53 protein-coding genes (2 of these 53 running past the window's edge) are annotated in these 56,299 nt (G+C 67.1%); 23 read left to right on the top strand and 30 right to left on the bottom strand.

All coding sequences use genetic code 11. From position 1 onward, the window contains the following. A protein-coding gene (locus H6717_37325; GenBank protein MCB9582761.1) for a chemotaxis protein CheW crosses the window boundary here: on the bottom strand, positions 1–1,327 show its 5' portion. 908 nt of this gene lie to the left of the window's left edge; only the first 1,327 of its 2,235 coding nucleotides appear in the window; it begins with the start codon at positions 1,325–1,327; the stop codon falls past the left edge of the window. 129 nt (positions 1,328–1,456) lie between these two features. Here H6717_37325 and H6717_37320 point away from each other — a divergent pair, with 129 nt between their 5' ends. Together H6717_37320 and H6717_37315 are read left to right on the top strand one after the other, a co-directional pair. Then, positions 1,457–1,978 carry a PAS domain-containing protein gene (locus H6717_37320; GenBank protein MCB9582760.1) on the top strand — a complete coding sequence of 174 codons (522 nt, stop codon included), beginning with the start codon at positions 1,457–1,459 and terminating at the stop codon, positions 1,976–1,978. A 145-nt stretch (positions 1,979–2,123) separates the two neighbouring features. Continuing rightward, positions 2,124–3,203 carry a methyl-accepting chemotaxis protein gene (locus tag H6717_37315; protein ID MCB9582759.1) on the top strand — a complete coding sequence of 360 codons (1,080 nt, stop codon included), beginning with the start codon at positions 2,124–2,126 and terminating at the stop codon, positions 3,201–3,203. Here the strand turns inward: H6717_37315 and H6717_37310 are convergent. Continuing rightward, complete coding sequence (locus tag H6717_37310; GenBank protein ID MCB9582758.1) at positions 3,190–4,359, bottom strand: acyl-CoA dehydrogenase family protein; 1,170 nt, start codon at positions 4,357–4,359, stop codon at positions 3,190–3,192. The genes H6717_37315 and H6717_37310 overlap by 14 nt on opposite strands. 115 nt (positions 4,360–4,474) lie before the next feature. Here H6717_37310 and H6717_37305 point away from each other — a divergent pair, with 115 nt between their 5' ends. Continuing rightward, a complete protein-coding gene (locus H6717_37305; protein ID MCB9582757.1) occupies positions 4,475–4,894 on the top strand; it encodes a hypothetical protein in 420 nt (139 codons plus the stop codon). A 151-nt stretch (positions 4,895–5,045) separates the two neighbouring features. Then, entirely contained in the window at positions 5,046–5,699 is a 654-nt protein-coding gene (locus H6717_37300; GenBank protein MCB9582756.1) for a hypothetical protein, read from the top strand. A gap of 38 nt (positions 5,700–5,737) precedes the next feature. Here H6717_37300 and H6717_37295 read toward each other — a convergent pair whose 3' ends face one another. Next, positions 5,738–6,889 (bottom strand): aminotransferase class V-fold PLP-dependent enzyme, encoded by a 1,152-nt coding sequence (locus tag H6717_37295; protein MCB9582755.1) that lies wholly within the window; start codon positions 6,887–6,889, stop codon positions 5,738–5,740. 12 nt (positions 6,890–6,901) lie between these two features. Next, positions 6,902–8,029, bottom strand: a complete 1,128-nt coding sequence (locus tag H6717_37290) for a tetratricopeptide repeat protein (GenBank protein MCB9582754.1) — start codon at positions 8,027–8,029, stop codon at positions 6,902–6,904. Positions 8,030–8,079: 50 nt separating this feature from the next. Here H6717_37290 and H6717_37285 point away from each other — a divergent pair, with 50 nt between their 5' ends. After that, entirely contained in the window at positions 8,080–8,646 is a 567-nt protein-coding gene (locus tag H6717_37285) for a hypothetical protein (protein ID MCB9582753.1), read from the top strand. 1 nt (position 8,647) lies between these two features. Here the strand turns inward: H6717_37285 and H6717_37280 are convergent, their stop codons facing one another. Further along, positions 8,648–9,217 carry a hypothetical protein gene (locus H6717_37280; GenBank protein ID MCB9582752.1) on the bottom strand — a complete coding sequence of 190 codons (570 nt, stop codon included), beginning with the start codon at positions 9,215–9,217 and terminating at the stop codon, positions 8,648–8,650. Between the two features lie 56 nt (positions 9,218–9,273). Here H6717_37280 and H6717_37275 point away from each other — a divergent pair, with 56 nt between their 5' ends. Beyond that, the gene (locus H6717_37275; GenBank protein MCB9582751.1) at positions 9,274–9,888 is read left to right on the top strand and encodes a DUF1801 domain-containing protein; all 615 of its coding nucleotides are present in this window, start codon (positions 9,274–9,276) and stop codon (positions 9,886–9,888) included. Beyond that, the gene (locus H6717_37270; GenBank protein ID MCB9582750.1) at positions 9,888–10,220 is read left to right on the top strand and encodes a hypothetical protein; all 333 of its coding nucleotides are present in this window, start codon (positions 9,888–9,890) and stop codon (positions 10,218–10,220) included. The genes H6717_37275 and H6717_37270 overlap by 1 nt, the downstream gene beginning before the upstream one ends. Before the next feature lie 70 nt (positions 10,221–10,290). Here the strand turns inward: H6717_37270 and H6717_37265 are convergent, their stop codons facing one another. The 6 genes from H6717_37265 to H6717_37240 form a co-directional block, all read right to left on the bottom strand. Further along, complete coding sequence (locus H6717_37265; protein ID MCB9582749.1) at positions 10,291–11,052, bottom strand: tetratricopeptide repeat protein; 762 nt, start codon at positions 11,050–11,052, stop codon at positions 10,291–10,293. Between the two features lie 36 nt (positions 11,053–11,088). Further along, on the bottom strand, positions 11,089–12,465 hold the full coding sequence (locus H6717_37260; protein ID MCB9582748.1) for a glutamate--cysteine ligase: 1,377 nt from the start codon (positions 12,463–12,465) through the stop codon (positions 11,089–11,091). A gap of 133 nt (positions 12,466–12,598) precedes the next feature. Next, positions 12,599–12,868 (bottom strand): hypothetical protein, encoded by a 270-nt coding sequence (locus tag H6717_37255; GenBank protein MCB9582747.1) that lies wholly within the window; start codon positions 12,866–12,868, stop codon positions 12,599–12,601. A gap of 41 nt (positions 12,869–12,909) precedes the next feature. Next, positions 12,910–13,449 (bottom strand): TerB family tellurite resistance protein, encoded by a 540-nt coding sequence (locus tag H6717_37250; protein ID MCB9582746.1) that lies wholly within the window; start codon positions 13,447–13,449, stop codon positions 12,910–12,912. A 68-nt stretch (positions 13,450–13,517) separates the two neighbouring features. Continuing rightward, positions 13,518–14,417, bottom strand: coding sequence for a homocysteine S-methyltransferase family protein (locus H6717_37245; protein MCB9582745.1), 900 nt, complete (start codon positions 14,415–14,417; stop codon positions 13,518–13,520). A gap of 19 nt (positions 14,418–14,436) precedes the next feature. After that, positions 14,437–16,362: a M2 family metallopeptidase gene (locus H6717_37240; GenBank protein ID MCB9582744.1), complete on the bottom strand. Its 1,926-nt coding sequence runs from the start codon at positions 16,360–16,362 to the stop codon at positions 14,437–14,439. Between the two features lie 70 nt (positions 16,363–16,432). On the opposite strand from H6717_37240, the gene H6717_37235 reads away from it, so the two are divergent. Both H6717_37235 and H6717_37230 read left to right on the top strand, forming a co-directional pair. Continuing rightward, positions 16,433–17,926 (top strand): protein kinase, encoded by a 1,494-nt coding sequence (locus H6717_37235; protein ID MCB9582743.1) that lies wholly within the window; start codon positions 16,433–16,435, stop codon positions 17,924–17,926. Beyond that, positions 17,914–18,735, top strand: coding sequence for a hypothetical protein (locus H6717_37230; protein MCB9582742.1), 822 nt, complete (start codon positions 17,914–17,916; stop codon positions 18,733–18,735). Before H6717_37235 ends, H6717_37230 begins: the two co-directional genes overlap by 13 nt. 21 nt (positions 18,736–18,756) lie before the next feature. On the opposite strand, the gene H6717_37225 is transcribed toward H6717_37230, so the two are convergent. Then, entirely contained in the window at positions 18,757–20,070 is a 1,314-nt protein-coding gene (locus tag H6717_37225; GenBank protein MCB9582741.1) for a sigma 54-dependent Fis family transcriptional regulator, read from the bottom strand. Positions 20,071–20,165: 95 nt separating this feature from the next. On the opposite strand from H6717_37225, the gene H6717_37220 reads away from it, so the two are divergent. Continuing rightward, on the top strand, positions 20,166–21,116 hold the full coding sequence (locus tag H6717_37220; protein MCB9582740.1) for an SUMF1/EgtB/PvdO family nonheme iron enzyme: 951 nt from the start codon (positions 20,166–20,168) through the stop codon (positions 21,114–21,116). A 1-nt stretch (position 21,117) separates the two neighbouring features. Here H6717_37220 and H6717_37215 read toward each other — a convergent pair whose 3' ends face one another. Both H6717_37215 and H6717_37210 read right to left on the bottom strand, forming a co-directional pair. After that, the gene (locus H6717_37215; GenBank protein ID MCB9582739.1) at positions 21,118–22,149 is read right to left on the bottom strand and encodes a hypothetical protein; all 1,032 of its coding nucleotides are present in this window, start codon (positions 22,147–22,149) and stop codon (positions 21,118–21,120) included. Between the two features lie 109 nt (positions 22,150–22,258). Further along, the gene (locus H6717_37210) at positions 22,259–23,017 is read right to left on the bottom strand and encodes a sulfite exporter TauE/SafE family protein (protein MCB9582738.1); all 759 of its coding nucleotides are present in this window, start codon (positions 23,015–23,017) and stop codon (positions 22,259–22,261) included. Between the two features lie 23 nt (positions 23,018–23,040). Between H6717_37210 and H6717_37205 the strand changes: the two genes are divergently transcribed. Together H6717_37205 and H6717_37200 are read left to right on the top strand one after the other, a co-directional pair. Continuing rightward, entirely contained in the window at positions 23,041–24,954 is a 1,914-nt protein-coding gene (locus H6717_37205) for a hypothetical protein (GenBank protein ID MCB9582737.1), read from the top strand. A 97-nt stretch (positions 24,955–25,051) separates the two neighbouring features. Next, positions 25,052–25,825, top strand: a complete 774-nt coding sequence (locus H6717_37200; GenBank protein MCB9582736.1) for a flotillin family protein — start codon at positions 25,052–25,054, stop codon at positions 25,823–25,825. Here H6717_37200 and H6717_37195 read toward each other — a convergent pair. Continuing rightward, positions 25,812–26,357 carry a hypothetical protein gene (locus H6717_37195; GenBank protein MCB9582735.1) on the bottom strand — a complete coding sequence of 182 codons (546 nt, stop codon included), beginning with the start codon at positions 26,355–26,357 and terminating at the stop codon, positions 25,812–25,814. The genes H6717_37200 and H6717_37195 overlap by 14 nt on opposite strands. Positions 26,358–26,425: 68 nt before the next feature. On the opposite strand from H6717_37195, the gene H6717_37190 reads away from it, so the two are divergent. Both H6717_37190 and H6717_37185 read left to right on the top strand, forming a co-directional pair. Further along, on the top strand, positions 26,426–27,070 hold the full coding sequence (locus tag H6717_37190) for a hypothetical protein (GenBank protein MCB9582734.1): 645 nt from the start codon (positions 26,426–26,428) through the stop codon (positions 27,068–27,070). Then, entirely contained in the window at positions 27,067–28,428 is a 1,362-nt protein-coding gene (locus H6717_37185; GenBank protein ID MCB9582733.1) for an outer membrane protein transport protein, read from the top strand. Before H6717_37190 ends, H6717_37185 begins: the two co-directional genes overlap by 4 nt. Before the next feature lie 38 nt (positions 28,429–28,466). Here the strand turns inward: H6717_37185 and H6717_37180 are convergent, their stop codons facing one another. Next, positions 28,467–28,988 carry a hypothetical protein gene (locus H6717_37180; protein ID MCB9582732.1) on the bottom strand — a complete coding sequence of 174 codons (522 nt, stop codon included), beginning with the start codon at positions 28,986–28,988 and terminating at the stop codon, positions 28,467–28,469. Positions 28,989–29,192: 204 nt separating this feature from the next. Here H6717_37180 and H6717_37175 point away from each other — a divergent pair, with 204 nt between their 5' ends. Continuing rightward, entirely contained in the window at positions 29,193–30,548 is a 1,356-nt protein-coding gene (locus tag H6717_37175; GenBank protein ID MCB9582731.1) for a hypothetical protein, read from the top strand. Between the two features lie 382 nt (positions 30,549–30,930). After that, positions 30,931–32,103, top strand: coding sequence for a hypothetical protein (locus H6717_37170; protein MCB9582730.1), 1,173 nt, complete (start codon positions 30,931–30,933; stop codon positions 32,101–32,103). Positions 32,104–32,427: 324 nt separating this feature from the next. Here the strand turns inward: H6717_37170 and H6717_37165 are convergent, their stop codons facing one another. From H6717_37165 to H6717_37155, 3 genes are all read right to left on the bottom strand, one after another. Then, the gene (locus tag H6717_37165; GenBank protein MCB9582729.1) at positions 32,428–33,201 is read right to left on the bottom strand and encodes an OmpA family protein; all 774 of its coding nucleotides are present in this window, start codon (positions 33,199–33,201) and stop codon (positions 32,428–32,430) included. A gap of 20 nt (positions 33,202–33,221) precedes the next feature. After that, positions 33,222–34,880, bottom strand: coding sequence for a 2,3-bisphosphoglycerate-independent phosphoglycerate mutase (locus H6717_37160; GenBank protein MCB9582728.1), 1,659 nt, complete (start codon positions 34,878–34,880; stop codon positions 33,222–33,224). Between the two features lie 182 nt (positions 34,881–35,062). Next, a complete protein-coding gene (locus tag H6717_37155; protein ID MCB9582727.1) occupies positions 35,063–35,245 on the bottom strand; it encodes a twin-arginine translocase TatA/TatE family subunit in 183 nt (60 codons plus the stop codon). A gap of 126 nt (positions 35,246–35,371) precedes the next feature. Between H6717_37155 and H6717_37150 the strand changes: the two genes are divergently transcribed. Continuing rightward, a complete protein-coding gene (locus H6717_37150; protein ID MCB9582726.1) occupies positions 35,372–35,977 on the top strand; it encodes a hypothetical protein in 606 nt (201 codons plus the stop codon). A 27-nt stretch (positions 35,978–36,004) separates the two neighbouring features. Here the strand turns inward: H6717_37150 and H6717_37145 are convergent, their stop codons facing one another. From H6717_37145 to H6717_37115, 7 genes are all read right to left on the bottom strand, one after another. Continuing rightward, positions 36,005–36,730 (bottom strand): hypothetical protein, encoded by a 726-nt coding sequence (locus H6717_37145; protein ID MCB9582725.1) that lies wholly within the window; start codon positions 36,728–36,730, stop codon positions 36,005–36,007. Between the two features lie 35 nt (positions 36,731–36,765). Next, complete coding sequence (locus H6717_37140; protein ID MCB9582724.1) at positions 36,766–38,895, bottom strand: hypothetical protein; 2,130 nt, start codon at positions 38,893–38,895, stop codon at positions 36,766–36,768. A 91-nt stretch (positions 38,896–38,986) separates the two neighbouring features. Then, positions 38,987–41,773: a VWA domain-containing protein gene (locus tag H6717_37135; protein ID MCB9582723.1), complete on the bottom strand. Its 2,787-nt coding sequence runs from the start codon at positions 41,771–41,773 to the stop codon at positions 38,987–38,989. Then, the gene (locus tag H6717_37130) at positions 41,770–43,659 is read right to left on the bottom strand and encodes a VWA domain-containing protein (GenBank protein ID MCB9582722.1); all 1,890 of its coding nucleotides are present in this window, start codon (positions 43,657–43,659) and stop codon (positions 41,770–41,772) included. Before H6717_37130 ends, H6717_37135 begins: the two co-directional genes overlap by 4 nt. Next, positions 43,656–44,606: a DUF58 domain-containing protein gene (locus H6717_37125; protein MCB9582721.1), complete on the bottom strand. Its 951-nt coding sequence runs from the start codon at positions 44,604–44,606 to the stop codon at positions 43,656–43,658. The genes H6717_37130 and H6717_37125 overlap by 4 nt, the downstream gene beginning before the upstream one ends. A 35-nt stretch (positions 44,607–44,641) precedes the next feature. Beyond that, positions 44,642–45,643 carry a MoxR family ATPase gene (locus tag H6717_37120; protein MCB9582720.1) on the bottom strand — a complete coding sequence of 334 codons (1,002 nt, stop codon included), beginning with the start codon at positions 45,641–45,643 and terminating at the stop codon, positions 44,642–44,644. Between the two features lie 22 nt (positions 45,644–45,665). Then, positions 45,666–47,600: a hypothetical protein gene (locus H6717_37115; GenBank protein ID MCB9582719.1), complete on the bottom strand. Its 1,935-nt coding sequence runs from the start codon at positions 47,598–47,600 to the stop codon at positions 45,666–45,668. A 351-nt stretch (positions 47,601–47,951) separates the two neighbouring features. Here H6717_37115 and H6717_37110 point away from each other — a divergent pair, with 351 nt between their 5' ends. After that, the gene (locus H6717_37110; protein ID MCB9582718.1) at positions 47,952–48,785 is read left to right on the top strand and encodes a response regulator; all 834 of its coding nucleotides are present in this window, start codon (positions 47,952–47,954) and stop codon (positions 48,783–48,785) included. A gap of 51 nt (positions 48,786–48,836) precedes the next feature. Here H6717_37110 and H6717_37105 read toward each other — a convergent pair whose 3' ends face one another. Together H6717_37105 and H6717_37100 are read right to left on the bottom strand one after the other, a co-directional pair. Beyond that, positions 48,837–49,985, bottom strand: coding sequence for an MBL fold metallo-hydrolase (locus tag H6717_37105; protein ID MCB9582717.1), 1,149 nt, complete (start codon positions 49,983–49,985; stop codon positions 48,837–48,839). Then, positions 49,982–50,986, bottom strand: coding sequence for a hypothetical protein (locus H6717_37100; protein ID MCB9582716.1), 1,005 nt, complete (start codon positions 50,984–50,986; stop codon positions 49,982–49,984). Before H6717_37100 ends, H6717_37105 begins: the two co-directional genes overlap by 4 nt. A gap of 248 nt (positions 50,987–51,234) precedes the next feature. On the opposite strand from H6717_37100, the gene H6717_37095 reads away from it, so the two are divergent. From H6717_37095 to H6717_37085, 3 genes are read left to right on the top strand one after another with little or no spacing between them, the layout of a single operon-like run. Then, complete coding sequence (locus H6717_37095) at positions 51,235–51,780, top strand: hypothetical protein (protein MCB9582715.1); 546 nt, start codon at positions 51,235–51,237, stop codon at positions 51,778–51,780. A gap of 41 nt (positions 51,781–51,821) precedes the next feature. After that, positions 51,822–52,643, top strand: coding sequence for an SDR family NAD(P)-dependent oxidoreductase (locus H6717_37090; GenBank protein MCB9582714.1), 822 nt, complete (start codon positions 51,822–51,824; stop codon positions 52,641–52,643). A 43-nt stretch (positions 52,644–52,686) separates the two neighbouring features. Continuing rightward, positions 52,687–53,160, top strand: coding sequence for a hypothetical protein (locus H6717_37085; protein ID MCB9582713.1), 474 nt, complete (start codon positions 52,687–52,689; stop codon positions 53,158–53,160). On the opposite strand, the gene H6717_37080 is transcribed toward H6717_37085, so the two are convergent. Both H6717_37080 and H6717_37075 read right to left on the bottom strand, forming a co-directional pair. Beyond that, positions 53,120–55,147, bottom strand: coding sequence for an ATP-dependent DNA helicase (locus tag H6717_37080; GenBank protein ID MCB9582712.1), 2,028 nt, complete (start codon positions 55,145–55,147; stop codon positions 53,120–53,122). The genes H6717_37085 and H6717_37080 overlap by 41 nt on opposite strands. A 10-nt stretch (positions 55,148–55,157) precedes the next feature. Continuing rightward, positions 55,158–55,508: a PilZ domain-containing protein gene (locus tag H6717_37075; protein ID MCB9582711.1), complete on the bottom strand. Its 351-nt coding sequence runs from the start codon at positions 55,506–55,508 to the stop codon at positions 55,158–55,160. A 246-nt stretch (positions 55,509–55,754) separates the two neighbouring features. Here H6717_37075 and H6717_37070 point away from each other — a divergent pair, with 246 nt between their 5' ends. Together H6717_37070 and H6717_37065 are read left to right on the top strand one after the other, a co-directional pair. Further along, the gene (locus H6717_37070; GenBank protein ID MCB9582710.1) at positions 55,755–56,183 is read left to right on the top strand and encodes a hypothetical protein; all 429 of its coding nucleotides are present in this window, start codon (positions 55,755–55,757) and stop codon (positions 56,181–56,183) included. A 75-nt stretch (positions 56,184–56,258) separates the two neighbouring features. Beyond that, positions 56,259–56,299 carry the beginning of a SurA N-terminal domain-containing protein gene (locus H6717_37065; GenBank protein MCB9582709.1) on the top strand. Its footprint extends 1,648 nt past the window's final position, so only the first 41 of its 1,689 coding nucleotides appear in the window; the start codon lies at positions 56,259–56,261; its stop codon lies beyond the right edge, outside the window.

Here is a 56,299-nt window from a genome sequence, read left to right as displayed (position 1 = left end):
ACGCGGGAACGATGGCCAAAGTCAGCGGGATCTTGATCTTGATCGTCGTTCCGTTCGGCGAGCTCGCGAGGTCTACCGTGCCTCCGATCTTCTCGATGTTGGTCTTGACGACGTCCATTCCCACGCCCCGGCCCGACACGTTCGACACCTTCTCTGCGGTGGAGAATCCCGGGACGAAGATCAGCTGCGCCACTTCCCGATCGGTCATGCGCTCGGCACGCTCCGGCGTGACGAGGCCGTTCTTGATGGCCTTGCGGCGCACGGCCTGGGCGTTGACGCCACCGCCGTCGTCCGAGATCTCGATGTTGACCTGGCCGCCCTCGTGGAACGCGCGAAGCATTAGGGTGCCCGTCCGCGGCTTGCCGTGGGCGGCGCGCACGTCCGCTGCCTCGATGCCGTGGTCCACCGCGTTCCGAACGATGTGCGTCAGCGGGTCCTTGATCGCTTCGATGATGGTGCGGTCGAGCTCCGTTTCCTTGCCCACCATCTCGACGCGCACCTGCTTGCCGCAGCTGACGCTCAAGTCTCGCACCACCCGTGGAAGCTTGTTCCACACGTTCCCGATGGGCTGCATGCGGGTCTTCATCACGCCTTCTTGCAGCTCGGTCGTGATCAGATTCAGTCGCTGCGAGGCGCTGATGAATGCGCTGTCTTCGATGGACGCTCCAAACTGCACGACTTGATTGCGGGCCAGCACCAACTCGCCGACGAGGTTCATGAGCTTGTCCAAGAGGCCCACGTCCACGCGCACGCTGCTGTCGGACACGGCAGGGCCCTTGATGACGCGCTCCGGCTCCGCGGGTGGAGGGGGCGGCGTGGGAGCGCCCGCGGGCTCGGGCTCCGGTTCGGGCTCTTCGGCAGGTGGGTGTACGGACCAGACCTCCACCCCGGCGACGGATTCGGGCGGAGGGGGCTCCGGCGCGGGCGCTGCGCTGCCCTCTGAAAGGGCGGTCAGTGTCGAAATGATGACACTGCAGTCGTCCGCTCCTTCGGCGCCGGTGCTTTCGATCTGACTGAGGAAGGCACGGACTTGATCCACCATTGCGAGCAGGGCGGAGGTCTTGTCCGCGGTGAGCGTCATCTCCCCGTCCCGGAGCTTGGCCAGCAGGTTCTCTCCGGCGTGGGTGAGGGATTCCAGCTTGCCGAATCCGAAGAAGCCTGAGGTCCCCTTGATCGTGTGGATCGTGCGAAAAATGCCCGCAATGCGCTCCTTGGCAGCGGGGTCCGTCTCGAGAGCGACGAAGTCCTGGTCCAGCTGGTCCAGGTTCTCGTAGCTCTCCACCAGGAACTCCCTGAGGACCTCGTCGTCAGCAAACGTAGATGTCATCCAAACCTCGAGCCGTTGAGTGCGGGTGCTGATTACTCAACGTCCGAGTATCGATAACCTTTAGGGGAACGGCTTCCGCTCAAGGTCCCTCGTGGGTGACCGTACAGGCCTTCGTACCAAGGAGGCCTCGTGGCACTGGCGGTCGTAACGAATGCAGTCGAACGGTTCTTCGGCGAAGACGACATCATCGTCTCCAAGACCGACACCAACGGTCGGATCACCTACGCCAACCGCACGTTCCTGGACATCGCGGGCTACTACGAGCGGGAGGTGCTGGGGGCAGCCCATAGCATCATCCGCCACCGGGACATGCCGCGGACGGTGTTTCATCTCCTGTGGGAGACCATCGCGAGCGGACGCGAGATCTTCGCCTACGTGGTGAACCGCACCAAGGACGACGCCTTCTACTGGGTGTTCGCCCACGTCACCCCGACCTTCGACGCGAATGGTCGCATTTCCGGCTATCACTCGAACCGTCGAGTGCCGAACCGCGAATCCGTGGACCGGATTCGACCCATCTACGCCAAATTGCTCGAGATCGAAGCCGGCGCTCCGAGCAAGACGGCAGCATCCACCCTTGGACGCCAGTGGTTGGCGGAGCATCTGGAGCGGGAGCGCACGACCTATGACGAGCTCGTATTTTCCATCTGAGATTTCCACGCCGCCGAAGACGCGTTCGAACGCACCGTCGTCCAATGATGCGGAGCTGCTCGGCAAGGCGGTGGAGGTATGCCGCGAGGCGGCTTCCGGAAACCTCGAGCCCCGCATCTTGGGTGTGGCGGAAGCTGAGGGCGACATGGCCGAGCTCTGCCGCATGGTGAACCACCTGCTCGACATGACGGACGCGTTCGTCCGCGAAGCCAGCGCCTCACTGGAGCACGTGGCAAACGACAAGTTCCATCGCCGGGTGGTGCTCCGCGGCATGCGCGGGAGCTTCCGTAGAGCGGCGGAGGTCATCAACCACGCCAGCGACCAGATGGGGCAGCGATCCCGAGAGCTGGAAGCAGTGAAGGCGCGACAGCTCGAGATGGCCGACCAGTTCGAGCAACGCGTGATGACGGTCGCGGAGTCCGTCGCGGCGGCGTCTACCGAGCTTCAGGCATCGGCCAGCACACTTTCGGCCAACGCCTCGGAAGCTCTGCGCGACTCCGAAGCCAGTGTGAACGCAGCCGAGAACACTACGTTGAACGTGAAGGCGGTCGCCGACGCCGCTGACGGCCTCAGCGAGTCGATTGGGGAAATCAGCCGCCAGGCCCAGCACGCGAGCTCCGTCTCCCGCGAGGCCGTGGACGGAGCGAGCCGCGCCGACGCCGTGGTTCTTGGCCTGGCAAACGCGGCAAAGCAGATCGGCCGCGTGGTGAAGCTGATCAGCGGGGTCGCCAGCCAGACGAACTTGCTCGCCCTCAACGCGACCATCGAGGCGGCACGCGCCGGCGAGGCGGGCCGCGGTTTTTCCGTGGTCGCCTCGGAAGTGAAGAAGCTCGCAGCGCAGACGTCACAAGCCACCGAGGAGATCGAGCAACGTATCTCCGAGATCCAGGGCGCCAGCACTCTGGCCATCGAGTCCATTCGCGGAATCAGCGACACCATTGGGCAAGTGCACGGTGCTGCCGAGGCGATCGCCGCAGCGGTGCACGAGCAAGAAGTGACCAGCCGGGAAATTGCCGGTCGTGTCGAGCAGGCTGCGACGGATACCAAGTCGATGGCTCAGAACGTCAGCACCATCTCCAAGAGCGCCGAGTACACCGGCATCGCCACCAGTGAGCTCCGCGACGCTTCCGAGAGCCTATCCCGGCATTCCGAGCTGCTGCGCCAAGAAGTTCATGTCTTCTTGGCGGACATTCGCGGGGACCGACGTCGAGTCAAAGCCCCATGAGCTTGGCCAGGTAGTAGGTCATCGTCTCGCTGGTGCCGCCGCCGATCTTCAGCAACCGAGCGTCGCGCCAAGCGCGCGCGATCTGATACTCCTCCACGTAGCCCCAGCCGCCGTGGAACTGCAGACAGCGGTCCATGATCTCGGCGACCAGCTCTCCTGCCACGATCTTGGCCATGCTGATGAGCTTGACGGTCTCGAAGGAGACGTTCTCCTTCTGGACGTAGCGTTCGTGGTTGAACTGGTCCACCACGCGGTTCACGAACGCGTCGGCCATCTCGAGCTTCGTGTACATGTCCACGAACTTGTGCTGCCAGACCTCGCGCTTGATGATCGGCTTGCCGAAGGCGACCCGCTCTTCCCCGTACTTGCGCGAGAACTCCACCGCCAGCCGCGCGCCGGCGAGGCCGCTCACCGCGCCGATGAGCCGCTCGGACTGGAAGTTCTGCATGAGGTACATGAACCCCATGTTCTCTTCGCCCAGCAGGTAGCGTTTCGGGATCCGGATGTCCTCGAAGAACAGCTCCGCCGTGTCGGAGGCGTGGTTTCCGATCTTTTCCAGCTTGCCGCCCACGCGGAAGCCCTTCGAATCCGTGGGCAGCAAGAAGAAGCTGCAGCCGTGGGCACCGGCGTCCGGATTCGTCTTTGCCAGCAGCGTGATGAAGCTCGCACGCGTGCCGTTCGTGATGAACGTCTTCTGGCCGTTGATGACGTAGTCGTCGCCATCCTTGCGAGCCACGGTCTTGATGCCAGCGACGTCGCTGCCGGCCGCCGGCTCGCTGACACCGATGGACGCGATGCGATCACCCGCGAGGGCGGGCTTCAGGAACTCCTCGATTTGTTCCTTGGTTCCGAGATCCGCAATGACCGGCGTGGCCATGTCCGTCTGCACCAAGAGCGCCATGGTGATGCCCGCCGAGCGCCCCTTCGGCAACTCCTGAGCCTTGGCCACGGAGAACCAGTAATCGCCCCCGGAGCCGCCGCACTCCTCCGGGTAGTGCGCTCCCAGGATGCCGAGGTCCCCCGCCTTCTTGAACAGCTCGTTGGGGAAGTCTTTGGCCTTCTCCCATTCGTCCGCGTAGGGCGCGATCTCCTTCTCCGCGAACTGGCGGACGGTCTTGCGAAAGTGCTCGTGCTCCTCGGTATACGGATTCCACATGGCGGCTCTCCAGGTTGCGACGCGACTGTTTCGTACACTAAACTTTTCTAGACGAAAAGGATCCCCAGGGCTTTTGCGGTAGACTCCAGGCCCATTGCGTAAGCACCCATATCCATTGGCCTTTTTGGCATACCTTGGAATCCTGGCAAGCGCCTGTGGCGCCAAGGAAGCCGAGGATCCCCACGCCATCCTCGGGGATTGGACCCAGCACAACGGGACAGAGGCCCCGGCCAAGCCCGGCCAAGCGGCACCAGCGGCCCCCGAAGCCCAGCTCGCGTCCAAGGCCCAGTGCCAGGCAGCGACCCGACGGATCGAGGAGCTCGCCTTGGAAATGGCGGTGAAGGAAGAGGCGGATCCTGCGCAGCGGGCAAAGCTCGAAGAGCGGCGCAAGGCGGAAGTGAAGAGCGAGCGCATGCGGCAGCGCGTGGAGCAGGGCACCGAGGAGTGCTTGGCCCGTGAGACCACGGCACGGGAAGCTCTTTGCATCACCCAGGTGAAGACTCAGCTCGACATCGATCGCTGCGCACGTCGCTGAGAACATGGATGGGCGGAGCCCACCAGCGGTGGGTGGGGCCCTGCCGAGCCCAACTCGGCACGCGGCGTTTCTGCGCGAATTGTTCGCGGGCACAGCCGTTGCTCAAGCGCTCCCTCGAGAGGCGAAGGGTCGCCAATACAAGGGAGACACGATGAAGACCATGGCTTGGCTCAAGTACGCGTCCGCGACGGCGCTCGTTTCGATGCTCGGCGTCGCGTGTACCGTGAACAGCTCGGACAACGGAAACTCCGGCGGCGCCGCTGGAAGCAACAACAACACGGGCGGCAATTCCGCCGGCGGCTCCGCTTCCGGCGGCGCGGCGGGTAGTCAAACCGGAGGCAGCGGCGGCGTCGCGGGGGATCCGGGCACCGGAGGCGATCCGGGCACCGGGGGTGATCCGGGCACCGGAGGCGATCCGGGCACCGGAGGCGATCCGGGCACCGGGGGTCTGCCAGGTGTCGGCGGCTTTGGCGGCTTGCCCGGCACCGGAGGCACCGGCGGCGGAAGCCAAAACGACTGCGCGGGCACCGACACCTGCGCGTTCACCTGCGTGCCCGGCAAGTGCGAGACCTACTGCGGTGACAACTCCGTCTGCTCTGCCACCTGCTCCGGCAGCGGTTGCTTGCACGTGTGTCAGGGCAACGCCAGCTGCGATTTCACCTGCTCCGGCGGTGGCTGCGTGATGAAGTGCGAAGACAACTCGGACTGTAACCTCTCCTGCTCCGGCGGCGGCTGCACCTTCCAGTGCAACAACTCCGGCAACTGCGACACCACTTGCACGGGGGGTGGCTGCACGGGCGGATGACGATGACCGGGGCCGGCGTCACCGAGGTGGCGCCGGCCTCACTTGCGAAGTGTGTCTATCGTCTCGACGAAGCGAACGAGCTCTTCGTCCGTGGTGTAGTAGTGCGGGCTGGCGCGGATGCCGGCCCGTGGACGGTAGTCGTGCAGCATGCCGTGGCCGAGGAGCGCCTTGCTCACGTCTTGTGCGCCCTCGAAATCGAACACGATGGTGCCACCACGCTCTTCGTCCCGCTCCGGAGTGTTCACGTGAAAGCCGCGCTCGCGCACCATCTCGCGGAGCATCGTGGTCTGACGCAGGGACTTCTTGCGGATGGCTTCCACCCCGACCTCGAGCAATAGCTCCCAGCCCGCCCGCGCGGTGTACAGCGCCGGGATCGCCGGTGTGCCCCCCAGCAGCCGCCAGCGATCTTCCGCGTAGGCCACCGGTCCCGGCTCGAAGGCGAAGGGGCGCGCGTGACCGAACCACCCCGTCTGCGCCGGACGCAGGCGATCGCGGATCTCCGGCTTCACGTACAGATAAGCCGCACCCGGCCCGCCGCAGGCCCACTTCACGCTGCCACCACAAGCCAAGTCCACGCCCCACTTCTCGAGATGGAGCGGGATGGTACCGGCGGACTGATAGGTGTCGAGCATGACCAACGCGCCGACCTCGTGAGCGCGCTTTACCAGTGCGTGCACGTCCTTCACGCCGCTGGAGCGGAACATCACGTGGCTCACGGGGACGATCAAGGTGCGCGCGTCGATGGCCGCGAGCAGCCCCTCCATGGGGGCGTGGATGCCATCGCTCTTCACCACCACCACGTCCGCGCCTCGGCGGCGCTGCTCCTGCCACACGTAGTCCACGGTGGAGAAGTTCATGTCGCTGTACACGACCTTGTTCCGCTCGCCGGAAAAGTCGAAGCACGACGCCACCACCGACTGGATGGTGGATACGTTCTGATTGATCACCACGGTGCCCGGCGACACTCCCAGCACCTGCGCGATAAGGTCGCCGAGCTGTTCCACGGCGGGCAGCCAGTGCAGGTGCCAAGCGTCGATGGAGTCGTTCTCCCACTCCGACATCAGCTGCTCCACGTACTTGCGGGCCCGCGCGGGCATGGCACCCAGCGAGTGGCTGATGAGATGCGTCTTCTTTTCCAGCGTGGGGAACTCTGCCCGCGTCGCGAGCAAGCGTGCTTCGTCGGAGCTCATGGCGCCGGGAGCTTAATGGTCACGCAGCACGGCGAGAAGGCCCAGTGCGGCGAGCACCGCGACCACGGCCACCAGGATCCACAGCGGGCTGCCGGACGTTTCCTCGGGTTGCGCCGGCTTTCGAGCGGCGTATTCGGCGATCCGCTCGTCGATCTCGCGCTCCGCTCGCTGCCGCTCGCGTTGGTCCTTTCGTTCGTCCGCCTCCGCCTTGTCCGGCTGGCGCAGCTCCTCGCGATACACGCGGCGGAGCTCCCGGCGCAGCTCTTCTTCGGGGTCCGGAAGCACCTCGACGCAGCGCTCGAGGTGCGCCGCCAGCTCGTCCCAGCGCTCCAGCCCCGTGAGCACGCGGCGTTTCCCCTCGAGGGCGACACGCTCAGCGGGCTCGATGCTCAGGGCGCGGTCGTAGCAATCGAGCGCACGCTCCGAGTCGCCCTCCTCCACCAGCTCGCCGAGGGCGGACCAGAGGTCCACGCTCTCGGGGAGCGCCCTCAAAGCGCGCTCGAGCACGTCCTCGGCTTCCGCCATCTGCTCATGCTCGGCCAGAAGCTCCGCCAGCAGGCCAGCCGCCACCTCCGACGCCGGTTCCACTTCCAAGGCGCGGCGGCAGGCGTCCATGGCCTCTTCGTCCCGCGCCAAGGTCCGCAGATGGATCGCCAGCGACGTGGCCGCCGCAGCGTCGTTTGGCTCCGCCGCTTCGAAGAGCCGGACGCCGATCTCACTCACCCGCTCCGGTAGCGCCAAGGCGTGCATGCGGAGCTTCAAGAGCAGCCGGTCCATCTCCGCGTCCAAAGCCAGTCTTTGGTAGAGCGCCGCGGCGAGCACCAGCTCGCCGTCCATTTCCAACGCCTGCGCCATGGCTTGGCGGACGGCATCCGTGACGTCGTCCGGCTCCAGAGTGGCGTCGTCAATCACGAAGAACGCCATCTCGAGATCCCCCTGCTGCGCGAGATCCAAGGCGCGGACGACCGACGCCCGCATGGCGCGCTGACGCGCGGAGTGGCGATAGTCCTGCGAAAGGCTCTGCTCGATGCGCTCGAGCTCCGCGAGCGCGGCCTGCGCGCCCGTCCAGTCACGGCGCTCGAGGACGAGCGAAAGCTCTTCCAACGTCGCATCGATGGCGCCGATCACGGGGCGCAGCATACCCCGGCCTTTTCAGCGGTGGTCGTCTTCCCGTACGCTGACTCTTCGCCATGCCTACCAACCCCCGTTGGGTCGAGCATACCGAGCGCGCCGCTTGGGACACGGTGCAGACGCTGCGTCAGGAGATCGAGCGCGAACGCCGCCACGTGGAGCGGCTCACGCGACTCCAACCTGCTTGGCCGCGGGTCGTCGAAGCGCTGGACCGCGTGCGAGAGCGGTTTTCCTTCGGCGACGAAGAACCCGCCGTGATGATCGAGCGGCTCGCTGCTCGGGTCCAGGAGCTCGAGAAGGAGCGTGACGAGCTATCGCAGACTCTCGTCTCCGAACGCGGCGAGCGCGAGCGGGAGCGGGTGCTCGCCGGCCCGGAGGCTCCAAGGCCCGCGAGCGGCAAGGTGCGTCCCGCGGTCCGTTGGTTCGCGGACTTGCTCCACGAAAAAAGCCTCACCGTACGGCAGAAGGGACGTCGGGATCCCGCGAAGGTGATCGCGGCTCTGGAGCTGGAGGTGGAAGGTTTGGCTCACGCGCGGCAGAGCGAGCTCTTGGAGCTGGCCGTGAACGTGGGCCACCTGGCCATGCTCCTGGCGCGTGCCGTTCGCAGCCGCCAACGCTTCGGCTGAGTCAACAGGTGGGGCACTCGCAGCTCACCGCGGGGCCCCCCGAACTGTCCGTGCATGCCGAGTAGGGATCCGCGCACAGGTACTGGGCGAGGCAGCTACAGGCGAGGGCCGAGCACTGGACCGTTGGAAGCACGCAGCGGTACTCCGTGGTGAACGCCACGTACGCCGCACAGAAGCCACTGGTGCACTGGGAGCAATCCGAGATGGCGGAGCAGGCGAGGATGGGAACGCACGGTCCCCAACAGCCGGCGTTCACCGACGGGACTTGCCCCGCCGGGCAGTTCGGAACCGCCGCCTTGCAGCTGACGCTGCTGGGATTGCAGTCCACCCCGCCGCTGCCCGCCGTGCCGCCGCTACCCGCCATACCGCCGGCGCCACCCGTGGCACCACCGCTGCCTGCCATGCCGCCGGCGCCGCCCGTGGCACCGCCGCTGCCCGCCGCGCCGCCCGTGACACTTCCGGCGGCTCCACCCGTGCTACCGCCGCTTCCGGCAGTTCCTCCGGCGCCGCCATCCGATGACTCGCCCCCGCAGCCCAAAGCGACCAATGCCGCCAACACCCAAACCCTCATGTTAGGAGCGTATCAGCCTCGTTGACGCGGCGCACCCGCGCTGTCACCTCTGGTTGATGCCGGATCGCAATCCTCGCGTGGACGCCTATCTGGAGAAGGCTCCCGAATACGCTCGACCGATCTTGAAGAAGCTGCGCGCGGCCATTCACGCCGCAGACAAGCAGTTGACGGAAGACATCAAGTGGGGTTCTCCGGCATTCGTGAAGAAGGGGACGGTGTGCTCCATCGTCGCCTTCAAGAAGCACACCGCGGTCTGGTTCCACAAGGGTTCCTTGCTCGATGATCCGGACAAGCTGCTCAGGGCCGGCAACACTGCGGCGATGCGCGCCGTGCACTTCACGGATGAAAAGGAAGTGCGAGCCAAGGCCGTCACGGCGTTGGTGAAGAACGCGGTGGCGCTGGACGACGCCGGCGTCAAGGCGCCCAAGAAGGCACCCCGTGCCCCCACGGAGCTGACGGCGGCCCTCGGCAAGAACGCCAAGGCAAAGGAAGCCTTCAGTCTACTGGCGCCGTCCCACAAGCGAAACTTCGGCAACTGGATCGCGACGGCCAAGCGCCCCGAGACGAAGCAACGCCGTGTTCAGGAGACGGTATCGATGCTGCTCCGGGGCGAAAAGATCGGTGATGGTCAGCGTACGAAGAAGACCAGCAAGAAGGCGAGGGCTCGCTGATGCGCCGCCTGCTCCTGTCCCTGGCGCTGCTGCTCACTCCCGCCGGCGCCCTAGCCGACGTCCCGCCGCCAAACGCCTGCAGCGACATCGGCTCCGACTGCGCTACGGCGCCCCCGGACTACAAGACCGCCGGGGTGTGCACCAAGACCACGTGCAGCGAGCCGGCGTTCAAGGGCGGCGGCAGTCACGACTGCAACCTGTGCCTGCCGGGCAAGAGCGGCGCCAAGAAGCAGAAGAAGTCCGGATGCGCGACGTCGCCCGGCCCTGCGAACGGATCCGGAGCGTGGCTGGGACTGCTGGCCGCGGTGCTCGTGCTGCGACGCACACGGTGAACGCGAGGTTCCGCGTTGCCCCGACATAGTCCCATCCCAGATGGATGTCGGTCCGCCGCGGAACCACCCTTCAGCGCGCGTGGCTCAGCAGCACTTCCACGAACTCTGGGTGCTCTTGATAGGCGGCAAACTCGTCGTCTTGGCCGAAGGCGTCGAGATAGGTCTTGTCGGCGGCCAGGGTTCGCTGCATCGCGGCCACCAGCGCGGGGACGTCTTCCGCGGCGGCGAACACGCAGGCTGCCAGGTAGTCGTTGTACGGATCGGGGCGCAGCTCACTGCTCTTCGCGAGATCCTCGGCGGCGCCGTCGTAGTCCTTCAGCATGTACTTGGAAAAGCCGCGCAGCTGGTAGCCTTCGGGATGGGGCGCGAGCTCGGCAAGGCGGTCGAAGTCCCCGATGGCGTCCTTGTAGCGCTCGAAGACGTCCACCAAGAGCTTGCCGCGCAGGTGATAGGGCCCCGGATGGTCGGGATAGAGCTCTATGGAGCGCGTGTAGTCCTCCACGGCGCGCTCTTCCATGCCCTCCATCTTCCCGAAGCACATGCCACGATGGAAGTGGTACTGCGCCTGATTGATGGGCGGCTCCATCTCGATGGCGCGGCTGTAGTCCTCGACGGCTTCGGTGACGTTGCCCAAACGCTGATGAGCGAAGCCGCGCTGGGCGTACATGGTGACGTAGCGCTGGCGGAAGTGATCATCGAGGGCGAGCCCTTCGGAGAACTTCTCCACTGCCGCTTGCAGCTGCCCTTCGTTGATGAGGCGTTCGCCCTCGGCGTAGATCTGCTCGAGCTTCTGATACAGCCCCGGAACCGTGTGCATCGGACGATCGCTCATCGGCGGACTCCCCTTTGTGCCGATGGTACTTCCGCCTCAGAAGCGGGTGCGAGCCAGAATTTCTCGTCGCAAGTCCGGATCGTCGTTGGACAGCCCCTCCGTGAGGCGATCTGCAGGGGACAGCCCGGCCTGATTCAGATCCACGAGGCGACGGAGGTGCACGGTTTCGTCTTGGCCCTGGGCGTTCAGCCGGCCGCGGCGGGAAAGCCCGCCACTCGCGATTTCGAGCACGCGCTCGGCGAGCTCCCGGGCCGGCCGGCCACCGATCTCCGCGGCGAGGCCCGAGGCGACGAGAGCGGGGCGGGCCGCCGACACTTGTTCGAAGCTCAGGGTCCGGCTGAGCTCTTCGGCCTCCCCCAAGGCCTGCACATCGTACATCAGGCCGGTGTAGAGCGCGGAGATCGCGCAGGTCATGTCCGTGGGCAGCGAGTCACAAGGGCGAAACTCCAACGTGTTCTTGAGGCGCGCTTCCGGGAACACCGTCTGCAGGTGGAGCTTCCAGTCGGCCATCGTCGGGTAGTGGCCCTGATAGCCATCCTTCATGAAGTTGCGGAAGGTCTGCCCCGTGTTCGCGATCACTTTTCCGTCGCGCTTGAACAGGAACATGCCCGCGTCCAGCACCCACTCCGCGTAGTCGACGTAGCGCGGGCGTTCCTTGTCCCACAGCGCGGGGATCAGCCCGGAGCGGGAGGGATCCATGCGCAGCCACACGTCGCCCCGAACGCTCTTCTTGCCGGAGAGCCGCCCTTCATGAAAGGGCGAGTTCGCCGTCATTGCGTTGACGAGAGGAGCCAGAACCAGACCGACGCGCAGCTTGCGCATCGCGTCTTCTTCGTCCGAGTAATCGATGTTCGCCTGCACCGTGGCGGTGCGGCGCATCATGTCCAGGGCACCGGTGCCCTTGGTGGGCAGGTACTCCCGCATGATGGCGTAGCGTTGCTTGGGCACCCACGGCAGGTCCTCTTGCCGCGCCGTGGGATGAAAGCCGACGGCCAACCAGGAGAGGTTCATCTCACTGGTGATCTGCCGGAGCTCCGCCACGTGGCCGCGCATCTCGGCGCAGATCAAGTGGATGTCCGGCAGAGGTGCGCCGGAGAGCTCGAGCTGGGCTCCTGGCTCGAGCGTCAAGGAGGCGTTCTCTCGCTTCAGCGCGATGAGGGGACCGCCCGGGTACTCGGCGTCCGCGCGCCAGCCGTGGCTGCCCATCAAGGCGTCGAGAACCCGGACCACGCCATGCGGACCGTCGTAGGACAGGGGCTCGCCGTTGGGCGCGAGGATGCCGAACTTTTCTGCCTCCGAGCCGATCTTCCAGACGTCCCGTGGCTTCTCCGCCGCGTGGAAGGGCTCGGACAGCTGGGCAACGTCCGTGAGCCGTTCGGCCCGATCCTCGGGACTGGGGGCAATGGTGCTCATGATTCGCCGGGTCGATTGCCCTGTACGCGCCGCATGTCCAACAGGTGTCGACGGCCGACCATTTCGGCCATGACCTCCTGTCCGGATTTCGTGTCGGGCAGTATAGCGCCGGCGCCTGGGGCGCAAGAGGGGGTCAGCCGCCCGCCATGCGCCCCTCAGCCCGCCGCTTCAAGGCCGTGAGCTGGTCCGCCTGACGCAGCCGCGCGCGTACGGTCTCGAGCTCGTCGTCCACGCCCCCCAGCTTGGCGATGGCCTCCACGGTGCCCTTCACGTCACCGCCGGCCGCTGCCGAAAGTCCCTCCAGCGCCACCCGCGCCGAGCTGTCCTTGGGCGCCAGCTTGGCGAGTCCCTCGAGGGTTGCGGAAGGACTACCGGTCGCCACGCCCTTGGCGACGTCCAGCACGGCATGCTCTCGGGCGTGGGCAGCGCCGCGACGTCGAAGCCTCAGGCGCCGCTCATGCGCTCGTGGACTTCTCGCAGCAAATGCTGGGACTCGTCCGCGGAGAGCTGGAACGCCGCGGCGAAGCGCTCGATGGCGTCGGCTTCACCGCTGGCCACGAAGTCGTCCACCAGCGCCACGCCCGCTGCCATGCAGAAGGCGAGACAGCGAGAGTCTTCCGTCGTGAGCCGCTGGGCGACGCTGGCCAATCGCGCTTCGTGCCCTTGCGCTTCCAGCGCCTCCGCGAAGACGGACAGCTGCCGATCGAGGCGCAAGAGTGGCAGGCCGTACAGCGCGCTGCCTTCCGCTTCGAAGGGCTCCAGCATCGCACGCAAGCTGGCCGAGAGCTGGTGCAGCTCCTCCGGAGCCACCTCTCCATCCGAAGCCGCCATCAGGTACATGGCCTCCAGGGTGGCCTCGACCTGATCCGATTTCGCGAGCTCCTCGGCGCTGAGGTCGAAAGCGCCTTGTCGCTTGGCGTAGGCCTCCACCGCCGTGGGGTCCGCTGCATCCTTGAACATCACGTTCAGCTCGTCGCCTAGCACGCCCTCGAGGGTAGCCCGGCCCGGACTCCGCGAAAGGCGCGCGCAAAATTCCTTGTGAAAACCGAGCCTCAGGCGGGCGGGCGGATGGAGGGATGCAGGGCTCGGAGCTCCGTGACGAGCGCCTCCGTGTGGGACTCCGTGGTGCCAGCCCCACCGCCGATGATGCGAGCGCCGTGGGTGTCGAGCTCCAGAGCCCGCGCCGCCCAGATCTCCGGCTCCTCGCCGTTGGGGAAACCTCGCACGCTCTCGGCGCTGCTGGCGAGCAACACCCCGGGAAAGAGCTGTCGCGTCTTCATCTCTTCGCGCACTCCCTCGAGCACCTGGATGCCGTCGTCCACGCTGGAGACCTCGAACACGATGGCGCGGGCGCCCGCGTCCGAAAGTGCGGCCACCAGCTCCCGCCAGCTCCCACCCACGGCGAGCTCACCACCAGGAGCGCACTCCACGATGGCCCACACGGGTAGCTCGGCCTCCTTGCCGGCGGCCACCGCTGCCATCAGCTCGTTCAAGGAACCCTGGCCGCGGGCCAAGATCACTTCCACGCCGGCCGTGGCGATGCGCAGCGCGTGCTCGGTGAGCTCTTCCTGCAGGCGATCCGCGGCCATGGGCGCGATCATCTCGCTGCCCAGCACGCCCGCCACCACCACCGGGCGCGCAGCCTCCACGGTGACCTCGAACGCGAGGTCCACCGCAAGCCCCGTGAGCAGCGCGCTGCGATGCTGCATGCCGACCTCCGCGAGCGCGCGGGGCGTGGTGTCTGCGGTGAGGGCGCACAGCACGTTGACGTCGCTCTCGACCTCGGCGGCATAGTGCGCCTTGACCATCTCCGGATCCCGGCGCAAGAGCTCGCCCACGGCGCCCGGCGTATCCATGGCAACGCCACGTGCGCGAAAGGACGCGAGGGTGTCGGCGTCCAACACCAGTGGACGCCCGCGGACGAGGCGCGATGCGAGCGCCTCGTAGCTCACGCCAGCACCGCCTCGGCAACTAGTCCCAACCGCACTGCTCACCCTTGTTCTGATCGTCCAGCCAGTCGATCAACGGTTTGTAGTAGTCGATGATCGCGGTGGCATCCATCTTGGTTTCGCCGCTGATGGCCCGCAGCGCCTCCGGCCAGGGCTTGCTCGCCCCCAGCTTCAACATGGCGATCATCTTCTGACCGGCGGCCTTGTTTCCGTAGATACTGCACTTGTACAGCGGGCCTTCGTAGCCGGATGCCCGGCACAGGGCGCGGTGGAACTGGTACTGCAGGATTCGCGCAATGAAGTACCGCGTGTACGGCACGTTGGAAGCCACGTGGTACTTGGCGCCCGGGTCGAAGTCCTGTTCGCTGCGAGCCACGGGCGGGGCCACGCCCTGGTACTTCTCGCGCAGCTCCCACCAGGCCTTGTTGTAGTCGTTGGGCTTGACCCGGCCGCTGAACACCCGCCAGCGCCACTCGTCCACCAACTTGCCGAAGGGCAAGAAGGCGATGCCCTCCAGCGCGCGGTTCATGAGCAGGTTGAGATCCGCCTTGGGGTCTTCGCTCACCTTGTCGAGCAGGCCGATCTTCTTCAAGTAACTGGGAGTGACGCTGAGGGCCAAGGTGTCGCCGATGCCCTCGTGGAAGCCGTCGTTGGCGCCGGCCTGGAACAGCGGCGGCTGGTCCTTGTAGTACTCGAAGTAGTAGTCGTGGCCGAGCTCGTGGTGAATGGTCACGAGATCTTCGTGGGTGATCTCGATGCACATTTTGATCCGAAGATCCCCGCTCATGTTCACGTCCCAAGCGCTGGCGTGGCACACCACGTCGCGATCCTTGGGCTTTTCGAACAGGCTGCGCTCCCAGAAGGTCTTGGGCAGCGGCGGCATGCCCAGGCTGGTGAAGAACCCTTCTCCCAGCTTCACCATCTTGATGGGCGTGTACTTCTTCTTGACCAGCTCGGGGGTGAGGTTCACCTGCCCGTGCCCTTTGTAGGGCTCCATCATCGGGTACAGGGTGGTCCACTCCTGCGCCCACATGTTGCCGAGGACGTGGGCGGGGATCGGCGCTTTGACGCCGATTTTATCGGCGCCGTATTGCTTGCGAAGACGCGCGCGAACGTAGCAGTGCAGTCGGTCGTAGAGCGGCTTCACCTCGGTCCACAGCCGGTCCATCTCCTTCTCGAAATCCTCGGCGGACATGTCGTAGCCGCCCTTCCAGATCTCGGACATGTCGTTGAAGCCGATCTCGCGGGCGCCCTCGTTACCGAGCTGCACGAACTCCTGATACATCGGACGCATGGGTGGCGAGACCGTGCGCCAGCCCTTCCACACCTCGAGCAACAGGTCCCAATCCCGGCTCTTGCCGATGATCTTGGAGAGCTCTTCCAGTGACAGGCATTCGCTGTTCTTGTCCTCCCCTTTGCCCTTGAGCTTGGGCGAGCAGTACTGACCCTTGCCGTACATGCTCTCCATCTGCGTGGCGATCTCCGCCAGGCGCTTGCGTTTGGCGGGATCGCTCGGCGCCGGCAAGCCTGCCGAGTACTTCAGCAGGTAGAGCATGCGCGCCGTGTCCGGAGAAAGGCCCTGTACGTCGGCGAAGCGCTGGGACTCGCGGATCTTGCGGGCGGTGTACTCCATCACCGCCTCTTGCTCCTGAGACTCGATCTCTTCCGTGTCGTGGGTGATGAAGTTGGCCTTCACCCAGGCGGCGCGCTCGGCGTCCGTCCACAGCTTCTTCAGGTCTTGGTTCACCTGCGCCACGAACGCGTCGGCCTCCGCCGGCGTGGCCGGTCCCTGCTCCGGCGTGGCTCCGGCCGTCGCGCTTGGTTCGGGACCGGTGGGACAGGGCGCTTGCGCGGCGGGCGGCGAGCCGCAGGCGGCTCCGAGCGCGAGCAGCCCGAAGGGCAGCGTGCGGGAGAGACGAGCAAACGAGAGTCGGGAGCGCGCTTTCATGGGCGCGGAGTAACCGCGCAGGACGGCGATTTCAAGGCTGGCTCGGCACGCTGCCGGAGGCTGTGGCATCATGCGTGATCGGTTGACGGACGCTGAGCCGCTGATTTTCGGTCGCTACGCCCTCTACGAGGAGCTGGCTTCGGGAGGGATGGCGACGGTGCATCTCGGCCGTCTGCTGGGCACCGCGGGCTTTTCCCGCACCGTGGCCATCAAGCGGCTCCATCCGCAGTTCGCCAAGGACCCGGAGTTCGTCACCATGTTCCTGGACGAGGCGCGCTTGGCGGTGCGCATCCAGCACCCGAACGTGGCGCAGACCTTCGACGTGGTGGCGGAGAGCGGAGAGCTCCTGATCGTGATGGAGTACATCCACGGCGAGACGGCGTCGCGCTTGCTCAAGGCGCTGAAAGCGCCGCTGGCGCCGGACATCGCCGTGTCCATCGTGAGCGGTGCGCTGCACGGCCTGCACGCCGCTCACGAAGCCAAGAGCGAGCGCGGCGAGCCTCTGGGCATCGTGCACCGGGACGTGTCGCCCCAGAATCTGATCGTGGGTCGGGATGGCGTGACCCGCGTGCTCGACTTCGGCATCGCCAAGGCCGCCGGGCGCTTCCACACCACGGAAGACGGCAAGATCAAAGGCAAGCTCGCCTACATGGCGCCGGAGCAGGTGCGCGGCGAGAAGGTGACACGCCAAACCGACGTGTGGGCGGCGGGTGTGGTGTTGTGGGAGCTGCTCAGCGGCCGGCGCTTCGCGCGGGGGGATCACCCCGGGCAGGTGGTGGAGCAAGTGCTGTACGGCAAGCCCAAGAAGCCGAGCAGCATCGCGGCGGGCGTGCCGGCGGCCCTCGATGCCATCGTGCTGCGCGCCCTGAGTCGAAAGCCGTCCGAGCGCTTCGCCACCGCGAAGGAGATGGCCCTGGCACTGGAAGCGGCGCACCGCCCCGCCCTCGCGTCGGCGGTGAGCGCCTGGGTGGAAGAGGTGGCGGGCGGTTCCCTGGAGTCCCGCGCGCAGCAGCTTGCCAGTGTGGAGAGCAGCGACAGCTCCGAGAAAATGGCGTCCTTGGTGCAGAGCTTGATGGCCGATTCCGCGCCGGGCGCGACGCAGCCGTCGGTGTTCGATGCGGGCGCGACGAAGCCGTCCTCAGAGCTGCCGAGCGGCACGCTGTCCGGGACGGATGCCAGTGCGCTGGCTGCGAAGCGGCCGCGGCGGGCGGCCCTGGGCCTTCTGCTGCTCGCCGTGCTGGGTGTCGGCGCCACGGTGTGGGCCCTGTCCGCACACGGTGGGCGCGACGCAGCCAGCGCGACGCCCCGCGCGTCCGTTTCCGCGACGGCGCCGGCGCGGGCTTCCGCGACGAGCGTGCCGAGCGTTTCCGCGACGGCCAGCGTTTCCGCGACGGCCGGCGTTTCCGCGACGGCCAGCGCATCCGCGCCGGAGCCCCCACGCCCCGCGCCCACGCGAGCTTCCGCGCCGCCCCGACAAAAGCCAAAGCCGAAGGTCGACTGCAATCCGCCCTTCACTTTCGATGCCCAGGGGAGAAAGATCTACAAACGCCAGTGTCTCGAATAGCGCTCGTGCTCGCTCTGTTGCTGCTTTCGTCCACTGCCTGGGGCAGTGAAGCAGCCGTGTGCGCCCAGGCCGCGGAAGACGCCCAACGCGCGCGGGACGAAGGCAAGCTCTCCGAGGCGAAGAAGAAGCTGCTTCAGTGCAGCAAGAGCGAGTGCCCCAAGGTGGTGTCGAAAGACTGCGTGGCCTGGCTGGAGGAAGTGAGCCAGAGCATGCCCAGCGTGGTGGTGCGGGCCAAGGACGCCGACGGCAAGGACGCCGACGGCACGCTGTTCGTGGACGACGCCCAGGCGAGCGATCACCTCGACGGCACCGCCATCGAGCTGGATCCGGGTCGCCATCGATTGCGTGTGGTGTTGAGCGACGGTCGCGAGCTCGGTCAGACGGTGACCATCGCCACGGGAGAGAAGAATCGCCTGGTCACGCTCTCGGAGAAGGGCAAACCGAAGGCGAAGCCCGTACCCATGGTGAAAAAGAAAGAAACAGCGTCGTCGTCCGCGGCGCCGTGGATCCTGGGCGGCGTCGGCGTGGCCGGCCTGGTCACGTTCGGCACGCTCGAGCTCATCGCCCAAGGCGAATACTCGGACATGTTGGACGGCTGCGGCGCCACCCGGAGCTGCAGCGACGGCGAGCTGTCGCCCATCCGCACCAAGTTCGTCGCCGCCGGCGTGGCTCTCGGCGTTGGCGTGGTCGCCCTCGGCAGCGGCATCACCTGGAAGCTCCTGGAATCGGATCCCAAGGAAGACGCCGCTCGCATCGAGCTCAGCCCGGCAGCGGGGGGCGCGCTGCTTCGGGCCCGTGGTTCCTTCTGAGGGTTTGTCGGGGCGGCGCGGTCAACGTCGCTCCGTGCTGCGCGCGCGGATACGCTGGAAATGGCGCCGCGCGATGCCGGAAGCCCGCGCGGCTCGCGACACGTTGCCGTCGTTCTCCTCCAGCACTTTGGCGAGGTAGCGTCGCTCGAACTCATCCAAGAGCGCTTGCCGCGCCTTGGCGAAGGGCAATCCCAGAGCAACCAGCTCCGACAGGAAGTCCGGCGCGTCCGACGGCAGCGACTCCAGCGCGCCGAGCTCCGCTTCTTCTCCCAGGGTGACGGCGCGAAGCACGGCGTTCCGGAGCTCGCGCACGTTGCCGGGCCAGTGCCAAGCGTCCCAGCGCGCGAGCAGCGCTTCCGGTGGCTGGCCGCGACCTCCGAGCTCACGCCAGAAGTGGTCCGCCAACACGAGCACGTCCCCCTGACGCTCGCGTAGCGGGGGCAGCTCGATGCGCGCGACGGCCAGGCGATGGAACAGATCGTCCCGGAACTGGCCGTCGGCTACCTGGCGGTCGAGATCCCGCCGGGTGGCGGATAGCACGCGCACGTCCACGGACAGGGCGCGATCGCCGCCCACTCTACGCACCTCGCCGCGCTCGATCACGCGCAGCAGCTTGGGCTGCAGGGCGAGGTCCAGATCACCGATCTCGTCGATGAGCAACGTGCCGCCGTTGGCCTGCTCGAACACGCCGCGGCGCGTGGCGATGGCACCCGTGAACGCTCCCCGCTCGTGCCCGAACAGCTCGCTCTCCAGTAGATTCGCCGGTACCGCGGTGCAGTCGAACACCACGAAGGGCCCCTCGGCGCGATCCCCCTGTTCGTGGATCGCTTCCGCCAGCACTTCTTTGCCGGTGCCCGTCTCTCCCTCGATGATCACGCCCACGGAAGAGCGGGCGAGCTTGTCGCACAGCGGGTACAGCCGGCGCATGGCGCGGCTCTCTCCCAGCACGCGACCGAACCCCGTGGCGAAGGGAACCTCGGGGTTGTCGCCATCGGGTTGGTACTGCACCGAAACCCGAGTAGCCCCCAGACGCAGGCTCTCGCCGCCGCGAAGCCAGGCGTCGTTGATGGCCACGCCATCGACCCAGGTGCCGTTGGTGGAGCCCAGATCCGTGATGCGCAGTCGCTTGCCCACCAGCTCGAGGGCAGCGTGACGCCGGGAGACCTCGGGATCCGCGAGGCGCAGCGCACACGCATCCGACTTACCGACCAGCACGCGCCCTGGGCTCGCGCCGTTCACCACCAGTGTCTCCCCCGACTCTGCGCTCAGCAGGTACGTTCCGCTCGGAAGCGTGGCGGCTTGCCGGAGCAGCGTCGCGGAGAGCTCCTCGCTCATCGCCGCGAAATTAGCACGACGGCGCGAGGTTGGGCCGAGCACGGCGAGGGGTGCAAAGCCCCACCACGATGAAAAAAACCGCTAAGCTATGACGAGTGAGATCCGTCGCTGTGCTCCCGCTGCTGGTTCTCGCCGCCGGCTGCAGCTTGTTCCCCGAGCTGTCCAGCTACGGCGACTGTGCCGATGGAAAGTGTCGGGATGCGGGCAGCGCGGGAACCGGGGGCAGCATCGAGGATGCCTCCACCGGAGGCGCGGCGGGCAGCGCCGGCAGTGGCGGCAACGCGGGGACCGCAGGCGTCGGTGGCAGCGCGGGATCCGCCGGTGCGGGCGGCAGTGCCGGCGCTGACGCCGCGACGGACCCGTGTGGCAGCTACAAAGGCGCCAGCATGGTGAAGCCCAAGAACCTCGCCTTCTGCATCGACAGCACCGAGGTCACCCGCGCGCAGTACCAAGAATTTCTGGTGGACCAAGGGGCGACACCGACGGGGACGCACCCGAAGTGCGGCTTCAACGCCAGCTACAAGATCTCCGACTACCTGTGGAACGCCACCGCAGACGACGAACCCGTGCACGGCACGGACTGGTGTGACGCCGTGGACTACTGCGCCTGGGCCGGCAAGCGCCTGTGCGGCAAGCTCGGCGGCGGTGAGCTGGCCAAGGCCGAGTGCAGCACCACCCAGAGCCAGTGGATGGTCGCCTGCTCACTCAACGGCGTGCAGAACTATCCGTACGGAAACCAGTACGTGGCGGGCAATTGCCGCGACAGCGTCACCGACGGCGGCAGCAGTGGGCAGGTTCCCGTCGGCTCCCTGCCCAAGTGCGAAGGTGGCTACCCCGGCATCTTCGACATGAGTGGCAACGTGATGGAGTGGCAGGACAGCTGCACCCAAACCAGCGATCCCGCCACGGACGAGTGCGAAGCCCAGGGGGGCTCCTGGAACTTCCCCGGCGGCAGCGGCAGCGCCGTGTTCTGCGGCTTCCACGAGCCCCACGTCCGAGGAGGAGAGGGCCCGCAGATCGGCTTCCGCTGCTGCAAGGATCTCTGAGTCAGGGGTGCTTGAACTTGAGCAGCCAGGCGTAGATGTCGTGGCCCGCGCTCAGGTCGTAGGTCTTGGTCCAGGAGTCGTGCTTCACGCCCGGGTAGATCGTGAGCTTGGCTTCGATCAACGGCGGAGACGGGCACTGCATCAATCCTTCCAGGGGAACCTTGGATCCGGAGACGTTCACCGTGGGATCCTGGTCCCCGTGGAACGCCCAGATGGGCACCTTGCCGAGCTCGCACCCGCGATTGTTCCACGCGCCTTTGCCGTCCCCGGCGATGGAGACGAACGCCGCAATCTGCTGATCCAGGTACTTGTTCAGGTAGCTCCAGCTGCCGATGGCACCGCAGCTGAGCCCCGTGAGGTACACGCGGGACAGATCCACGCCGTAGCTCTGGGTGGCGAAGGTGATGAAGTCGTGCACCTCGTCCGCGCTCGGGCAGCCACTGCCCACGTGTTGGGGAGAGAGCACGATGAAGGGCCGTGAGTTGGGCCACTGGTCCTTGCTGATCAGCTTGGGCGGCCCCGCGTGCAGCACGTCGTCGAGAGCCGCCGAGTTGCCCGGGCCGTTCTCGCCGACGCCATGCAAGAACACCATCAGCGGCGCCTTTGCTGGTGGGTTCGGTGGCAAGTATTCCCAGTAGCCCTGCTTCGAATACTTGCTGCCGATGGGATGCTTGACCAAGCGATCCGACGACGGCGCTGCGTTCGCGGCTCCGGCCGCGCCGCCTCCACCCGCAGCACCCGCAGCACCCGCAGCGCCCGCCATGCCGGCTGCGCCTGCCATGCCCGCAGCGCCCCCGCTACCGCCACCGCTCGCGCCGCCACTACTCGCTCCACCGGAGCTGCTCCCGCCACTGCTCGTGCCGCCGCTGCTCGTGCCGCCGCTGCTCGTGCCGCCGCTGCTCGTGCCGCCGCTGCTCGACCCCGCGGCTCCCGCGCTGCCGCCGGAGCCGCCGCCCGCGTCGTCGCTACCGCAACCGGCAAGCGCCAAGGTCAAGATCGAAACCACGGTGAAGATGCGTCGGGAGGTGTCCATGCCCCCACGTCATCGCAAACCACGTGCCCGCGGAGCGCCGACGAAATCCGCGAAAAAGCCGCCGGTCGTCCTGCGACAAACGCGTCGCGCCGGGACAATCGCACCGCACTCACCACCAGTAACGGTAGGCGAGGAGAGCGCTCAGGGCGACGCCCAACACCACCACGCCGCGGCGCACCGGCGTGGGGGGAACGCGACGAACCACGCGGGCGCCACCGTAGCCGCCGATCAACGCACCCACGGCCATGGCCGCTGCCGGCGCCAGCTCTGCAGCGCGGGACGCGAGGAAGTAGACGGCCGCAATGCCGTTGATGCCACCGACGATCAGCGTCTTCATCGCGTTCATCTCGTGGATCGACATGCGCCGCAGCGGCGAGAGCAGCGCCAACGTCACGATGCCCATGCCGGCCCCGAAATAGCCGCCGTAGATCGAGACCACGGCCAAGAGCAGCGCGATCCACCCGAGCCGCGCGCGGGTCGGCTGCTCGGTCTTGGCCCAGCGCGCGACGCGTTCCTTGAGCAACAGTACGCCCGTGGCAGCCAGGACCAGCCAGGGCACGACGATTTCGAACACGCGCTCCGGAACCTCGAGCAACAGCGTGGCGCCCACCAGGGACCCCACGCCCGCAGCCGCCATCAGCAAGAGCGCACTCCGCTTGTTGTCGCCGAGCTCCCGCCGGTAGCCGAAGGCCGCCGCCAGGCCGCCGGGCGCGAGGGCGACGGTATTGGTGGCACTGGCGGAAACCGGCGACACGCCGAGGGCGAGCAACGCCGGAAACGACACCAACGAGCCACCGCCTGCGACTGCATTGACCGCGCCCGCGACCATGGCCGCGAGGGCCAATAGTGCCAAGCGCTCCGGCTGCATCGCGGCACTATATCACTCGGCGCATGACGCCAACGCGCGCTACCATCTCCGGCGTCGTGAAGCACCACCTACGCATCGCTACCAGCTTGGTCTCTCTCTCGGTGATCGCTTGCGGCGCTGCACCGACAGCTCCCGCCGAAGCTCCGAAGACGACACCCAGCGCCAGCACGGAGCAAGTTGCGGCGCTCGATCTGAGCCCCGTTCCGCCGCCCAGCAGCCTGCTCGCCGAAGGACACGTGAGCCAACGCCAGGCGTTGCGCGACGCACTGGACGGTGTCGCCACGGACTTGAACCCGGATCGAACGACCATCATCGCCAAGGACTCGGGGCTCTCCGATCTGGTGGTCGCGGCGGCGCCGGAGCATTTCGTCGCGCTGCTGGACACCGGCGGCTTTCGCTTGGCGCCGAGCGTGCGCTGGGTGAGCTCCATCGGCCTCTCTTCCTGGGAGGAAGCGGAGCGACGCCTGCGCGACGCCGGCGCGAAGCTCACGCCCCTGGGGCAGGACCTCCAGTGGTCGGACGCCCCCAGCGGGCCCTGTCTGCTCGCCAAGGCGCCGCCGCTCGCGCCCGCCCGCTTCATGTGCGGCCCTGCCGGAACGCTCGGCCGCGCCGCGCCCTACTTGGCGCGCACGCTGGGCCGCGAGCAAGCGGGCCCGCCGGAGGTTCTGGCCCGCATCCCCGTGCGCGCCCTCAGCGAGCAGCACGGTCCCCTGCTCGAGCGCGCCAAGCCGATGATCCCGTCGCTCCTCGCCGGCGAGCTGCGTCGGGATCCCGATCTGGCGCGCTGGATCGAGCCCACCCTGCCCACCCTGGTGGAAGAGGGCCTCGGTCTGGTCGCCGACGTGCACGAGATCACGCTGCGCCTCTCCCTGGAAGGCAGCACCGTGGCGCTCGAGAGCGAAGCCGTGCTCGCCGGCAAGCGCTCTTGGGCCGGCTCGACGTTTCGCCAAGCGCGAGACACCGCGAAGATGCCGGAAGCGTTCTCCCGGCTGCCGAAGGACGCGGACTTCGCGTGGTTCACCAGCCGCATTCCCGACGCCCGGGCCAAGGAGCTCCAGCAGTTCGTGGAACAGGTGCTGCGCGCGGGGCTCGGACCCGGCGCGAGCCGCGACTCCGTAGAGGTGGTCGCGGCCACCTTCGCTCCGGACGCGCCCATGGTGTACGCCCACGGAGACGCCTTCGGCGAAGACGCCGGTGACGTCCGCAACGGCAACGGCACCCGGCTGTTCGGCGGCGAGCGCCTCCGTCGTCAGATGATGAGCGTGTACGGCTGGCACATCATGGCCTACGACGGACCGGCGTCGGAGTACCTGCCGCGCCTGGTGCAGGGCATGAACGCGTACGACTCCGGCGATCTCCGGGACATCGTCTACCGTCAGCTACCGCGCCTGTGCCCAGGGCTGCCGCAGATCAAGCAGCGCGCTCCGAGCCCGAAGCTCCCCAAGGGCAGCGCCACCTTCGAGATGAAGCTGCCGGGCAAGCTGTTCGACGACTGCTGGGAGCAGCACCGCGACAAGAGCCGCGATCGCGCCAAGGACGCCGCCCTGGTCGTGATCTTGGTGCCCGACGGCGAGCGCACTTGGATCGGCCTCTCCCCCGACGAAGCCGGCCTCGTCGAACGACTGACGCGCGCCGTCTCCAAAGGGGCGAGCCTGCCCGTGCCCACCGGGCTCGACGTCCCGGGGGCCTTCGCCGGCGGCGTCGCGACCCTCGCCGGCATCGGCGGCATGCGCCGCTTCGTCGCGCAGTACGAGGTGCATTCCTGGCTCAGGAGCAACATGGCCGTGCTCCCGCACAAGGGGACCACGCCGATCCCCTTCGTGCTCACGCTGTCCAAGGACGATCCGCTCAAAGTGAGGTTCCGCGCCGAGCTGACAAAATCAGCCTTGGAAGACCTGCGAGCGCGGAGACAACGTAGCTACCGTCACTATCCATAGCCTGTCGGTCCGCCGCGGAAGCGATCGCCTCCGTCGTTACGTTGGGGAACCGGCGGATTGACGTCCCACGCATGGAGCGACGAGCTATCGTCAGCGCATGGCCTTTCGCGACGACCGGGGCGCCATGCGCGCTCGCGTGGAGGAGCTGGAAGACGAGCTGGCGCAGGCCAAGCACGAGCTGCAAACGCAAAAGGAGCCCCCGCTGGCGAAGGTCGGCCGCTCGAGCGCGCTCGCCTGGATCCCGATCGTGCTTTCCGTCGGCGGTCTGTTGGCGGCGGCGGTGCTCGGTGCCGGCGGTCAACAGGTCCTCGCGCTGGTCTTGACCATCGCCGCCGTCACGCTGCTCTGGCTCGGCGTGATGGTGCTCGTCGTCGGTCGTCTGCTGATCGTGGTGGCGCCGAACCAGGTGGCCGTGCTCTCGGGGCGCCGCTACATGGCGGCGGACGGCACCGTGCGGGGCTACCGAACGATCCGCGGGGGACGCGCGCTCCGTATCCCGCTGCTGGAGACCGTGGACTACATGGATGTGTCCGTGATGAAGCTCGAAGTGGAGCTCCGGAACGCGTACCTGCGCGGAGGCGGCGTGGCGGACGTGGGCGCCACGGCGACGGTGCGCATCGCGCGGGAGATGCCGCACTTGGCGAACGCCGTGGAGCGCTTTTTGGGACAGCCCCGGGAAGAGATCGCGACGGTCGCTCAGCAGACGATCGAAGGAACGCTCCGCGGCGTGCTCGCGAGCCTCACCCGCGAAGAGGCGGAGGGCAATCCACGAAAGGTCGCCGAGCACACCAAGGCGGAAGTCCAGGAGGACATGGACAAGCTCGGCTTCGTGCTCGAGACGTTCGAGCTCGAGCGCCTCACTTCTCGATGACGCGATTGGAACGGAGGCGCCAGCTGCCGTTCTTCTCGAACACCAGCGCCGAGCCGCGCACGCCTTCCACGTCGAAGCGATAGCGCAGCCGTACCTGCGAGCCGTCGCGCTCGATCTTCGTGATCACCAGCACCGCGTCCTTCGCGGACTTGGGCTCCGGCACCACTTTCACGTCGTAGCCGCCCTTGTGGGCAGCGAGCTTCTCCGGCAGGTCCGCCCCGGAGATCTTGAGCGGCAGCCGGCCCGCCTTGTCCAGATGCAGGTATTGCTCCAGGTCCGGATCGTCGAGCAGCTGTTGCAGCACGAGCGTGAGCTCCTCCTTGCTCAGGCTCTGCTTCTCCGGAGCCGCGGGCTCCGGCGCCGCGCTCTCGGGTTCTGTTTCCGCCGCTTCCGGTGCTGCTTCGGGCTCCACGGTCTCGACCGCGGCGGCTTCGGGCTCCGGCGCCGCGCTCTCGGGCGCCGCCGGCTCCGGCGCTGCTCCGCCACAACCCACCAGCACGATACCCACTGCGATGTAATGTCGCCCCGCCATGCCTTTGCTTACCACGCTCCGATGATTCGCGTCATAGCGAAGGTCGCCCCGAGGAGTACGTTTGTTCCATGGCGCAGCGAAGCTTCGTGGCGCTGTTCGCTCTGCTCGCGTGGGGGTGCGCGGATCCCGACGGCGTGATGGAAGACTTCGCCGATCGCTACGCCCGCACCCACGCTCAGAAAGATGCGGGAGCCGGTGACGCCGGCGCCTGCGAGGACGCCACCGCCGAGCAACTGGGCGGAGACTACTTGCTGTCCATCAGCCCAGCCTTCAGCCCCAAGACTCCGATCTTGTTTTTGTGTCGGCTCGACGCGGAACCGTCGGGAGAAAGCCGGCTCGCCGTGGCCATGACCCTGACGCCCCTGAGCGCGAGCGATCGCACGACTCCTGCCGGCGACGCGCTGCCCGTCATCCCGCTGGACGTGCCCGCGGGCGGCGCCTTCGTCGCGGATCTCGGTGAGCTGCACATCCCCGGCAACGCGGATCCGGTACTGCCCGGCTCCGCCATCGTCGGCACCGTCACGCTGTCCGGCACGCTGTGCGGTGCGGAGCCCACGGTGAGCTTCTTGTGCGGCGATGCCAGCGGCAACGTCACCCTGCCAGTGGCCATCGGCCTTGCCGGCTCCAGCTGGACGCTCGCGCGGGTGCCGGCCTCCGGCGAGCTGCCGGACATCGCCATCAACTGCAACCTCGACCCCCCGGATGCTCTATGAGGCGTGGGCTCGCACCATCTGCTGTGCTGTTGCTTTGCGCGAGCTCCGCTGCGGCGTCAGGCTTCGCCACGGCGCGCTTCGGCGGTGAGCACGGCCACCCCACCACGGAGAACCCGACGGCGATCTACTACAACCCCGCGGGGCTCGCCGCGAGCGAGGGCACGCACCTGTTCGCCGACGGCCTGTTCGCCCTGCGGCGCGCGAGCTACGAGCACCAGCGGGAGAGCGCCGACACTGAAGAGCCGCCGGACGCCCAGGGCGCGAACCACGGCAAAGGGACGCTGCTGAACTTCGCCGCCGTGCCGATGCTCGGCGCCAGCACCAAGATCGGGGCCTTCGCCTTCGGCATTGGCGCCTACGTGCCCTTCGGCGGCAGTGAGGTGTGGGACGACAACACGGCCTTCGAGAACGATCCGAAGTATCCGGGGCCGGTGGACGGCGTGCAGCGCTGGTACGACATCGAAGGAACGATCCAGTCCACGTATCTCACTGCGGCCGCTGCGGCGGAGCTGTGGGACAGCGGCATGAGCATCGGCGCCGGGCTGAACCTGGTGTACTCCAACGTGAACACCGCCACGGCGCGCACCGCCCTGGGCAACGACGACGTCACCCTGGAAGGACGCTCGCAGTTGGACGTTTCCGGCTGGCAGCTCGCCTTCGGCGCGGGCGCGCTGTTCGAAGCCGTCGACGATCAGCTGTGGCTCGGCGTGTCGTACCAGTCACGCCCCAACGTGGTGGGCGGCATGAAGCTCGCCGGCGAGCTCCGGAACGACTTCACGGGCAGCGTGGACGTGACCGAAGTGGAGCTGCATCAAGATCTACCGGACGTCTATCGCGCGGGGGTGCGCTGGCGCCCCACGCCGGAGGTGGAGCTGCGGCTGTTTGGGGATCTGACGCGTTGGAGCGCGTTCACCCGCCACTGCGTGGCGCGCAAAGGGGAATCCTGCGCGCTGCGCAAGGACGGCTCCGCGCCGCCGGACAGCGGCGCCGTCCAGAACGTACCTCGCGACTGGAAGGACGCCTTCGGCGTCCGCCTTGGGGGCAGCTACTTTGCGACGCGCGACCTCGAGCTGTTCGCTGGGCTGGGCTACGACTCGAACGCGGTGCCGGACGAAACCCTCGAGCCATCGCTGATGGACTTCGACGACTTCGCCGCTGCGGCGGGAGCGCGGGTGGCCGTGCTTCCGAACCTGTTCGTCGCCGGCTCGTACACCAACTTCTACGAGATCCCGCGAGACACCCGCGGCAAGAGCGTCCATCCGACGGAAGCGTCGCCCTCGAACGGCCCCGACGCGAGCGGCAAGTACTTCGAGTGGGTCGGCGTGCTCGACGTCAACGTGGAGCTCGTGCTGCCCTGACCGGGCGCCCACCGGGGTGGGCGCCACGCACAGAGTCTCTATGCCACCGCGAGCCGCTGGCGGATCAGCTCCGCATACAGCTCGCGCCGCGCTTCCGTGTCTGCCGGACGTGCCCAGTCCCGCGCCATGCGGCTCCAGCGCTCGTCGTCCGGATCGAGCCCCAGGGTCTCGATGTAGTAACGATCTACGATGAAGAAATGCCGCTTGTACGCGAGCAAGTACCCGCCGTGCTCCGCGCGGATGCTGCGGGCCTCGTCGTAGTGGGCCGACCAGATGTTCCAGTGGGCGGACGCGCCGCTGGGCGACAGCAACGTGCCCATGTCCTCCGCGGGACGTCCGTCGAGGACCGTTACCGCGTGGGACCAACCAGAAAACCCAACCTCACGAGCCAGGACCGTCAGACAGTGCTTGCGCTGGATCTCGCGGCCCAAAGCCTCGTCGTCCAACGAACGCAGCTCGGGCAACGACCGCACTCGAGCGAGCGCGTCCGCGTCTCCGTGCTTCACGCGGCCATGCAGCACGCGCGCTTTGTCCTTGAGCTCTTCGACGATATCGACCATTGCGTCCTCCGTTTCGTGGGCCGCTTCCCGCTCCGATTCGGGCCCGGGGGATTCGCAAAGAAGGCGAAACCGTTCTGTTTTTCGACGAATGCAGGGTGTTTCGACTTTTGGCGGGTGAGGCGCCCCTGCGCACCTCGAGCCCTCTATGTAGCAACGCCCTTGGACTCCCGCAAGGCGCCACGGCACGCTGTGAGCATGAGGTGGATGTCCGTACTGGTCGCGGCGGGGCTTTGCATGGCGTGCAGCGGTAGCGATGACGGGTCGAGCCCAGGCGGGGGTGGTGCGTCGAGCGGCGGCACGTCGAGCGGCGGCACGTCGAGCGGCGGCACGTCGAGCGGCGGCACGTCGAGCGGCGGCAGCGCTGGTGCGTCGGGGGCAGGCGGTAGTGCGGGGAGCGGCGGCGCTTCCGGAAGCGGCGGCGCGGCGGGCTCCGGCGGTGGAGCCTGCGTCGACACCTGTGCGGCGCCAGGCGGCGGCATCACCTGGGACTGCAAGAAGCGCTTCTTCTACGGACCCAACTACGCGTGGGAGGTCTTCGCGGGGGACTTCGGCGGGATCTCGGCGTGGGGGCAGAAGGGCGTCAGTGCGCAGCCGGCGGTCCACGCGGCGAACCTGGCAGACATTCGCAGCCACGGCGGCAGCGTGATCCGCTGGTGGATGTTCCCGGACTTCCGCGGTGACGGCGTGCAGTTCGACGGCAACGAATCCCCCACGGGCCTCGGCGGCACCGCAGTGGCGGACATCGAAAAGGCCCTGGAGCTCGCCGCACAGGCCGGCGTGTACCTGCAGCTGACGTTGTTCTCCTTCGACAACTTCAGTCCCAGCGGCACCAATTCCGGCATCTACATCCCGGGCATGGCGCCGATGATCCAGAGCGCCAGCAAGCGCAAAGCACTGATCGACAACGTCGTGCGCAAGGTCGCTCAGACCGTCGCAGCCAGTCCGTACGCCGACCGCGTGGTGTCCTGGGACGTGATCAACGAGCCCGAGTGGGCGATGACGGGAACCGACTCGTATGGCGACCCGGCCTTCGAGTCCAACTCGGGGCTGCAGCCCGTGTCCTTCTCCGAGATGGAGACCTTCGTGAAGGAAGCCACCACCGCGCTCCATGCCGAGAGCTCCGCCTTGGTTACCGTCGGCGGCGCAGCGGTGAAGTGGTCGAAGGCGTGGACCAAATCCGGCCTCGATTTCTACACCTTCCACATCTACGACTGGGTCGACACCTACTGGCCGTACTCCACGCCGGCGAGCCAGTACGGCCTCGACAAGCCCATCGTGATGGGCGAGATGCCGTTCACGGGACTGAACGGCACGCCCTACGGCACCATCGTGGACAGCTTGTACGCCAACGGCTACGCCGGCGCGATGCCCTGGCAGTACGCCGAGGTGAACGCCAGCGGTCTCACGTCCATGAAGGGCTTCGCCGACAAGCACAGCTGCGAAACGAGCTACGAGCAGACTCCGCAGATCCTGTACCCGGCGGCCGCACCCGCGGCGTCCAAGCCCGTGATCCCGAGCCTACGCCGCTGCGTCGTGGTCGACGGCATTCCGAGCTGCTAGACCCCCTGTTCACCTGGGTTGACCACCATCGGTGCCACTCCGGCGAGAGCAACGGACAGGTGCCGCCGCTGCCGCGCGTCGTTCGAGGGCGGACCAAGCGGCCGGAATGTCTGCAACGATGGCGATCCGAGACGAGTGCGAAGCGGACGACAGAATTCGACACCGCGAAGACGATTTCAGTTGACGAGATTTCGGACGCTCCGCGCTCTCATTTCGTCGCTCTCGTTCGCACAGTGCCTGCGCAGCACACGTGCGCCCACTGGGCGCGCGTTCGAAAGCAAATCGCTCTTCGAGCTGTCCGCGTCTGCGAAAGCGTCTCGAGAGGGCGCTGAAGAAGGCGAAATTTCCCATGGTATGCCCGGGGAAACCACGGGGGTTTGTCATGTCATCGTCCAAAGCCATTTCCGTAGAACCGTCTGCCACCGAGCGCACTGCGCTCTCCGCACTTCAAGACCTCTCCAATCGCGATCTCTGGTCCAGCGCGGTCGTGGCCAACGCCGGTCGGCGCAAAGCCACCGCGCACTTGGTCGCCCACCTCGCCGAAATCGACCGGCGCGAGCTCGTGTTCGACGAGGGATACTCGTCCATGTACGACTTCTGCGTGCGTGGCCTCGGGATGAGCGAGGGCACGGCGTACCGGAGCATCGCCGGAGCGCGGGCAGCGCGCTCGTTTCCGGTCGTGCTCACGCTGCTCGCGAGCGGAGATCTGCACCTTTCCGGGCTTTCGCTCTTGGCTCCGCGGCTCACTCAGGAGAATCACAGTGCGCTCCTGGAAGAAGCCGCCGGCAAGACCAGCGCGGGGATTCGCGTCGTGCTCGCGCGCTGGTTCCCCAAGCCGGACGTTCCGGACCAGGTGAAGCCGCTGCGCACTGGCGGAAAAGGTCCGGCGCCGGGCGTGGAACCGCTCTCGGAAGGGCGCTTCGAGGTACATTTTAGCGCCGGAGAGTGCCTGAAAGCGAAGCTAGAGCACGCCCAGAACCTGATGAGCCACGTGAGCCGCGAGCTCGAGGTCGTGGTCGAGCGGGCGCTCGACGCGCTGATTCGCGAGCTGGAGAAGAAGCGCTGGGGCAAGACGGACAAGCCGCGCCGCTCCCGCGGAACGAAGCCGGGCGAGCCCGGCCGTGCGGCCCGGCGCGAGGTGTACGAACGCGACGGGGCCCACTGCTGCTTCGTGTCGGAGTCCGGTGTGCGCTGCACGGCGACGGCGTATCTCCAGTACGACCACATCGAAGCCACCGGCGTTGGTGGTGGCGATGGCGCTTCCAATGGTCGGGTGTTCTGCGCCAGCCACAATTTGAATGCGGCCAAGAAGACCTTCGGCCGCGAGTACGTCGAAGAGAAGATTCGCCTTCGTCAGCGAAGGCGTTCAGACACCGAGGACGCTGCGAACGCCGAGGCGCGGGAGAAGCAAGACAAGCTCCTGTTGGCCCTCACGAGCCAAGGCTTCAAGAAGGCCGAAGCCACGAAGGCGACGGAGAAGCTCGCTGCCGAAGCCCGCAGCCTCTCGCTGGAAGAGCTGCTCCGTCGTGCACTGGCATTGCTCGTTCCGCGGTAAGCGCGATGCGCGCGGGCTGATTCCGCGCCGAACGGACGCCGGGCCGCAGCTTGTGAGAGAGGACCGACTCAGGTGAGCACTGGGGTTAGTCGAGGACTTTGGTGTCGACGAACACCACGTCAATCATGGGGCTCTTCGCGGGTTGGATAGCGAGACCCCGGCTCCTTCAAGCGTCGCGCGCGCCGCCCAAGACTGCGCTAAATGGTGACTTCGCAGGTCGCTTCCTCAGCCATCCGCTCCTCGAGCGACCCGGCGATGAAGCGAGAGATGCTCACGTCGCGCTTGGTCGCTTGATCGACCGAGATGGTCACGTTCTTCACGTCGTCACAGCGCCTTCCACGGCACGCCCCCGCCGCTCTTCATCGCTGGGGGCTCGATGGCGAGGATGTAGTCGACACGGCGGTTCTTCGCCTCGCTCACTTCGTCCTTGGTCTTGACGGCGAGCACGCTCTCGCCAAACCCGGCGAAGTACACAGGGTTCGCGAGGCCGCGCTTCTTGAACCACTGGGCGATGGCCTGAGCGCGCTTGCGCGACAGCGTGAGGTTGTGCGCGGGCGTGCCCACGGTGTCGGTGTGGCCGGCGACGTAGAGCTTGATGGCGCCGATCTCCTTGTGCTCCTCGATGGCCTTCTGGATGCGCGCGTAGCTCTCCTCGAGCTTCGGTTCTTCGCTCTTCTTGATGAGCGCCTTGTTCGTGTCGAAGAGCACCTCTTGATGAGGGATCTTCACGGACCAGGGCGTGAGCGCCACACCCTTCCAGTAGCCGTGGGCGTCGTAGGCGTAGAGCTCGATGCGCGCGACGGCGTCGTCGCTCTTCGGTTGCCAAGTGACCACCAAGGTGGCGCCCGCGGGCTTGCCGGAAAAATCGTGCTCCTGTTCGGCGAGCTCGCTGCCGTCTTCCGCCAGCACGCGGATCTTCACCGACTTGGCCTCCCGCGACATGCTGAGCTCGAGACGATGCGCGTCCAGGTCGACCTTGTCGCGATCCACCGTCACCTTCAGCGGCGGCAGCTTTTCTTCGCTGCCTGCCGCGCCGCCGTCATCCGCAAAGGCAGGGACCGCAAACAACAGCGCCGCAATCACCGGGAGGGCACGCATGGCGCCCTCATTGTGCCACCTCAGCGCGCGAGAAGCGAAGCGCGGTAGTCCTCCGGAGCTTCGTAGCCCAGCAGGTTCAGCACCGTGGCCGCAACGTTGGAGAGACCGGCGTCCTTCACCGAACCCGAGAGCGAGAGCTCTCCGCGAGGGTCGTACAAGATGAAGGGCACGTGATTGAGCGTGTGGCTGGTCTTGGGCTGGATGCGACCGTCCGAGCTGGTCTTGAAGCCGCCCTTCTTCTCGTCGCGCATGTACATCTCGTCGGCGTTGCCGTGATCCGCCGTGATCAACGCCAGGCCGTCGAGCTCGTCGATGACCGCGAGCAGCCGCCCCAGGGAGCGATCCACGACCTCCACCGCGATCACGGCGGCCTCGCGGTCCCCGGTGTGACCGACCATGTCGCCGTTGGCGTAGTTCACCCGCGCGAAGCCGAACTTCTTCGTCCGTAGCTCCGCGATCAGCGCGTCCGTCACCTCCGCCGCCTTCATCCACGGACGCTCTTCGAAGGGCACCACGTCGCTGGGCACTTCCAAGTAGCTTTCGAGCTCCGACCGCCGCGCGCGCACCTGATACGTATCCGCGGTCTCTTCCTTCACGGGCACGTCCACGTAACGTCCGCTCTCGGGATCGTACAGACCACTGCAGTTGCCGTTCCAGAAGTACGTCACGTGTCCGTACTTCTGGGTCTCGGCGATGGCGAGCTGGGTCACGCCGTTCTGACTCAAGTACTGCCCCAGGGTGCGCTCGATCTCCGGCGGCGCCACCAGGTACTGCTTGGGCACGTGCAAGTCGCCGTCGTACTCCATCATCCCGGCGTACAGCACGTCCGGACGCCGCCCGCGGTCGAAGGGCTTGAAGCTCTCTTCCTCGAACGCTCGGCTGATCTCGATGGCGCGATCCCCGCGAAAGTTGAAGAAGACCACGCTGTCGCCGTCTTCGATCGTCCCCACGGGTTTCTCGTTCTCCGTAATCACGAAGGCCGGCAGGTTCTGATCGATGATGCCGCTCTGCTCCTTGCGGAAGGTCTCGATCGCGTCCGTTGTCGAGGGAAAGGCGCGGGCCTTGCCCAGCACGTGAGCCTCCCAGCCACGCTTGACCATGGACCAGTCCGCTTCGTAGCGGTCCATGGTCACCTTCATGCGGCCGCCACCGGACGCGATGCGATAACGACAGCCGTCTTTGCCGTCGAATTCCCTCAGCACGTCTTCCAGCGCGCTGACGTAGGTGAGCGCCGAGCGCTCTTCCACGTCTCGACCGTCGAGCAAGGCGTGCACGTAGAGCGTCTTCACTCCCGCGGAGTGCGCTCGCTTCACCATCGAGAGCAGGTGATCGATGTGACTGTGGACGTTGCCGTCGCTCAAGAGCCCCAGGAAGTGCAACGCGCCGCCCGCCGTGCTGCGCTTCACCGCCTCCCCCCACACCGCGCTCTCGAACAGCGCGCCCGTAGCAATGGCCCTGTCCACGAGCTTGGCGCCCTGATCGAAGATGCGCCCAGCGCCCAGCGCGTTGTGCCCCACCTCGCTGTTGCCCATGTCCGCGTCGCTGGGCATGCCCACGGCCGTGCCGTGCGCGCGCAGCGCCAAATGTGGCGCGCTCTTCAGGAGCCCGTCCAGCACCGGAGTGCGCGCGAGGTGCACCGCGTCCCCTTCGTCTCCGGCGCCGATGCCCACGCCGTCCATCACCACCACCAAGAGCGGCCCCGGGCGGGCCGTCAGCGCGTCGAGCTTCTTCAACTTCCAGTTCACGCCCCAAGCATTGTCACAGCTACCCGGCGCTGCAATGCCTTGTCCGATCTTCTTGTTGGCTCGGCGCGATGCCCGTCAGGGACGTTTCCGCGGCGTGTCGACAAGATCAGCCGGCTTCAGGCGCGGCGGCGACGGGGCCTGTGCTCGGGCTCGACGTCGTCTTCGATCGACTTCAGGCCGCGGCGAAAGCCGGTGATCCCCTCGGCCAAGCTCTTGCCCAGGGTCGCGAAACGGCGACCTCCGAATAGCAACACGAGCACACACGCGATGATGGCGATCTGCCAAGGACCCACGGCCAAGAGTCACCTCCTCAGGGGTTGAGCGCAAAGATGTCGGTGTAGACCAAGCGTTTGCGAACGTGAGTGCCCGAGGACGCCATTTGCGCCAAACGCTGGCCACCGGCGGATTCGTCGTAAGCTAGCGGCGTGTACCGCAGCGTACCGACGACGGCGGCGGATCTGACGGTGTCGGGTGACCTGCTCGTCCTCGAAGCGCAGTTCGAGAGCCGCGGGCATTTCGGCACGCTGGCGGTGACCTGCCGCCCCAACCACACGACTCTGCGACAGCGCTACGGCGTGCTGGTATCGGCGCTGCTCCGCTGGTTCGTCTTGAATCGCGCGGTGCGTGAAACGTCGGGGGCTCTGCGGGTCAATCGTCACCCGCCGTTGCTCAGCAGACAATCGGGCTTCGTCGATCTGGCATGGGAGCAGCTACCCATCCCGGATCCGTCGATCTTATGGGTGAAGGGCTATCGAGCGCGGCTCGAAGGCGGTGATGCCGAACGCGAATTCGTGGCCTATCAGCTGATCGCACTGCCCTTCGACTCGGACGTGCCGGAGCATGCCAAGCAGCGTTTGCACAGCCGCGCTCGACGCGATGCAAAGCGGGTGTGGCCGGTGGAAGGCCCCAAGCCATCGGACCGCGGTGTCGTGGTTCTGTCGCGACTCGGCGCGACGTTGGCACTGCAGCTGGCCGAGGTTCTGGCAGAGTACTGGGGCTACTCGGTCCTGAAGACAGAGCCCGAGGGGTGAGCGGTCGCCAGCGCCGATCGGATCCGCTCAGCGTTCGCCCCGAAGACCGAGGACCTGGCGCAAGACCGCGAAGTCGTCCTGCGTCGTCCTCTGGCAGCTCGCCTGATCTTCGGCCGGGACCGGGCCCTTCTCGAGAGAGAACCCGGTGGAAGCCTGCGACATGAGCGAGGCCTGGTTGGCATTGTGGGACAAGCCGAAGGTGTGGCCGGCCTCGTGAGCGATGGTGCGCGCGAGGTAGCTCCGAGCTTGGGCGGGCGACCAGTCCGCGGGCATGCAACCAGCCGCTACGAAGCCGACGTCGCCCAGGCTGTCGCCCTGGCAATCGCGAACCGCCAAGCCCGCGAGCGGACACGCATCGGCGAACTGGATCTCGCCGAAGGTGTTGCCCACGACCACCATGGTGAACTCGCCCTGCTGCGGTCGCTGACTGACGACATCCAGGGCGAAGGGCGCGTAGATGCCCCGCACCGAACGCACGACCTGCTCGATCACCAGTGCGCGCGTCGGAGCGTCGCCATCCATGAAGCGCGCGAGCTCGGCGCGCTGGGCCTGGTACGGACCAGGACCGTCTCCCAGGGTGGTGACGCTCAGGGCTGCGTCGTTGTGGGCGCCGTACTCGAGCAGCGCGCCCTCGAAGTTCAGGTAGAGAACGGCGCCATCGTGTGTCGCTTCGTCACTTTGCGTCACCCCACCGCACGCCGAAAGGCCCCCACAGATCAGGAACGCAAGCGCAACGCGACCGAGCTCGTGCATGGCTGGTCGGTCTGTTGCGCGCACCGCTGGAGCATTCAGGACCCTGCGGGCGGCGGCACGCTCGCGAGGCGCGGGGCGATGCCGATGGCGCGGCGCGCCTTGGCGCAGGCTTCGGAGATGGAAAACGGGATCAGATCACGGACGCGGTCCGCGGCGGAAAGGCCGCCCACCACGCGGCCGTCGATGGCCAGCATGCGCGCGGCGGCGGTGATGTCCCCGCAGGCCACGAGCCCCGCGCGGCACGACGCCAGCTCCACGGAGCGCATCCACGGCTTCAGATCCAGGCGGCCGTCGCGGGCTTGGAGCTCCTTGACGGCGCTCGTGAGCTCCTCGGCCTGAGCGGCGTTGAGGCGCTTTCGGAGCGCGGCGCCGAGCTGCATCGCTTCCGGCGGCAACGTCGTGGGCAGCACCTGCCCCACGGCGGCGACCAGCAGCGCGCGAAGCTCGGCCACCGTCGGGTAGAACGTGAGCAGCCGTCCGCTCAAGTGCTGGCTCGCGAGCTCGCGACCGATCACGAAGGCCAGCTCCGGCACCGAGCGGCCGCTGAGCATGGCCTTGCCCAGCACCATCGTGGGCTCCGGCGTGGGCGGGCACACCACGCCGCCCGGGATGCTCTCGTTCCGCGCGTAGATCTTGGGCACGCCGAGACCGAGGATGGCCGCAGCCCAGGCGGCGGTGCGCACCGCCGTGATGGTCGTCTTCTCGGGATCGTGACGCGTGCTCTCGTCCAGCCGAGGCGCCGCTGCGCGAAGCTCGATGGCCGCCGGCGCGATGGCGTGGACGATGTGGGAGACGACCTCGTCGTGCTCCGCGATGGCGAGCTCGCTCCAGGTAGATGCGTCGAGGGCCGATTGCGGCCGCACGGTCGTCTCCGGAGCGTAACGGCGATACACGACTTGCTCGTCCACGTCCGCCTCACCCAGGTGCACGAGCACGGCGCAGGCGCAGTAGTCGCGGTCGGAGTCCCCGAGGCTCGCACAGATGCGATGCAGCCCGCGAAACGTCTCCGGCCGCGTTGGGGCCCACACCGCCGCGTTCTCCAGACAGCGGGCGGCGAGCTGCAGCTCTCCCATTTGCTCGAGCAGCGCGGCGAGCCGTGTACGTGCTTCCACGTTCTTGGGGTTGGTTTGCACCAGACGGTCCAGGGCCAACACCGCGCCGTGCGTATCGCCCAACCGATCCGCCCGAAGCTCCGCCAACTTGTACAAGAGGCTCTCTTCCGCGGTCTCGTCCCCCTTCAGGCGTTCCAGCTGTCGCTCGTAGGCGCTGGCGAGACCCGAGAAATCCTCGTTCTTCTGCAGCACCGCCTCGATCGCATCGAATGCTCCGGGGGTCGCCGGCTCGTCCGCTATGGCGGCTTCGTACAGCGCCACGGAGCGCGGCACGTCCCCGGTGCGGCGCGCGCACATGCCCGCCGCAGCGGTGAAGGAGCGCGCGCGGTCGCGGGGGTTTTCTATGGTCTCGGTCAGGGCCACCTTCGCGTTCACGGCCTCCCGCCAGCGCCCAGCGGCCTCCAGACTCGCCTGCAGCCGCTCGAGGAGACGCGGGTCCTTGGGTCGGAGCACGAGCGCTTGCTCGAGGGCCTCGATGGTGGCGGACAGGGATTCGTCGGCGATGGACGACAGCTGCTCCGCGCGTTCCGTTTCGCTCTCCACCCGCGCCAAGAGCCGACGCCGGAGCGCGGCCGCCGTCGCGAGATCTCCCGCTTCGTGCGCCAGGTCGATGCGCCGCCGGAGCGCTGCTTCGTGGTCGGCCACCATCGACAGCGCGCGATCGAGGAGCGCCGCCGACGGCTTGCCGCGCGCATGCTCCACTTCCGCCAAGTGCACGAGCACCTCCGCGTGCCGGGGCCCGTGGTCCCAGGCAAGCAGCGACTCCGCCAGCGCGAAGGCGCGCTCGGCGCGGTCCAGCTCGCCCGCCGCCAGCGCCTGTGCACCTTCGGTGAGCGCTTCTTCGATGGCGGGATCCTCGACGGCCTCGAGCCTATCGGCCCGCGCTGCGAGCTCGTCGAAGCTCGCGTCCATCCGCGCAAGCACGACGTGCTCCGCCGGCAGCACCCGACCGAGGGCGTCCGAAAGCGCCCGCGCGAGGGGATCGATGCTCGGGAGCATCACCACGGACCGGGCCTCCCCCGGCGGGGAATCGAGTACGACTACGATGCGCATGAGGTTTTGTCTCGAGTAGTAACACGTGACGCCTGGCGACTCAGACGGCCGGCAAGCAGACGCACCCCACACCCCGACGGCGAACACCGGCTCAGGCGGCGCGGCGTCGCTTCTTGGGCAGGAACTTGCGATCGAAGATGCGAATGCGGCGCACCAACAGATCCAGCAAAAACACGATGATGGCCGCCAGGATGAAGCGGTTCCAGAGCTGCTCGTAGTAGACGATCTTCTCGTCCCCGGGGTTCCACACGTCCTTCACGGCGGGGTCCACGGTGCCGCCGCCCGCCGCCGCCGCCCGCTCCAACCGTTCGGTGTCCGGGCCGAAGCTCGCGTACTCCCGGGGATAGGGATTGGACACGTGGCCGTAGCTCACGCCCACGTTCTTCAGGTCCCCGTTCTTTCCGGGTTTGTTGTGGTCGGCGCGAAGAAGGAACGAGCCGTAGGCATCCAGCTCGAAGTTTGCTTCGTAGCGGCCCGGTGCGGTCTGGCGCATGGGAAACTCGCGACGATCCCCTCCGGGCTCCGGCCCCGTCACGTACAGCTTGGACTCGATGTCATTGTCGAAGCGCTCGTCCACCGTGAAGGCGTCCACCACCGCGTGCACCTTGCCGCCCACGACCTCGGTCTTCATGTCGAGCTCGCGGTGGCGCTTGTGGCGCATGTGCTCGCGCACCAGCTGCCCCCAGAACTTGGAGAAGCCGCTCCAACGCAGCCAATCCACGGCCCACAGGTTCTTCACGTCACTGGTCCACGCCAGCGTTTGTCCGAGGCCCACCCGCCAGCGCGCCAAGATGGGCTCACCGCGATCGCTCGCCAAGATCAGCTGCGCCGGCGGCCCCTTCATCTGCGTGGCCACGTAGCCATGGAGCAGCGGGGCGGACTGGATGGAAATGCCCTTCAAGAAGTCCGCGTGGGTCGCCACTTGCACCGGGAACCACTCTTCTACCGCCGCCTGCCGCGCGATGAGCTCGGTCTCCCGCGTGAAGATCTTGGGCAAGCTGTTCGGGTCCGGCACGGCGTGATAGCGGCCGCCGCCGGTGTCCGCGATCATGCGCAACAGATCCGCATCCGCTCCCTCGCCGAGGCCCACGGTGGTGACGGTAATGTTCTCCGCGATCATCGCTTGCACCAGATCCTTGATGCCCTGGGTCGGAGCGCGGCCATCCGTGAGCAGGATCACGTGCTTCTTGCGAGCCTGCACCACGCTGATGTCCTGATACGCCATGTCCAGGCCCGGGAAGATCTCCGTGCCGCCGCCGGGCTGGATGCGCAGGATCTCGTTCTGGATGCGGCTCCGGTAGCGCGCCGGCTGCATCTTCACGTAGCGCACGGGCGACGAGTCGAAGGCGATGACCTCCAGCAGGTCGTCGCCCTGGAGCGTGCTGACGGTGGCCTTGCACGCGGCCTTGGCCATCTCGATGGGTAGGCCGGTCATCGATCCTGAGCGATCGATGACCAGCACCATGGCCACGCTGGGCATGTCCTTGCGGCGCTGGGCGTCCATGCGAACCGGCAGGATGCGCTCGATGGTGGTGTGCGCCCAACCCCCCAGGCCGTACCCGCTCTCGCCGCCGGCGAACAAGAAGCCGCCGCCGAGGTCTCGCACGTACTTCTCGATCAGGTCTTGCGCCGCCAGCGAGAGCTTTTCCTTGGGAACGTCGGAGACGACCACGAAGTCGTAGCGCTCGAGCTCCTTGATGCTCCCGGGGAACGCCGCGGGCGCGCGCACGTCGACGTCGAACTGCTGCGCGGAAAGCGCGCTCGTCAGGTAGCTGGCGCGCGCCGGCTGCCCTTCCACGTACAAGATGGTCGGCCTTCCGGGCACGTCCACCGTGACGGAATAGGCGTTGTTCTCGGCGAACTTGTCGTGCTTCATCTGGTCGAGCTTGAGCGAGTACGTCACCTCGCCGCCGACCCGCACCACGCTCTTGAAGGTGATCTCGTTGTTGCCCGGCTTGAGATCCAGATCGCGAACGCCATCCAGGCCGTTCAGCGTCTCGCCCTGATACAGCCGCGCGCGCGCCTTCGTGGTGCGGCTGGAGTAGATGTCCGCCACTACGTCGAAGGGCTCGCCGATGTCCACCTTTTCCGGAATGCGTAGCCCACGCAGCGCCACCTCGCCCGGGGGCGGCCGGCGGTAGGGCATGGTGTACAGGCGCACGCCGAAACCGCGCGCGCGGTTCGCCTCCGCCAACAGATCCCCGCTGGTCTCCACGCCGTCCGTGAACAGGACGGCCCGCTTGAGATAGCCGGGCGGAAACACGCCGTAGGCCAGCTGCAGCGCCGCCTGGATGTCGCTGCCAGCACCGGGCTTCGCGAGGCCGAGCTCCTTCTTCGCGCTCTCGCTGTCGAGCTTGAGCTCGGCCACCGGCGGAACCTCGGGGCTGTCCTCGTCTCCCAGATCGATGAGCCGCGGCCGCTCGGCGAAGGTGATCAGGCGGACCACGTCCTCCTTGCCCCGGGCCTTGATGGCTTCTTCCACCTTCTGGCGAGCTTCTTCGATGGACGCGGTCTCCACGGAGTCGCTCACGTCCAACAGGAAGACGGTGGCCACCTTCTGCGTCTCTGCGGTGCGTGCCAGGCGCGCCAGCCCCAGACCGATGAGCGCCACGAACGTGATGCGCAAGATCACCGACAGCACGCGCTGTTGCCATGGCAGGTCCGCCAGCGAGCGCCCCAGCACGAACAGCAAGAGCGGCGCCGCGAGCACCACGCCGATGGTGCGGGGTTCGAGCAGCTCGTAGGTCTTGTCCCCACGGACCCACTTGAACTCGGACGCCGGCGCCTGCCAGACGAAGCGGTAGTAGGCCCAGCCCATCCCCGCCGCCACGGCGATGATGAACAGGCCCCACAGAATGCGGCGCAGGCGCGGGCTCATACCGTCACCCGCCGATGATAGGTGACCCACTCGATGGCCGACACGATCAGCGCTGCGATGAGCAGATAGAGCCACAGCTCGCGGCGCACCCCCGGATTGAAGCCGGCGGGCGCGGCCATCGCCTTGCCACCGAAGGCCAGGTCCTTCACGGGCTCGATGCGACTCTCGTCGGGGTTGCTCAAGTTGGCGGCGAACATGGTCTTGGTGGCGTCCTGTCCCTGGCCCACCGTGAGCTCGTAGAAGCCCGCTTCGTCACCGAGGTACACCGCGCGCCCTTCCTTCACCGGTACGCTCAGCTTGCGCCCGTCCGGCGTCTCCAGCTTGGCGGTCTCCGCACTGCTGGGGGCTGGGATGTTCCACACGTTCCCGGTGCTGAACGACGACACGTACGACGTGTCTTCCTCCACGAAGTCGTTGATGGTGTTCAGCACGAACAGCGGCCACGCGACGCGCAGCACGAAATCGCTCACGCGAGGGTCGAAGCCGAGCACCACGAACTTTCGTCCCTCGCGCCGTCCCGCCACCAAAATCGGACCGAGGTTGCTGGCGCCGACCACGCGATCGCCCTTGTCCGGCTTGAGCGTGTGGCCCGCGAGCACCTGCACGTCCCCCATGGCGGTCCAGCGGAGCAGTGGGCTCTTCTTGTCCCAGGTGTCGAAGCCGAACATCTCGATCGCGCGACCGAGCTTGACGGGGGAGCCCTTCTCGGGCGGATTCAGATACAGCGTGCCACCGCTGCCGGCGGCGAGAGGCGGAGCGCAGTTGTCGAAGATGGTGACGTCGAAGCTGCCGGCCGGCGGATAGTTCTTGGGCGACACCGTGGTGACCTCCAAGTACTCGTCGAGCAACAGCGTCGCTTCCAGGTAGGTGTTGCCCGGCGTGACGACCAACACGCGAGAGCGGCGGCGCTCCGGCATCAGCGCGTAAGCGTGATCGTCGGCGGGGAGGTCGTCCGGCTCGCCGTTGCCCAGCTTGATGCTCGCTTCCAACGTGCGGCTGGCGCCCGCCAAGTCCTTGTAGAAGCGAGAGAGTCGCTCCTTCGGTCCCAGCGCGAGGCGCGTGACGTCGACCGTCTGGCCATCGCCCACCAACGTGAGCTCGACGTCCGTGGGCTTGTCGTTGGTGTTCTCGACCTCGATCATCACTTCCGAGCGAGACTTGTCGAGGGGGTAGCGGCGCACGGAGAAACCCGTGATGGCCACGTTGTTCGAGCCCTTGCCCACCGGCACGTAGCGCAGATCCACGCGGGAAAGGTCCAGACCCTTGGCGATCTCCTTCGGGTCCCCCACGGCGCCATCGCTCACGATCACGATCTCGGGCTTGGACAGGCCGCTCAGGCTGTCGAGGGCGAAGCTCAGACCGCGCCGCAGATCCGCCCGCGTGTCCGTGGCGTGCATCTGATCTGCAGCGTGCTCGAGATCCGGCACCTCCCCGGTCATGGTGGAGAGCGGCGTGATGGCGGCGTCCATCTGGGCGATGAGCATGCGGTCCGATCCAGATAGGCCCGAGACGAGCTTCCTGACCTCCGCTTTGGCCACGCCCATACGGCTCGGCTTCACGTCCGTCGCCTTCATGGATGCGCTGGCGTCGACCAGCACCACCACGTTGCGCCCTTCCATCAACTTGCCGGCAATGCGTGGATCCCCGAGGGCCAGGATCAACAGCGTGAGCAACGCCAACTGCAGCAGCAGGGAGAGCAGGCGCTTGAGACGCGAAAACCAGGTGGTGGCCTCCTTGTCCCGGAGGATCCGCTCCCAGATGCGCGAGAACGGCACCGCGACCGGGCGCCGCCGGAGCTTCAAGATGTAGAAGATCACCGTCAGGCCACCGGCGGCACCGGCGATCGTCAGCAAGGTGGAGAGCGGCAGCCCGGAGAAGAGCATCAGCGCAAGAACCCTCCACGCCGGAACACCTTGAGCACCTGCTCGTCGAAGGGCGTCTCCACGTCCGCCACGAAGTAGGGCACCTGCCGCGACACGCAGAAGCGCTCGATCTCCGCCTGGTAGTCGTTCCAGGCTCGCTCCATCCGCTCCAGCATCTTCTGCGTCACGGTGATCTCGCGCTCCTCACCGGTCTCGCAGTCGTAGATGCGCACGTCTCCCTTGAGAGTGGGGCGCGCTTCCCGCGGGTCCACCACGTGCAGCACGTAGGGCTCGAACTTATTGTAGCGCAGCACGTTGATGCCGTGCTCGAACCCCGCCGGGTCGTACAAATCGCTGATCAACACCGCCAGGCCGCGGCGTTTGTGCTGCGCCACGAAGGTCTTGAGGCTGTCCCGCAGGTCCGTCACGCCGTCCGGCTCCACGTGGCGGAGGAAATCGAACACCTTGAAGATGCGCCCCTTGCCGCGGGTGGTGGGCATGCGGGCCACGATGGAATCGTTGGCCGCCACGATGGTCACGCGATCGAGGTTGGCGAGCGCAACGTATGCCAGCGCCGCCGCCAGCCTCCGCGCTTGGTCGAACTTCTTGCCGTCTCCGAAGCCCATGCTCGTGGAACAGTCCACGATGAAGTAGATGCTGAGGTCCTCTTCCTCTTCGTAGAGCCGGACCAACAAGCGTCCGAAACGCTGGTACACGTTCCAGTCCACGTAGCGGAAGTCGTCCCCAGGCACGTAGTTGCGGTGGTCCGCGAACTCGATGCCGCTGCCCTTCTTCTTGGTGCGCCGTTCGGCGCGCATGCGCCCGGCGAACACGCGTCGGCTGACGATGGCGAGGGTCTCCAGCTTGCGCTGGAACTCGTCGTCGAACAGATCCGCACGCTGGGGCCGCGCACGCCCGAGGCGGCGAGAAACCGGTGCCGCAGCTCGTTTGAAAACGTCGAGCACGCCCATGGTCTATTCGTGCCCGCCGGTGGCGAGCACGCCTTTCACGCCTTGGCCTCCGCCAGCTCGCCGAGGATCTGCTCGATGACGTCGTCCGAACGCACGCCTTCGGCTTCGCCCTCGAAGTTGAGGAGGATGCGATGGCGCAACGCCGGAGTGGCGGTGGCCTTCACGTCGTCCACGCTGGCGGCGAACCGCCCTTCGAACAGCGCGCGGATCTTGGAGGCGAGCAGCATGGCCTGGGCGCCGCGGGGTGAAGCACCGGTGCTCACGAAGCGGCGCACCTTCTCCGGAGCGTCCACGCCATCCGGATGGGTGGCCTGGAGCAAGCGCACGGCGTAATCCTGGACGTGGCGCGCGACGGGCACGGTGCGCACCAGCTTCTGCATCTCGAGGATGTCGTCCTGGCTGATGACCGGTTCCACCTGCACGGTGTGGTCGGTGGTGGTGCGATCGATGATGTCGTGCAGCTCCTCGCGCGACGGGAACGGCACCTGCAGCTTGAAGAAGAAGCGGTCCAGCTGCGCTTCCGGGAGCGGATAGGTACCCTCCATCTCCAGCGGGTTCTGCGTGGCCAGCACGAAGTAGGGTTCGTCTATGGTGTAGGTGGTGCGGCCCACCGTGACGCGGTGCTCCTGCATCGCTTCCAGGAGGGCGCTCTGGGTCTTGGGCGTGGCGCGGTTGATCTCGTCCGCCAACACGATGTTGGCGAACACCGGCCCCTTGCGAAACTCGAAGGCCTGACCGCCCACCGCGGTTTCGTCAATCACCGTGGTACCGATGATGTCCGCCGGCATTAGGTCCGGAGTGAACTGGATGCGCGAGAAATTCAGTCCCACGGACTCCGCGAGGGTGCGCACCAGCATCGTCTTGCCGAGGCCCGGCACGCCTTCCAAGAGGGCGTGGGAGCCGGCCAGCATGCAGGTGAGCACGCCGTCGACGACCTCTCGATTGCCCACGATCACTCGCGCGATCTCTTCGCGCAGCGCGCCGATCTTCTTCTGAAACTTCTCTACCTCGGCGCGAGCTTCGTCTGATTCAGCCATTTGTCCTCGGGTTTCGCATCACTCACTCGCGCGGGCGGATGAGCTGAAAGTAGCGTTGCACGTAGAAGCGGTATCCCGGAGGGATCTGGTCTTCGTTCATCACGCGCTCCGCCTGAGTCTTGTAGTCCGTGTACACGTTCTTGTACTGCCGGCCCACGAAGCCGCGCTCCGCCGCACCGTAGATCACCTGGCTGGAAGCCGAGCCCTCGCCGGTGTCCGCCGCCGCAGCCGTCACGTCCTTGGTCTTGCCGGCGAGCCCCTTGGCCTCCTCGCCCTTCAGGTTCGGGTCGTGGCCGGTGCCCCAGCTCTCGCCGCCTTGCCCCGCGCCGGAACCCGGGTCCTTGCCCCCCTGCCCCGAGCCGGATTGACCCGCACCCTGCCCGGGCATCTCTCCAGCCCCCTGGCCCGCGCCCATGCCCGGAATCGGAATCGTCTTGCCGCCGCTGCCCGGACCCATCACCAAGCTGCCGCCGCCCTGGCCACCGGGCTTCATGCCCTTGCCCTGCTCGCCCTTGCCCTGCTGGCCGCCCTTGCCTTCGCCCTGCTGCCCGCGCGCCCGCCGACCGAACTTGAGCAGCCGCTGCATGCGCTGCTTGCCGCCCTTGCCCTGTTGCCGGATCAGCTCCCGCATCTCCTGAAGACGACGGCGGAGCTCTTCCTTCTCTTGCTCCGTCATCTCTTCCTGAGCCATGCGGTTGATGTCCTGCGCCGCGGCTTCCAGATCTTCCGCGGACGCGCCGAGCTCCCTCAGCAGATCTTCCGCGGCCTTCGCCAGCTCACGGTCCAATCGCGATAGCTGCCGCTGCGCGCGCTTGGCTTGGTCCTTCTCCCGGTCCAGCCGCTCGAGCTGGCGCTCCTTCTTCTTGAGAAGGCTCTTGTCCTTCTCGGACATGCCGCCGTCCCGGTTCTTCTTCTTGAGCAGGCTCTGGCGCTCTTGCTCCAGCTTCTTGCGCTGCTCCTCGATGTTCTTCAACCGCTCGCTGTTCTTGGTGCTGGCCTTCTTCAGCGCCTCGCGCAGCTTGTCGAGCTGCGCCTTGGTGGGCTTGTTCTTCTTGTTCTTCAGCGCCTCGGCCAGCTCTCGCATGGCCTTTTCCGCATCTTCCAGGTTCTTTTGTTTGAGCGGCGCGGCAATCGGCTTGGAGAGGTCGCTCTTCTCCAGCTCTTTGGCCAGGTTCTGAAGGCCCTCTTCCATCGCCTTGCGATCCGCTTCGGCGCCCTTCATCAGGTCCCGATCCAGCTCTTCGAGACGCTTGAACACCTCGGTGCGATCCAGGCGGCGGTCGGCGATGTCCTCCACCAACTGATTGAACTTGCGCACGGCGGCTTGGACTTCCGGGTCCTGGCTCTTCTGTTCCATCTCCTTGGCCATGTCCTGGAACAGCTCGACGTCGTCCGCCGTCATGATCATCGGTTGGAAGACCTTGTCCGGCGGGATCTCCTTGATGGTGCGCACCTCCAAGAGAGCGATGCCCAACAGGCCCAGCACCAGGAAGCCGACGATGGGCAGCTCTCGAGGGAAGGCGATGGGAGCGGCCTTCCGCGGCGAGAGCTCACGGCTCGCCGTCACCGCGTCGCCGATGGCCGCTTCCATCAGCGGCGTGCGTTCCTTCTCTGGCAGCTCACGGAACGACAGGGCGCTGGTCAGTCGATCGCTCAGGCCGTGGTGGCGGTCGAGCGCCATGGCCCCGAGATGCTTCGGTCGCGATCGGAACCACACCCACAGCCCGCCGAGGACCACCACCGCCAGCGGCGCGATGCCGACCAACAGCAGGGCCTGCTCGGTCTCGATGCTCGGACGCCACACCTTCACGTAGGTGAGGGCCGCCACGGCATAGACCAGCGGCAGGGGCAGCAGCAGGACGACCCGGCTCAGGGTCTCGCTGATGCGAAGGCGGAGCGCCGCCCAGCGTGCGGCGCGGGCGATGCGTCGGAGGGAGGCTTGTCGCTCTGTGCTCACGGTGTCACTCACTCGACGTTTGTAACGTTCGAAAGTTCCGATGGCTTTCGCCGAAGCGAGCCATCAGCAGATGGTAGCGCGGAGTGGGCCAGCGCGCGGGCTGCATCGCTGTCCCGCAAAACCACGTAACTTCGTCAAGTTAGCGCATTTTCTGGCAGATGCCTCGGCGGACCGGACCAGACCTCGGGGCCATGCGGAAAGTGGGGTCCGTCGGAATGGACTCGGGGCCGGCCGCCGCCCTTGGGCCGCGAGGCGCCAAGTCCGCGAACCCTTGAGCCAAAGTGGCTTGACCGGGCGGACGCGGGTGGTCTCAGATGGGCCCCACAACAGCCGAAAGGGGCTTTGGGATCGATGTCCAAGACCGCCAAGACCGTCGTACTCGTCGCGGACGACGAGCCCAGCACTCGCGCTCTGGTTGCGGGTCACCTGCGCTCCAAGGGTTACAAGGTTCTCGAAGCCGGCGACGGCGACGAAGCCTGGGAGATGGCCCACGAGCACTTGCCCCACGCCGTCGTTCTGGACGTGATGATGCCGGGTATGAGCGGCTGGGAAGTGTGTCGCAAGATCCGCGAGGCCGTCTCGCTGAACCACACCGGCGTCGTGATGCTCACCGGCATCGGCGAAAACCTGAACGAGATGACGTCGCCGCTGTACGGTGCCGACGCCTACGTCGACAAGCCCTTCGAGTTCTCGGTGCTCGATCAGAAGGTCACCGAAACGCTCGCCAAGCGCCGAAAGCCCGACAGCGCTCCACCCGCAGCCGCCACGACAGCGCCCGTCGCCAAGTCGACTCCCGCGCCCGCGAAGAAGTCGGTGGCCCCCAAGAAGGCTGCGCCGAAGAAGGCTGCGCCGAAGAAGGCTGCGCCGAAGAAGGCTGCGCCGAAGAAGGCTGCGCCGAAGAAGGCTGCTCCCAAGAAGGCCGCGCCGAAGAAGGCCGCGCCGAAGAAGGCTGCTCCAAAGAAAGCCGCTCCGAAGAAGAAGCCCGCCAGCAAGAAGGCCGTGAAGAAGAAGGTGAAAGCGGCCGCCAAGAAGGTGAAGAAGGCGGCCCGCCGCGCGCTGAAGAAGGTCGCCAAGAAGCCGGCGGCCAAGGTCGTGAAGAAGGCGGCACGCGCCGTGAAGAAGGGCGCTCGCGCGGTGGCCAAGAAGGCCAATCAGCGCCGCGCTCGGCGCCCCAAGAAAGCTTGATTGCGCGGGCCCGCTGGGCGGAGCTCGAAAAGAAGTGAGCCCCCGGGCGCGCTACGCGCCGTACAGCGGCAGCGGTCCCGGATCGCGCGCGAAGCGTTCGTCCATGTAGCTTGCCGGAGGCAGCTCCCGCAGTGTGAACGTGATCTGACGCGTGGTCTTGTGCTCGGCGAGGTCGAGGTAGCCTTCGTCCGCCAGGGTGCACAGCATCCCGAACACGTGGCTGGGCGTGGAAATGGGGTGCGCTCCCGCGCTCGGGATGAAGCGATTCAGATCGCACGCGCGAAAGGGGCTCGCTCGTCGCTCCGTGTCGCCGAAGAAGTCTTCGAGCAACGCCCGGTAGACGCCTCGGAAGTAGCCCTTGGCGAACGTCACCCACTCGAGGGGGCGCGTCACCGCGAAGCGACCGTGGGGCGGCAACACCGCGCGCACCTCGTACGTCGAGAAGAATCGCTCGAGCACCGAGATGGTCCGGAGGTAGCGCTCGAAGGCCATGGAGTATGCCTGGCCCGCCACGGTGAAGATCGGGATCACGTAAGCCCAGGTCTCGGGCTTTTCCACGCGGCCGGTGCAGATGATGGTGTCCCCCGGGATCGCGACGCCCAGCTCGGTGTCGAAGTAGAGCACGCAATCCTGGGAGTGACCGGGGGTGAACAGCGCGAGGAAGCCCTGAGGTAGATCGCCGTCGTCCACGAAGCGAAGGGCGCTCTTCGGGGTCTGCGCGAAGAACCCGGAGAAGCGCTTGCGCAGCGCACCGTCGATCATGTCCTGATCGGACAGCGAGTTGTACTCGATGAGCCCCCAGTGGGCGCGCGTGCGAAAGATCTCGTAGGTCTCGTTCAGGAACGCAGCGTCCGGATGGGTCAAGAAGCGATAGCCGGCGGAGTGCAGATGAATGGGCGCGCGCGCTCCCTCGCGGCGGCCGCGCCCGGCGACGATTCCCGAGCTTCCGGCGTGGTCGCCGTGGCAGTGGGTGACCATCAACGCATCGAGGGCCCCGACGCCGTGCCGATCCAGCGCTGCGTCGATCTCCGCCACGATGTCGTCCCGCGCGGCGCTGGCTTCGAACAAGATCGTGCGCCCACCGTGGCGACGCAGCACCAGGTTGATGGTCTTGGGGCTGGGGTAGCCGCTCTGGACCGGGAGTATGGAGAGCGCGTCCGTGAGGCCGAGCTCCGAAAGCGCATCCGGAAATGGGATCACTGTCCCTCGATGCTAGCGCTGACGGGCGGTCCCTTGTGGAGCATCACGCCGTGCACCAGGGGCGACGACAGCAAATCACCCCCTACCGCCCAAACGCCGCCCTTGGGATCGATCCAGGTGGCGTGGAAGTCGCCGTACACCTGGATCCCGGTGTCCTCCGGCTGCCAGGTTCCGTCCACGCGTCGGAGCACGCTGCCGCCGTTGCCCACGGCGTAGCCATCCTCGCCGGCGAGCCGCACGCCGATGGACGCCTTCACCAAGCCCGAGGGGCTCACGTCCTGCCATCCACTGCCGTGATCCTCGAGCACCACCGCATTGGAGAGTCCGCCCACGGCGACCCAGTACCCTTCGGGCTCCGCGTACAACGTGAGCAAGCGCGTGGTGGTGGGCGACGCAGCCTCGCTGAAGCTCGTGCCGTCCCACTCGAGGATCGCGCCATCCATGCCCACGATACGCACGTCGTCCGCGGAGCGCCCCCACACCTTGAAGTAGCTCGCCACCTTCGGCTTGGGCAATCCCGAAGCTACGCTCCAGGTGCTGCCGTCCCAGCGCCACACGAAGGCCTTGCCCGGCTCGGCAGGCACGCCGCCCACTGCCCACAGATCGTCCGGCGAGGTCCCCCAGATCCCGAACACCGTCGCGTCGCTCGGTGTCGTCATCTTCTCGAAGCTGCCTCCCTGCCAACGCAGGATGGTGCCTTGCGATCCGCCGAAGAACACCGGCCCCCCGGCGAAAGGATGCACCCACCACAAATCGACGTTCATCCCGGTGTCGAGCGCTCGCCATTGGGCGCCATCGAAGTGCAGCACCGTGGCCCCCGTCCCCGGGTCCCCGCCCACGGTCCACACGTCCTTTTCGCTGGTGCCCGAGACCGAGATCAGCGCGCCGGGCAGCTGGTCGAACACGCGTCGCCAACGCACGCTGTCGTCCACCGACGCCGCGTCCTCACTGCCGCATCCAGCGATGACGAGCAGGGCGAGGGCGAGCCAGGTCGAACGCATGCCGACGGATCTGCCTCAGGGGCAGTGTGCCGTCCAGAGCCCCCGCTATTTTCCTTTTGATGTTGGTGCGGCGCGGAACCTCCCGGACGTCCGCGTGGTTCCGCGCTGCACCAACAAAATTCCCAATGGCCGAAACGTGGGGACCGGCGCGCCAAGGCCAACGATCCCTCAGCCACGAAGATGTCAGGAGAGCCCCAAAGAAGACGTTTTCATTTTCGTGGAGCGGTCGGCGGGGATAGACATGGGTCATGCGGTCGATCTCCTGGTGCGTGGTGACGGCGTTCGTCGTGGCGGCGTGTGGCGGCAAGACGTCCATCGGCGACGCGGACGGCGGCGTCGGGGGCAGCGGCGCGAGTGGCGGCGTGGGCGCCAGTGGCGGCGTGGGCGCCAGTGGCGGCGTGGGCGCCAGCGGCGGCGTGGGCGCGAGCGGCGGCGTGGGCGCGAGCGGCGGCGTGGGCGCGAGTGGCGGCGTGGGCGCCAGCGGCGGCGTGGGCGGCTTCGGCGGCACCGGCGGCGGCGTGGTCAGCAGTCCCTGCCCCGAGCTGTGCGCCAATCCCGGCTTCGGCAATTGCCCGAGCGATCCTCCGACCGCGGGCTGCCTGCAAGATTGCGAGGACGCCCGGGACCAGATCGCGCAGAGCTTCCCGAACTGCGCGTCGAACTACGATGCTTTGCTGGGCTGCGCGGCAGGCCTCCCACCCTCGGCGTTCATCTGTCAGGACGGCTCCACCACGCTCGCCGGCAACGCCTGTTCCGGCCTGATCGCGTCCCTGGAGAGCTGCCTCAATCCCTGACGGGATGGCGCCGGGGCGGCGTAGTGATATGTGACGCCGCGATGAAGCCGATGGATTTCCGCTCGCGCTGGGTGCTCGTCACCGGCGCCTCGTCGGGTTTGGGCCAAGAGATGGCGCGGCAGCTCGCGCACGAGCACGGCGCGAACATCGTGGCGGTCGCGCGCCGCGCGGATCGCCTCGATGCGCTGAAACAAGAGCTCGAGCCCGCCGGCGTGAACGTGCGGACCGTCACCGCGGACCTGCGCAAGGTCGACGACGTGGATCGCGTGTTCGACGAGGCGACGCGCGAGGGCCCTTTGTACGGCGCGATCCTGAACGCCGGGGTCACGCACTTCGGCGATTGGCACGAGCTCGGCTGGGAAGGCTTTCAGCGCATGCTGGAGACCAACGTGGTGAGCGCGGTGCGCTTCAGCACGTTGCTGCTCCCCTACCTGGAACGGCAGGGCGAGGGCGGCGGCATGATGCTCGTCTCCAGCATGGCCGGCCTCGCGCCGGTGCCGTACCAGGCGGCCTACTCCGGAACCAAGGCCTTCCTCGTGAACTACGGCTGCAGCCTGTGGCACGAGATGAAGCACAAGAACGTGTCGATCACGACCTTCGCTCCCGGCGGCATCGTCACGGAGATGACCGCGGGGCAGCGCTTCGATTCATTGCGCGGCTGGCTGATGCCGGTGGACCGCGCCGCGCGCTCCGGACTCGAGGGCTTCCGCAAGCGGAAGTACCTGCACGTGCCCGGCGTGGTCTACAAGATGCTGGCCACGCTATCGAACTTCGCGCCGGAGCCCTTCGCGTCTTCCCGCGTGGCGGCGCAGTATCGTGCGTCGCTGCAGGCCGCCAAGGCCGAGAGCGGCGAACGTCACTGACTGCGCTTGCAGCTGCGCCGCGAGCAGGAGCGACGGTGTTGGAGTGAGCGAGCGCAAGTTGGAGCTGAAGAGCTGGAAGGACGGACACGGCGTCGATTTGACCTTGGGCCGCGTCGTCGTGGCGGAACCCGACGAAGAATACGCGTACGTCAAGGCGTCGGGATCGTACCGGTCGCAGCGGGCCGACGCGTTCAACCCCATGCGAATGGCGATTGTCGGGGCCATGGCTTGGAAGGGCCGCGCCAGGACGAGCGGCCTCGTCCTCGACCTATCCGAGCTCGACTACACATCGGGCGACACGCTGCTGTTGACCTTTCGCACTCCGATCGTGCGGGATGAGGTCGGCGAACGCGTCGGATTGATCTGGAGCGTGTCGAACGAGCCCCACATTCGCAGTCTGATCGAAGACGAACGGGACGATAGCGACGACCTTCTGGCCCGCTGCCACCCGACGCTCGAGGCCTGCATAGCGCATCTCAGCGCGATGGCCCCGCCGCCGTGGCGCAGGAAACGCTGACCTGAGACATCGCGCGCCACGCTTGCTCCACCTCCGCGAGGTCGTCGCTGCGGCGCGCCGGCGGCAAGGTGGCGAGCAATCGCTTGCCATAGCCCCGGCGGTGCACGCGTTCGTCGAGCAGCGCCACGATGCCGTGATCCGTCACCGTGCGGATCAGGCGGCCGAAGCCCTGCTTCAGCAAGATGGCGGCGGAGGGCACTGATAGCTCCATGAACGGATTTCCGCCCTCGGCCTCGATGGCGTTGGCGCGAGCCACGGCAATCGGATCCGTGGGCACCGAGAACGGCACCTTCTCGAGCACCACCAGGCGCAGGGCAGAGCCCGGCACGTCCACGCCTTCCCAAAAGCCCATGGTCGCGACCAACACGGCGGAGCCGCTCTGGCGAAAGCTCTCGAGCAGCCGCGTCTTGGGCGCGTCGCCCTGGAGCAGGATCTCGCGGTCGGGCAGCGCTTCGCGAAGGGAGCGCGCGAGCCCCCGCATGGACCGGAGGGAAGTGGTGAGCACGAAGGCGCCACCGTCCGTCAGCTCCACCAGCTTCGCGATGCGCTCGCTGGCCCGCGCTTCGAATTCCGGCGATCGCGGCGACGGCAGATCCTTCGGCGTGTACAGGAGGGCGTGGCCTTCGAAGTCGAAGGGCGACGGGACCAGGAGCTCCGTCACGTCCAGGTCTTCGCCGCCGAGCCCCACCCGCGAGCGTAGATAGCGGAACGGGCTCTCGCTCTCCGTGCCCGTCGCCAGCGTGGCACTGGTCAGCACCACGGCGGGCACGCTCTCGAAGATCTTGTCGCGGAAGGTGGCGGACAGATCCACCGGCGACGACGACAGCACCCGCTTCCGCGCCGTGGTCTCGAGCCAAGTGACGCGCCCCGGCGCGCCTTCGGCGATCACCGCGAGGTTGTCCCTCGCTTCCCCCGCGCGACGCTCCACCACCTCCAGCGCCTCGGAGAGCCCGACGGCGCCGTGCAGCTTCTGACGCGGACCGGATAGCGCGCCACGGATGGACGCCGCGACGTTCGCGACGTCCTCCAGCCGCGCATCGAGCTCGTGCCACGCGGCCGCGAGCTCCCCCACCCACAGATCACGTTCCACGGGGACGCGGCTTTCCCGCGCCGCACCAGCATCCCCCGAAAGCTGACGCCAGAACCGTTCGGCGGCGGTGCGCACGGCATTCACCACGCTCTCCCAGCGGCCGGAGCTGCCGAGCTTCAGGGAATCGGCGAACAGGAACGCGCGCTCCGCGTCCCGAAGGAAAGCGTCGATGCGCGCGCTGGACACGCGAATGCCAAAGAAGTCCGTGGCGACGTCCTCCAGCTGGTGCGCTTCGTCGAAGATCACGGCGTCGTAGTCCGGGATCACGCGGCCGGGGTGGGGCCCGCGCAGGGCCAGATCGGCGAAGAACAAGTGGTGATTCACGATCAAGAGCCGCGCTCGCTCCGCGCGTCGCTTCATGCGCGTGACGAAACACTCTTCGTAGTGCTCGCAGGCGCTGCCCACCCGCGTATCGCTCGAGGACGTGACCTCGCGCCAGATGGCGGCATCTTCTGCCAGGGCGTCGAGCTCGGCGATATCTCCGCTCTCGGTCTCCCGGCGCCAGTTTTCCACCGTACCGATGGCGGAGCCCAGGCTGCGCCGACGTGCTTCTTCGAAGCGGCGCAAGCACAGATAGTTCGAAAGGCCCTTCATCACCTGGGCACGGGGATCGATGCCCAGCGCTCGCTCGATGAGCGGCAAGTCTCGCTCGGCGATCTGCTCTTGCAGCGCGCGCGTCGCCGTCGACACCACCACCTTGCGCCCGGAGAGGATGGCCGGCACCAGATACGCCAGCGTCTTGCCCGTCCCGGTTCCGGCCTCGCACAAGAGGATGCGATCTTCCGCCAGGGCGCGCTCCACCGCGTCCGCCATCTCGAGCTGACCCGCGCGGACTTCGTAGCCCGGCAAGTGACGGGACAGGGGCCCCGAGTCTCCGAGCAGCTCGCGCGCACTCATGCGTGGGGAGTCAGCCGGCGTCGGTCTTCGGCGGCGGGCCGCTCTCCAACTTGCCGTCAGCGGTCACAAACTGCACGCCCGCGATCTGGCCGTCGGCTTCGTCCTGGATCCAAACGATGCGCCCCTTGCGTCCGGACCCCTCTTCGTCCCCGATCAGGATGTCGTACTCGCCATCGAGCTCGATGGGATCCTCCACGATGATGCGAACACCACCGCGGCTCAGGTTCAGGGTCCAGCCCATGACCTCGACCCCCTCACGCCGCAGCACCACGCGCTCCGAGGCCTCGCGCCGAGCCCCGCCCTCTTGACGCCGTGTGCCATGGAGGGCCCCTGGGGGAGGAGTGTTGCTGCGAGGACTCACGGTTCGGGGCAACATAGCAAACCTGGGTACTTCCGTCCCCTGGGCCGACCTGTGGCCCAGACGCACGCTCCTTGACGCTGACGAACGGGTCTGCGAAGTTCCTAACGCAACCTCGACCCAGAGGGGGAGCGGGCTATTCATCGGTTTTTCCTGAAATATTCGTTAAGTTAGAGAGTGACGGCCGGCGGTCCGGTCGCTCACGACCCTTGGAATAAAGGCCTTCGAGCACCGGAGGCTGCAAGCCACATGCCCAATCCAACCCCCAGCGAGCTCAAGAAGCGCCTCGCAAGCGACGGCTTCGAGATTTATCGAACGACCGCCGACGCAGTTCAGCTCGCGGATCGTGTTCGCGACAACCTCATCATGGACAGCGGGGTGAGCGCCGTGGTGGGTGGCGCGCTCTCCGTCCGATTCATCACCAAGGCGCAAGCTTCGGAATTTCCAGGTGAATCAGGGGAGCAGCTGTTCGAGAGGGCGCGCCAGCTGGGCGCCGGCGCCGTGAGCGCGGGCTACGGCGAGGTGAGAACCAGCGTTGTCCCCGTGCATGATCCGGGTGACAGGGCCCGGGTGCTCGACACCTGGTACGAGGTCGTCTTCGAGAAGGCGGTCAATGACGCGGACCTCCTGGATCAGCTTCGCTACGCCCTGTCGCTGCCGAAATCCGCGACGCGCTGACGGATAGACCACCCCGGGGCTGCATGGTATTGCGGCCCCCCGCGCGCGGCAGCTGCGCGCTCAGGAATCCCGCCCATGTTGAGCCTTTTTCGACGCGGCGGAGCCGGCCAAGTCAT

It is taken from the genome of Polyangiaceae bacterium (assembly GCA_020633235.1).
GTDB lineage: Bacteria > Myxococcota_A > Polyangia > Polyangiales > Polyangiaceae > JACKEA01.
This window is presented reverse-complemented; position numbering and strand designations above follow the sequence as displayed.

Bases quoted from the DNA above. Each gene is read 5' to 3' on its own strand.
- H6717_37315 (MCB9582759.1), top strand. From the start codon at position 2,124: ATGGCCGAGCTCTGCCGCATGGTGAACCACCTGCTCGACATGACGGAC.
- H6717_37310 (MCB9582758.1), bottom strand. From the start codon at position 4,359: ATGTGGAATCCGTATACCGAGGAGCACGAGCACTTTCGCAAGACCGTC.
- H6717_37300 (MCB9582756.1), top strand. From the start codon at position 5,046: ATGAAGACCATGGCTTGGCTCAAGTACGCGTCCGCGACGGCGCTCGTT.
- H6717_37295 (MCB9582755.1), bottom strand. From the start codon at position 6,889: ATGAGCTCCGACGAAGCACGCTTGCTCGCGACGCGGGCAGAGTTCCCC.
- H6717_37290 (MCB9582754.1), bottom strand. From the start codon at position 8,029: ATGCTGCGCCCCGTGATCGGCGCCATCGATGCGACGTTGGAAGAGCTT.
- H6717_37285 (MCB9582753.1), top strand. From the start codon at position 8,080: ATGCCTACCAACCCCCGTTGGGTCGAGCATACCGAGCGCGCCGCTTGG.
- H6717_37280 (MCB9582752.1), bottom strand. From the start codon at position 9,217: ATGAGGGTTTGGGTGTTGGCGGCATTGGTCGCTTTGGGCTGCGGGGGC.
- H6717_37275 (MCB9582751.1), top strand. From the start codon at position 9,274: ATGCCGGATCGCAATCCTCGCGTGGACGCCTATCTGGAGAAGGCTCCC.
- H6717_37270 (MCB9582750.1), top strand. From the start codon at position 9,888: ATGCGCCGCCTGCTCCTGTCCCTGGCGCTGCTGCTCACTCCCGCCGGC.
- H6717_37265 (MCB9582749.1), bottom strand. From the start codon at position 11,052: ATGAGCGATCGTCCGATGCACACGGTTCCGGGGCTGTATCAGAAGCTC.
- H6717_37260 (MCB9582748.1), bottom strand. From the start codon at position 12,465: ATGAGCACCATTGCCCCCAGTCCCGAGGATCGGGCCGAACGGCTCACG.
- H6717_37240 (MCB9582744.1), bottom strand. From the start codon at position 16,362: ATGAAAGCGCGCTCCCGACTCTCGTTTGCTCGTCTCTCCCGCACGCTG.
- H6717_37235 (MCB9582743.1), top strand. From the start codon at position 16,433: ATGCGTGATCGGTTGACGGACGCTGAGCCGCTGATTTTCGGTCGCTAC.
- H6717_37225 (MCB9582741.1), bottom strand. From the start codon at position 20,070: ATGAGCGAGGAGCTCTCCGCGACGCTGCTCCGGCAAGCCGCCACGCTT.
- H6717_37215 (MCB9582739.1), bottom strand. From the start codon at position 22,149: ATGGACACCTCCCGACGCATCTTCACCGTGGTTTCGATCTTGACCTTG.
- H6717_37210 (MCB9582738.1), bottom strand. From the start codon at position 23,017: ATGCAGCCGGAGCGCTTGGCACTATTGGCCCTCGCGGCCATGGTCGCG.
- H6717_37205 (MCB9582737.1), top strand. From the start codon at position 23,041: ATGACGCCAACGCGCGCTACCATCTCCGGCGTCGTGAAGCACCACCTA.
- H6717_37200 (MCB9582736.1), top strand. From the start codon at position 25,052: ATGGCCTTTCGCGACGACCGGGGCGCCATGCGCGCTCGCGTGGAGGAG.
- H6717_37195 (MCB9582735.1), bottom strand. From the start codon at position 26,357: ATGGCGGGGCGACATTACATCGCAGTGGGTATCGTGCTGGTGGGTTGT.
- H6717_37190 (MCB9582734.1), top strand. From the start codon at position 26,426: ATGGCGCAGCGAAGCTTCGTGGCGCTGTTCGCTCTGCTCGCGTGGGGG.
- H6717_37185 (MCB9582733.1), top strand. From the start codon at position 27,067: ATGAGGCGTGGGCTCGCACCATCTGCTGTGCTGTTGCTTTGCGCGAGC.
- H6717_37180 (MCB9582732.1), bottom strand. From the start codon at position 28,988: ATGGTCGATATCGTCGAAGAGCTCAAGGACAAAGCGCGCGTGCTGCAT.
- H6717_37175 (MCB9582731.1), top strand. From the start codon at position 29,193: ATGTCCGTACTGGTCGCGGCGGGGCTTTGCATGGCGTGCAGCGGTAGC.
- H6717_37170 (MCB9582730.1), top strand. From the start codon at position 30,931: ATGTCATCGTCCAAAGCCATTTCCGTAGAACCGTCTGCCACCGAGCGC.
- H6717_37165 (MCB9582729.1), bottom strand. From the start codon at position 33,201: ATGCGTGCCCTCCCGGTGATTGCGGCGCTGTTGTTTGCGGTCCCTGCC.
- H6717_37160 (MCB9582728.1), bottom strand. From the start codon at position 34,880: ATGGACGGCGTGGGCATCGGCGCCGGAGACGAAGGGGACGCGGTGCAC.
- H6717_37145 (MCB9582725.1), bottom strand. From the start codon at position 36,730: ATGCACGAGCTCGGTCGCGTTGCGCTTGCGTTCCTGATCTGTGGGGGC.
- H6717_37140 (MCB9582724.1), bottom strand. From the start codon at position 38,895: ATGCGCATCGTAGTCGTACTCGATTCCCCGCCGGGGGAGGCCCGGTCC.
- H6717_37135 (MCB9582723.1), bottom strand. From the start codon at position 41,773: ATGAGCCCGCGCCTGCGCCGCATTCTGTGGGGCCTGTTCATCATCGCC.
- H6717_37125 (MCB9582721.1), bottom strand. From the start codon at position 44,606: ATGGGCGTGCTCGACGTTTTCAAACGAGCTGCGGCACCGGTTTCTCGC.
- H6717_37120 (MCB9582720.1), bottom strand. From the start codon at position 45,643: ATGGCTGAATCAGACGAAGCTCGCGCCGAGGTAGAGAAGTTTCAGAAG.
- H6717_37110 (MCB9582718.1), top strand. From the start codon at position 47,952: ATGTCCAAGACCGCCAAGACCGTCGTACTCGTCGCGGACGACGAGCCC.
- H6717_37100 (MCB9582716.1), bottom strand. From the start codon at position 50,986: ATGCGTTCGACCTGGCTCGCCCTCGCCCTGCTCGTCATCGCTGGATGC.
- H6717_37095 (MCB9582715.1), top strand. From the start codon at position 51,235: ATGCGGTCGATCTCCTGGTGCGTGGTGACGGCGTTCGTCGTGGCGGCG.
- H6717_37090 (MCB9582714.1), top strand. From the start codon at position 51,822: ATGAAGCCGATGGATTTCCGCTCGCGCTGGGTGCTCGTCACCGGCGCC.
- H6717_37080 (MCB9582712.1), bottom strand. From the start codon at position 55,147: ATGAGTGCGCGCGAGCTGCTCGGAGACTCGGGGCCCCTGTCCCGTCAC.
- H6717_37070 (MCB9582710.1), top strand. From the start codon at position 55,755: ATGCCCAATCCAACCCCCAGCGAGCTCAAGAAGCGCCTCGCAAGCGAC.